At 43.1% G+C, this 50,424-nt stretch carries 40 protein-coding genes and 1 tRNA gene; 30 read left to right on the top strand and 11 right to left on the bottom strand.

Annotated elements, in window-relative coordinates:
- The first annotated feature begins 112 nt into the window (after nt 1-112).
- The 8 genes from VJ786_RS12595 (at nt 113) to VJ786_RS12560 (ending at nt 11,523) form a co-directional block, all read left to right on the top strand.
- Entirely contained in the window at nt 113-697 is a 585-nt protein-coding gene (locus tag VJ786_RS12595) for an RNA polymerase sigma factor (RefSeq protein WP_134776229.1), read from the top strand.
- A 90-nt stretch (nt 698-787) separates the two neighbouring features.
- Nucleotides 788-1,408: a hypothetical protein gene (locus VJ786_RS12590; protein WP_134776228.1), complete on the top strand. Its 621-nt coding sequence runs from the start codon at nt 788-790 to the stop codon at nt 1,406-1,408.
- Nucleotides 1,315-2,019: a FecR family protein gene (locus VJ786_RS12585; protein WP_134776227.1), complete on the top strand. Its 705-nt coding sequence runs from the start codon at nt 1,315-1,317 to the stop codon at nt 2,017-2,019. The genes VJ786_RS12590 and VJ786_RS12585 overlap by 94 nt, the downstream gene beginning before the upstream one ends.
- 109 nt (nt 2,020-2,128) lie before the next feature.
- Nucleotides 2,129-5,551: a carboxypeptidase regulatory-like domain-containing protein gene (locus VJ786_RS12580; protein WP_134776226.1), complete on the top strand. Its 3,423-nt coding sequence runs from the start codon at nt 2,129-2,131 to the stop codon at nt 5,549-5,551.
- Nucleotides 5,552-5,554: 3 nt separating this feature from the next.
- The gene (locus tag VJ786_RS12575; protein WP_099366560.1) at nt 5,555-6,391 is read left to right on the top strand and encodes a hypothetical protein; all 837 of its coding nucleotides are present in this window, start codon (nt 5,555-5,557) and stop codon (nt 6,389-6,391) included.
- 9 nt (nt 6,392-6,400) lie between these two features.
- Entirely contained in the window at nt 6,401-6,706 is a 306-nt protein-coding gene (locus VJ786_RS12570; RefSeq protein WP_099366559.1) for a hypothetical protein, read from the top strand.
- A gap of 182 nt (nt 6,707-6,888) precedes the next feature.
- Nucleotides 6,889-9,933 carry a SusC/RagA family TonB-linked outer membrane protein gene (locus VJ786_RS12565; protein WP_134776225.1) on the top strand — a complete coding sequence of 1,015 codons (3,045 nt, stop codon included), beginning with the start codon at nt 6,889-6,891 and terminating at the stop codon, nt 9,931-9,933.
- Between the two features lie 6 nt (nt 9,934-9,939).
- Nucleotides 9,940-11,523: a SusD/RagB family nutrient-binding outer membrane lipoprotein gene (locus VJ786_RS12560; protein ID WP_134776224.1), complete on the top strand. Its 1,584-nt coding sequence runs from the start codon at nt 9,940-9,942 to the stop codon at nt 11,521-11,523.
- 41 nt (nt 11,524-11,564) lie between these two features.
- Here the strand turns inward: VJ786_RS12560 and VJ786_RS12555 are convergent.
- Nucleotides 11,565-11,635, bottom strand: a tRNA-Gln gene (locus VJ786_RS12555).
- A gap of 262 nt (nt 11,636-11,897) precedes the next feature.
- On the opposite strand from VJ786_RS12555, the gene VJ786_RS12550 reads away from it, so the two are divergent.
- The 10 genes from VJ786_RS12550 to VJ786_RS12505 all read left to right on the top strand — a co-directional run bounded on the left by VJ786_RS12550 (nt 11,898) and on the right by VJ786_RS12505 (nt 26,194).
- Nucleotides 11,898-14,918: a glycosyltransferase family 117 protein gene (locus VJ786_RS12550; protein WP_134776223.1), complete on the top strand. Its 3,021-nt coding sequence runs from the start codon at nt 11,898-11,900 to the stop codon at nt 14,916-14,918.
- Between the two features lie 143 nt (nt 14,919-15,061).
- On the top strand, nt 15,062-15,607 hold the full coding sequence (gene pyrR / locus VJ786_RS12545; protein ID WP_134776222.1) for a bifunctional pyr operon transcriptional regulator/uracil phosphoribosyltransferase PyrR: 546 nt from the start codon (nt 15,062-15,064) through the stop codon (nt 15,605-15,607).
- Between the two features lie 21 nt (nt 15,608-15,628).
- Entirely contained in the window at nt 15,629-16,564 is a 936-nt protein-coding gene (locus VJ786_RS12540) for an aspartate carbamoyltransferase catalytic subunit (protein ID WP_134776221.1), read from the top strand.
- 359 nt (nt 16,565-16,923) lie between these two features.
- Entirely contained in the window at nt 16,924-19,953 is a 3,030-nt protein-coding gene (locus tag VJ786_RS12535; protein WP_134776220.1) for a tetratricopeptide repeat protein, read from the top strand.
- A 13-nt stretch (nt 19,954-19,966) separates the two neighbouring features.
- A complete protein-coding gene (locus VJ786_RS12530) occupies nt 19,967-21,676 on the top strand; it encodes a TonB-dependent receptor (protein WP_336557795.1) in 1,710 nt (569 codons plus the stop codon).
- 38 nt (nt 21,677-21,714) lie between these two features.
- On the top strand, nt 21,715-22,818 hold the full coding sequence (locus VJ786_RS12525; RefSeq protein ID WP_134776218.1) for a hypothetical protein: 1,104 nt from the start codon (nt 21,715-21,717) through the stop codon (nt 22,816-22,818).
- Nucleotides 22,819-22,855: 37 nt separating this feature from the next.
- Nucleotides 22,856-23,548, top strand: a complete 693-nt coding sequence (locus tag VJ786_RS12520; protein ID WP_134776217.1) for a MotA/TolQ/ExbB proton channel family protein — start codon at nt 22,856-22,858, stop codon at nt 23,546-23,548.
- A 43-nt stretch (nt 23,549-23,591) separates the two neighbouring features.
- Nucleotides 23,592-23,999 carry an ExbD/TolR family protein gene (locus tag VJ786_RS12515; RefSeq protein WP_099366549.1) on the top strand — a complete coding sequence of 136 codons (408 nt, stop codon included), beginning with the start codon at nt 23,592-23,594 and terminating at the stop codon, nt 23,997-23,999.
- 59 nt (nt 24,000-24,058) lie between these two features.
- The gene (locus tag VJ786_RS12510; RefSeq protein WP_134776216.1) at nt 24,059-24,880 is read left to right on the top strand and encodes an energy transducer TonB family protein; all 822 of its coding nucleotides are present in this window, start codon (nt 24,059-24,061) and stop codon (nt 24,878-24,880) included.
- Nucleotides 24,881-24,892: 12 nt separating this feature from the next.
- On the top strand, nt 24,893-26,194 hold the full coding sequence (locus VJ786_RS12505) for a bifunctional folylpolyglutamate synthase/dihydrofolate synthase (RefSeq protein WP_134776215.1): 1,302 nt from the start codon (nt 24,893-24,895) through the stop codon (nt 26,192-26,194).
- On the opposite strand, the gene VJ786_RS12500 is transcribed toward VJ786_RS12505, so the two are convergent.
- From VJ786_RS12500 to VJ786_RS12480, 5 genes are all read right to left on the bottom strand, one after another.
- Nucleotides 26,181-27,203 (bottom strand): asparaginase, encoded by a 1,023-nt coding sequence (locus VJ786_RS12500; protein WP_134776214.1) that lies wholly within the window; start codon nt 27,201-27,203, stop codon nt 26,181-26,183. The genes VJ786_RS12505 and VJ786_RS12500 overlap by 14 nt on opposite strands.
- A 3-nt stretch (nt 27,204-27,206) precedes the next feature.
- A complete protein-coding gene (locus tag VJ786_RS12495) occupies nt 27,207-28,001 on the bottom strand; it encodes a TatD family hydrolase (protein WP_134776213.1) in 795 nt (264 codons plus the stop codon).
- Nucleotides 28,002-28,123: 122 nt separating this feature from the next.
- On the bottom strand, nt 28,124-29,101 hold the full coding sequence (locus VJ786_RS12490) for an FKBP-type peptidyl-prolyl cis-trans isomerase (RefSeq protein WP_099366544.1): 978 nt from the start codon (nt 29,099-29,101) through the stop codon (nt 28,124-28,126).
- 27 nt (nt 29,102-29,128) lie between these two features.
- On the bottom strand, nt 29,129-30,136 hold the full coding sequence (locus VJ786_RS12485; RefSeq protein WP_134776212.1) for a DHH family phosphoesterase: 1,008 nt from the start codon (nt 30,134-30,136) through the stop codon (nt 29,129-29,131).
- Nucleotides 30,137-30,190: 54 nt separating this feature from the next.
- Complete coding sequence (locus VJ786_RS12480) at nt 30,191-32,836, bottom strand: PQQ-binding-like beta-propeller repeat protein (RefSeq protein ID WP_134776211.1); 2,646 nt, start codon at nt 32,834-32,836, stop codon at nt 30,191-30,193.
- Between the two features lie 132 nt (nt 32,837-32,968).
- Between VJ786_RS12480 and VJ786_RS12475 the strand changes: the two genes are divergently transcribed.
- Both VJ786_RS12475 and priA read left to right on the top strand, forming a co-directional pair.
- Complete coding sequence (locus VJ786_RS12475; RefSeq protein ID WP_099366541.1) at nt 32,969-33,358, top strand: DUF423 domain-containing protein; 390 nt, start codon at nt 32,969-32,971, stop codon at nt 33,356-33,358.
- Between the two features lie 93 nt (nt 33,359-33,451).
- Entirely contained in the window at nt 33,452-35,932 is a 2,481-nt protein-coding gene (gene priA, locus VJ786_RS12470; RefSeq protein WP_134776210.1) for a replication restart helicase PriA, read from the top strand.
- Between the two features lie 31 nt (nt 35,933-35,963).
- Here the strand turns inward: priA and VJ786_RS12465 are convergent, their stop codons facing one another.
- Nucleotides 35,964-36,620 carry a protein-L-isoaspartate(D-aspartate) O-methyltransferase gene (locus tag VJ786_RS12465; RefSeq protein ID WP_099366539.1) on the bottom strand — a complete coding sequence of 219 codons (657 nt, stop codon included), beginning with the start codon at nt 36,618-36,620 and terminating at the stop codon, nt 35,964-35,966.
- 137 nt (nt 36,621-36,757) lie between these two features.
- Between VJ786_RS12465 and VJ786_RS12460 the strand changes: the two genes are divergently transcribed.
- From VJ786_RS12460 to VJ786_RS12450, 3 genes are read left to right on the top strand one after another with little or no spacing between them, the layout of a single operon-like run.
- On the top strand, nt 36,758-37,615 hold the full coding sequence (locus tag VJ786_RS12460; protein WP_134776209.1) for a DUF4886 domain-containing protein: 858 nt from the start codon (nt 36,758-36,760) through the stop codon (nt 37,613-37,615).
- Nucleotides 37,615-39,435, top strand: a complete 1,821-nt coding sequence (locus VJ786_RS12455) for a MutS-related protein (RefSeq protein WP_134776208.1) — start codon at nt 37,615-37,617, stop codon at nt 39,433-39,435. The genes VJ786_RS12460 and VJ786_RS12455 overlap by 1 nt, the downstream gene beginning before the upstream one ends.
- Before the next feature lie 21 nt (nt 39,436-39,456).
- A complete protein-coding gene (locus VJ786_RS12450) occupies nt 39,457-39,852 on the top strand; it encodes an acyl-CoA thioesterase (protein WP_099366536.1) in 396 nt (131 codons plus the stop codon).
- Here VJ786_RS12450 and VJ786_RS12445 read toward each other — a convergent pair.
- The 3 genes from VJ786_RS12445 to VJ786_RS12435 all read right to left on the bottom strand — a co-directional run bounded on the left by VJ786_RS12445 (nt 39,845) and on the right by VJ786_RS12435 (nt 43,082).
- Complete coding sequence (locus tag VJ786_RS12445; RefSeq protein ID WP_134776207.1) at nt 39,845-40,903, bottom strand: NADH:flavin oxidoreductase/NADH oxidase; 1,059 nt, start codon at nt 40,901-40,903, stop codon at nt 39,845-39,847. The two genes, VJ786_RS12450 and VJ786_RS12445, sit on opposite strands and share 8 nt — an antisense overlap.
- A gap of 137 nt (nt 40,904-41,040) precedes the next feature.
- Nucleotides 41,041-41,415, bottom strand: a complete 375-nt coding sequence (locus VJ786_RS12440; protein ID WP_134776206.1) for a DUF779 domain-containing protein — start codon at nt 41,413-41,415, stop codon at nt 41,041-41,043.
- 164 nt (nt 41,416-41,579) lie between these two features.
- Entirely contained in the window at nt 41,580-43,082 is a 1,503-nt protein-coding gene (locus VJ786_RS12435; RefSeq protein WP_134776205.1) for an aldehyde dehydrogenase family protein, read from the bottom strand.
- 204 nt (nt 43,083-43,286) lie between these two features.
- Here VJ786_RS12435 and VJ786_RS12430 point away from each other — a divergent pair, with 204 nt between their 5' ends.
- Nucleotides 43,287-44,210, top strand: coding sequence for a helix-turn-helix domain-containing protein (locus VJ786_RS12430; protein WP_134776204.1), 924 nt, complete (start codon nt 43,287-43,289; stop codon nt 44,208-44,210).
- 22 nt (nt 44,211-44,232) lie between these two features.
- Here VJ786_RS12430 and smpB read toward each other — a convergent pair whose 3' ends face one another.
- Nucleotides 44,233-44,688 (bottom strand): SsrA-binding protein SmpB, encoded by a 456-nt coding sequence (gene smpB, locus VJ786_RS12425; protein ID WP_099367655.1) that lies wholly within the window; start codon nt 44,686-44,688, stop codon nt 44,233-44,235.
- 297 nt (nt 44,689-44,985) lie between these two features.
- Here smpB and spt point away from each other — a divergent pair, with 297 nt between their 5' ends.
- From spt to VJ786_RS12395, 6 genes are all read left to right on the top strand, one after another.
- The gene (gene spt / locus VJ786_RS12420) at nt 44,986-46,194 is read left to right on the top strand and encodes a serine palmitoyltransferase (protein WP_099367656.1); all 1,209 of its coding nucleotides are present in this window, start codon (nt 44,986-44,988) and stop codon (nt 46,192-46,194) included.
- 33 nt (nt 46,195-46,227) lie between these two features.
- Nucleotides 46,228-47,349: a hypothetical protein gene (locus VJ786_RS12415; protein WP_134776202.1), complete on the top strand. Its 1,122-nt coding sequence runs from the start codon at nt 46,228-46,230 to the stop codon at nt 47,347-47,349.
- Complete coding sequence (locus VJ786_RS12410) at nt 47,346-48,344, top strand: NAD-dependent epimerase/dehydratase family protein (protein WP_134776201.1); 999 nt, start codon at nt 47,346-47,348, stop codon at nt 48,342-48,344. Before VJ786_RS12415 ends, VJ786_RS12410 begins: the two co-directional genes overlap by 4 nt.
- A 47-nt stretch (nt 48,345-48,391) precedes the next feature.
- Nucleotides 48,392-49,096: a CDP-alcohol phosphatidyltransferase family protein gene (locus VJ786_RS12405; protein ID WP_134776200.1), complete on the top strand. Its 705-nt coding sequence runs from the start codon at nt 48,392-48,394 to the stop codon at nt 49,094-49,096.
- A gap of 42 nt (nt 49,097-49,138) precedes the next feature.
- On the top strand, nt 49,139-49,525 hold the full coding sequence (locus tag VJ786_RS12400) for a GtrA family protein (RefSeq protein ID WP_134776199.1): 387 nt from the start codon (nt 49,139-49,141) through the stop codon (nt 49,523-49,525).
- A 356-nt stretch (nt 49,526-49,881) separates the two neighbouring features.
- Nucleotides 49,882-50,100, top strand: coding sequence for a hypothetical protein (locus VJ786_RS12395; protein WP_336557794.1), 219 nt, complete (start codon nt 49,882-49,884; stop codon nt 50,098-50,100).
- Nucleotides 50,101-50,424 lie beyond the last annotated feature (324 nt).

Raw genomic sequence — 50,424 nt, 5'->3', positions numbered from 1 at the left:
CCCACCCCCCCCCAACCCCCTTCCTCCCAAATTTATTCATAAAAAAATAATCTTGATTACAACTTCTAAATTTTTAATTTTGATGAATATAATTTAATATTACAGTAAAATTATGGTAAAATCATCCATGAAAGCTCTGGATAAAAAGCGTTGGGAAGCCATTCAGCAAGATAACCAGGCGGCTTTTGAGGAAGTCTATCAAGCTTATTCCCTCCGATTATTCCAAGAAATAACCAAGCGGATCAGCGACCGGGATGCTGCGCAGGATATCCTGCAGGATATTTTCCTCTGCCTTTGGGAAAGAAGGAAGAAATACCAGCCCCAGGGCGAGATCTATCCCTACCTCTATGGGATGGCCATCAACCGGGTCCTCAATTATTACCGCAAAAACAAAAAACAGCCCATACTCTATGAAATTTGGGAAAATCTGCCCGAAAGTCTATTGGGCTTGGAAGAACTTTCCCTGGCCTTCAAGCAGGCCCATACCCAGGAACTGGAAACCCTCCTGGAAATAGCCATTTCCCAATTGCCCAAACGCATGCGGCAGGTCTATACCCTCCGTTTCGAGGACAAGAAATCCATCGCGCAGATCGCCTCCGAACTTCAGACCTCGCCCCACACCGTCAACAACCAATTAAAAGAGATCCGAAAACGCTTCGTCAAAACCTTAAAAACCACCCGTTTTATATTCATCTAATATTATCAAATTATTAAATCGGATTTTCCCAATAGCCATTTTTTAATATTTCGTTCCTTTCTAATAGACGCATCAAGGTATTTGTTAGAAATGACCCAAAAGGAATTTGATAAGTTATTGGAAAGATACAGCCATTCCGCCTGTACAGCAGAGGAAATCGATCGATTGGAGATCTGTTTTCTGAGGCTGACAGATCGGGAAGAAGGTAAAGAAATTCCGATTGAAATCGAGGGAAAAGAAATTCCTATGCACGGCGAGGAAGCCGAACTGCTTGCCCGGGTCTATGCACACATCCGCAACAAAATGAATTCCGATAATGCAAAACCTACCAAGGTCTATAACATCCATAAGCGATGGATTTCCTGGGCAGCCGTGATTTTCCTATTGATGGCATTCAGCTTTTGGATTTGGAAATTCTATGGGATAGGGAATAGGCAAGAAAACCAAGAGCAAATGGTTCAGCAGGATGTGCCGGCTGCCCAAACAAAAGCCCTATTATCCTTCTCGAAAACAGGCAGCAAAGAGCTTCAGGACAAAAGGAAGGATGGATTGCATTCGAAGATCAAGCGGTCCAAATACGTTATACCGCCAATGGCGTGGTCTATATCCCCAAAAAATTGCCGCATTATCAAGATTTCCAAACAGCAGGCCCTTCCAGGAAATCCAGCATCCATCGGATCTCGACCAGCAATGCGCAGCAGTACCGTGTAGAGCTTTCCGATGGCAGTATCGCCTACCTGAATGCAGGTTCCAGCATCCGTTTTCCTAGCCTTTTTGAGGAGCAGGAAAGAAAAGTCCAGGTAAGCGGTGAAGTCTTCTTCGAGGTAGCCTCATCTCCTTCACGCTCGAGCAATCCGCAATGGAAAAAAGTCCCATTTATTGTAGAGACCGAGCATCAACAAGTGGAGGTGCTGGGTACCACCTTTAACATCCGGGCCTATGCGGGCGAAATGGAAACCACCAGTTTGGCAAGCGGAAAATTGCTGGTGCGCAGTAAGCAAACAGCAGGGCAGGCCATTCTGCATCCTGGCGAAACGGCCTATCTAAGTGAGCAGATACATATCAGAAGCGGGAAAACCGACGAGGCCATCGCCTGGCGTCATGGGGATTTCCAGTTCCAGGACCATTCTTTAGGCCATATATTAAAAGAGATCGAACGCTGGTATGATGTGAAAGCATCCTGCCCGGCGGAGCTGGAAAACCTACGGTTTTCCGGTATCATATCCCGGAAACAACCCCTGTCGGCCATCATAGACATGCTGAACAGCACGGGTCAATTCCAGATCAGCTTATCGGAAAGGAGGTTGTTAGTGCGAAAATAATACCCTTAAAGAAGTAAATAGGCGATGCTGCTCGTAACAACATCGCCTGGTAAACGCTTCATAAAATCTGAATCTCAAATTTTAGATAACTTAATACAAGAACAAAAGTATGAATTTTTATCAAGTCATGCGCATTATGAAATTATGCATGCTCCTCATTTGCTGTTGTTTGATCCAGGTTTCCGCAAAAACCTACGGACAACGAATCAGTATGGTTAAATCCAATGCCAGCATTCCGGAAGTACTCTTGGAAGCCAGAAAGCAATCGGGCTACGATTTCTTTTATGACGCCAATATCTTCGCCGGAACGTCCAAGGTAACCGTTAAACTGGCCAGCGCCACGCTGGAAGAAGCCTTGAATGCCTGTTTTTCCCACCTGCCTTACCGCTATAGCATCAAGAACAATATCGTGGTCATCCATAAGGTAGCCGATACAAAATCTGCTGCTAAGGCTTCAAAGCAACAGATGGGAAAGATCATCGGCAAGATTGTGGACAGTAGGGGAAAGGGAATCTATCGGGTGAGCATCAAACTGCAGGAGAACGGCTATAGTACCCGAACGGCTGCCGATGGATCCTTCAGCATGGATGTCCCTATCGGAACGTATACCATCATGGTCAGCCACGTGTCCTACCAGACACAAAAGGTCGTGGATGTACTGGTTCGCGCAGGCGAAATGGTACGGATGGATCTCGCCATGAGGGAAACCAGTTCCAAGATCAAGGAGGTGGTGGTCACCACAACCTTTAAGAAAGCCACAATTTCCGGGCTATTGGCCGCCAGGAAGAATGCGGCCTCGGTAACCGATGGGATCTCTGCGGAGGAGATCGCGAGGACACCCGACAACGATATGGGACAGGTACTGAAAAGGGTGACCGGCTTAACCACGGTGAACAACCGATCGGTGGTGGTTCGGGGGATGTCGGACAGGTATAATCAGGCCCAGATCGATGGGGTGAATTTACCAAGTACCTCCATCTTTAAACGCGATTTCGCTTTTGATGTCATCCCTACGGAATTGGTGAGCTCAGTGGTGGTGAACAAGACTGCTACGCCGGATGTCTCTTCGGAATTTGCCGGAGGACAGATCTCCGTGAATACCCTGGACATCCCCGATCGCAACTTTACCAGTATCAGCCTAGGTACCGGAGGAAATAGCCAGAGCCTAGGTAAAGATTTCTATCGATTGGGTGAGCGGAAAACAAATGAGTACCTGGGGTTCTATGATAAAAGTGCCGAAATTCCGGCGGGGATTACCCCATGGTATATCCATATGGAAGCCCGGCAGAAGGAGGTGATCCCAAGAGGGAAACAAACCGATCCATCCATTAAGGATAAGTTTCTGATCATCCATACCGACCCTCGAACCTATGGGGATTTGGATGCGATCGAGCAGAGTAAACGATTTACGGTTGAACCTCTTAGAAGGAATAGGTATATCGGAAGCCCCAACCAGAATTTTAGGTTTTCCTTGGGCCGGGTATTTGATCTCCCGGAGGATATCCGTTTGGGATTTGTGGCCAGTGCGAATTTCCGGAATGAACAGAACCTAAGGCAATCCAATAATGTACGCGGTGCCACTTTTATCCATTATTCGCCTGATGGAAAGGTAACTGGGAGATGGATGGATAGCGATAAATTTGGCTATAATGGTCCTGGAGTGACCTATCGATTTAATAGCAGCAGCGGTTTGATCGGGAACATTGGTATCCAAGGTCCAAAATTTAAGCTGGCCATAAAAAATGTCTACTCGAGAACCTACGCCGATGATTTCTCGGAATATTACCGAATGAACTATTCGGATGCGGTGGAGTCGGATGATCTTCATCCGGCCAGGGAACAATATCAATTGCCGGAATCCCTTTCCATTTTACAGCATCAGATCAATGGTGACTACCATTTTCCATGGCGCATCAAATTGGAAGGGATGTTCACCGTGAATAACAGCAAGATGCGGATCTTGGATGAGCGTCGGTTGCGGTATAACCCAACTTTAGAGCATGAAGGGAAAATGCGGTATCAGACGCCAGCGGTTTATACTACCTCACAGACTGGGTCGGGTGAATTGGGTCGGGAAGGAAGGCTATGGTCCTTAGCGGATGGTGTGGACTACAATTGGGCAACCGCTTTGTCGAAGAGTTTCGATTTTGGGGATAAATACCAAAATATCATCAAAGTGGGTTATCAAGGTTGGGACAAACGTAAGAGCTATGATCAGGAAAGGGTAATGTTTATGATGCGTTCTTATGTAAAAGGAAATGAATCAAGCACGGTTCCCTTCCTTTCCTACCATGATATTTTTGCCGACCATGCCAACGTGGGGGATCAGGATAACCAAGTTTATTATTTTCCCAGCTATACCAATGGAAACATGTTTGAAGGAAGGATGAAGAACCATTCCCTATATGCCATGATGGATCAACGTTTATGGCGTTTCCTAAGGTTGGTATATGGGGTCCGTGTAGAATATTACGATCTCAAGAACCAGCAGGATGCCGCATTTGCCAGACGGAGTGAATTTAATCCTACTGTAATTGATAATCCATTGTACCGGCATCAAAAGGGAGTGTTTGACAAGGATGTGCGCTGGATGCCTTCTGTAAACGCCACGTTAAACCTCACCCATAACATCAATTTTAGAAGCTCTTTTTCACGGACAGCCATCCGGCCAGATTTCAGGGAAACCGCAATGGTAGGGGGTAATATCCCGGAATTGAATGCCAACGTATATGGGGAACATGTTTTTACCACGGGAGTAGAAAATACCGACGTCCGTTTGGAGTGGTACCCGAGTGCGGAGGAACTGCTCTCCATTACGGCCTATTATAAATACCTGGATGCCCCGGTAGAATTGATGCGGAGTCGATCAGAAAATTCCAAAACCTACTATTATAACAATATGCTTTCTGCCTATAACAAAGGGCTAGAATTGGAATTCCGGAAAAACATGGGATTCCTTGGGAAATCCAATTGGCTGAAGAACCTATATCTGTTTGGCAATGGAACGCTATTGCGGTCCAGGGTAGAGGTGTTGGATATCTATAAAACGACAAGAGTGGATGAGGAGGTGGTAAGAACGAAAGAAAGATTGCCAGGTCAGGATCGGCCATTAATAGGACAATCGCCTTGGTTGTTGAACCTCGGGATAGCTTATTGGGGTGAAAATTATGGAATTACAGGTAGCTTCAACCATAGGGGGCATCGGACTTCGCTAACCCATGTGCAGATGAACCTTGTGGAGTTTGAGAATGCCCCAAGACAATTGGATCTCCAAGTGTATGCACGTTTTATGAAGAAAAAGATGGAGGTAAAATTCAATGCTGCCAATCTGTTGAATGATTGGGCTGTATTTTATAGAAATGAAAAGTACAAGTCTCCAGGAGAAATGGAAGAAGCGATTAAATTAGATCCTAAAAATGCAGAGAGACCTAGTGTTGGGGATCTAAGATATAATTATGACGATGGGGATGCTATCCTTTACAGATTTAGGGATGGTCGCCGCTTTGGTCTAAATATTTCATATAATTTTTAAATCATGAGAAAGAAAATGTTATGGGTACAGATTGGATTGGTTCTGGGGTTTTTATTTGTCCAAGCCTGCAGTAAATCCGTAGTTGATGAAAATATCCTGCCAGTTACCCAAATAAAATTGAATGCTATAGGGAATTTATCCTTGAAAAGTATTACCTATCAAGAGAATGAATACAAAATGGAACGAGGACGATATCTAATACCTTATGAAGCGGGCAAAGACAGCATTAAAATTAAATTGAATTTCAATAACGCTAAATTATCAGGATGGCACCAAATTCCAAACCATAAAAGAGAAATCAACCAGGTGTATTACGTTTCAGATTTTGCCGATTCTACCTTGACTGTAAGTGACAAACACCCTTTAGATGATTTTAAAACCGAAAAAGGATATATGTATGTGAAGTTTTTTGGACAGAATACAGACTTATTCCCGGATAAGAAACCTTTTCATCTCGCAGTTTATGGCATAATAGAAGAAAAATCAAGACCTTGGGTGCATGTTGAATATACCGAAAAACCGTTAGATACCATATTCAATATCTCATCTAAATTTCCAAAAGAATATTTTAAAGTAAAACATTATGAAAAATATGTTGCTATAAAATTAAAATTATTGAATAATCAAAAAGAAGAATTAAAAATAAAGGGTAGAAATTCTCAAGATTTATTTAGGGCTTATTATTTTTTGGAAAAAACCTCAAGAAGGCATATTTACACAATTTGGCTAAACCCTCGTAAAGTAACCCCGTTTTCTAAGGAAGATTATAATACCTACAATAATAATAAAGATGGTGGATTTACTGTCAATAATTTTTTTAGTGTTTTGGAAAGATTTTAATCCGGCTCCATGAAAGGCATCAACACCCATCAGCATCAGGAACTCATGCGTAGGATCTACGGATTGGAAATCCTTTACCAGCTCCATGGTTTTGAGGAGGAACTTTCTTCCCTGCGCGAGAAGCATCAATTCCTGCGCGAAGCACATCGGGAGTACTGCCACATCCTAAATAAATTGGATGAAATATTGGAGGATTATAAAGTCGCTGCACATGAGCTTAAGAAGGAATGCAAAGGAAATGCTATCTTGAAAAATGGGCACCATAAACAGGATCTGGAGATCCAACGGATGTTACGGAAAATAAAAGCAATTTAAACTGATATTAACCTTTAATTTAATCCCTGGGCGTGAAATTTAATCATTCTCAGGGATTGCTTTTTCATTTAATCGGGAAGAGCGTTGCATGAACTACTTTTTTTTGTAGACTTGTACTATCATATCACGATATGATCGCCTAAAAAACTTATAAACATAAATCCTAAATTAAAATCAAACACATGAAAAGAAGATTTTTACTTACTTTTTTCGGGGTAGCGTTGTATGCATCCTGTTTGATGGCGCAGCAAAAAGCGGTAACAGGGAAAGTTGTTTCTTCCAATGGAGAGGTGCTTTCAAATGTTACGGTGCTCGTGAAAGGGACCGACCGGATGGTGCAGACCAATGCGGACGGAACCTTCTCGATTCAAGCTGCTCCAGGCGAGACCTTGGTGTTTCGCATGATCGGTTCCGATGAAAGGAACCAGGTGGTCGGTGCTGGAAATGTATACAACATCACGCTGCAATCGTCCGATGAAGCGATCGACGAAGTGGTAGTGACCGCCATGGGTATCAAGCAACAGGCAAGAAGCTTGGGTTATTCCGCCCAGAATGTTTCTTCCAAAGAGCTGACCGAAAGTAATCAGCCCAACTTAGTGAACACCCTACAAGGTAAGGTGGCTGGTGTACAGGTAACCAATTCTGGAGGTTCACCCGGTACCTCTGCCTCTATCTACATCCGAGGTGGAAGTTCCCTGAGTGGGAATAACCAACCGCTATTTGTTGTGGATGGTATTCCGATCGATAACAGCACGCCCATCTCCCAAGGAGGTTTAACAGCAGGAGTGGCCCCGGCATCCAACCGGGCCATCGACATCAATCCCGAAGACATCGCAAGTATTTCGGTATTGAAAGGTCCTGCCGCATCTGCCCTTTATGGATTGCGGGCAGCCTCTGGTGCAGTGATCATCACGACCAAGCGGGGGAATTCCGGAAAAGGAAGCATCAGCTACGGAAATACCTTCTCTTGGGATAAGGCGAATAAATTGCCAGAATTGCAAGGGGTCTTTAAACAGGGACGAAACGGGATTTTCGAAAATGAAAGTTACCTTTCCTGGGGGCCAGAGTTTGCATCAAATGAGGTGATCTACGATAATCTGGGCGGATTCTTCAAAACTGGCTTTGCCCAGAACCACGACCTCTCGGCGAGTGGTGGTTCGGAACGTTCTACCTTCTATGTTTCTGGAAACCTCATGGAACAGGGAGGTATCGCAAAGAACAACGACTTTTCCAGAAGGTCCTTTCGGTTGAACGCAGACCATAAGATATTCGACAACCTAAAGATCGGCGCCAATATGACCTATATGAATACAGGTCGTACCTATTTCCCGCAGGGTTCTGAAAATGGGGTAATGGGTGCCATCTATTGGCCGAGGAACGTGCAGATGACAGATTTCCTGAATGAGGATGGAACGCAGAAAACCCTGAGTGAAAATGGGGAAAATGCCATTGATAACCCGTATTGGACCATCAATAAAAAACCGATAACCAATAGGGTTAACAGGGTGATCGCGATGGGGGATGTGAATTATAACCCCTATGAATGGTTGACCTTGACCTATCGATTGGGAACAGATTATTATGGGGAGAATTTTCAAAGTATCACGGCTCCGACATCACAAACTGGATTAACGGGTTATATGACTGAATCAAAGGCCAATAACCAACTGACCACTTCGACGTTCTTGGCCAATGCCAAGCAATCAGTGTCGGACTTTAATTTTGATTTTACCGTTGGTCATAACATAGAGACGATATTTAGAGAAACCAATACCGCCACAGCAAGGAATTTCATTGATCCGGATTTTGCTTCCATCAATAATGCGTTGGCGGAAGACCGTACCGTATCCACCAGCATCTCCAGAAGGAGAATTGTTGGGGTGTTCGGTGATTTTACGGCAGATTGGAAAAACATCATCTACCTGAACCTAAAAGGAAGAAACGATTGGACATCCACCCTCCGAGCAGGTCAAAATTCCTTTTTCTATCCAGCAGTGAGCACCTCCATTATCCTTACGGACCTGATGAAGGAACTTTCTGGAAACAGTAGTACCGGTTTTCTGTCGTATGCAAAATTAAGGGCAGCCTGGGCGCAGGTAGGTAAAGATGCACCAGCGCATAAATTGGCCACAACCTTAGGTACCTATATCAATGATTTCACCATCAATCCACGTGGATTTATCTCCAATATGAATGATACCTATGGAAATCCTAACCTGGTTCCGGAATTCACGAATTCGTTGGAATTTGGCGCGGATCTTAAAATGTTCAATAACCGTATCGGATTGGATGTGACCTGGTACAAGACAAATTCGGATAATCAGATCCTGAGCACCAGGACTCCGCCTTCTTCAGGCTCGTTCTTGGCCGTGCTGAACGGTGGAGAGATCGAGAATGTTGGTTGGGAAGGGATTTTGAACGTGCAAGCAGTTAAAAAGCACGATTTTTCATGGTCCTTCGATGTGAATTTCAGTAAAAATAAGGCCACTGTGCTTAATCTTCCTGGTTTCTTGGATCGGGTGGAACTGTCGGATGCTTGGGTAAAGGGCGATGCTGCACAAGGAGCTGCCTTCTTGAATTCTACCCTGTTTGGGATAAATGGAAAAACCTGGAAAACCAATGATGCCGGACAATATTTATTGGATAATAACGGTATGCCACAAGTAGTTTCGACCTTGTCCAATATCGGCGACCGTAATCCGGACTGGATCGGCGGTATCACCAACAATTTCCAATATAAAAACCTTGGATTATCCTTTATGTGGGATGTTCGCCAGGGTGGCGATGTATTCAATGCAACGGCCTATACCTTGGTGTTGTCGGGTTTGAGTCCATTGACGCTGGATCGCGGAACGGCTGTGATTCCGGGTATCATCGAATCCACCGGAGCGACCAATACCACCGCTATTCCGTTGAACCAAGATTATTATACCAGCAGGTTTGCGAACAATGGGTATAATTTCGTGGAAGATGGAAGCTGGATCCGATTGCGTTATGTGAGTCTTTCGTATAAGGCACCGGCTTCGTTTACAGAGAGGTTGAAATTATCGAATCTCCAGTTCACACTGACCGGAAGAAACTTGTTGTTGTTCACGGATTATTCGGGAGTTGATCCGGAAGTTTCCGGATCTGGAGCAGGAGTAGCAGGAGCGGGGTCCTTCGGGTTTGACAACCTAGGGGTTCCAGCGACCAGGGGATTTGATTTAGGTTTGAAATTTTCATTTTAATAGGCCATGAAGAATTTTATTAAAAACAGTTTATATATAGCACTAGCAGCAACGAGTTTGGGATTGGGATCATGCCAGAAATTCCTGGATGTAAATGAAGATCCGAACAATCCCTCGAAGGTAGAGGCTGCGAGCAGGATTGCTGGAGCAATCACGACTTCAAGTGGGGCGGCACAGTGGCGTGCTTCGCGGGAGGTAGCCGGAGTAACGCAATATGGGGCCATACAGAGTGCCTCTTCAGGAGGATATTCGGCAACGAATTGGCGATTTACTTCGGGTTATTTTGCTTGGCAGAATGCCTATGTGATCACGATGCCAAATGCCGTGGATATTATTGTATTGGGAGAGGAAGAAGGAAATCCACATTTTGTTGGAGTAGGAAAAACCTTATTGGCACTGAATTTCGGATTGCTGACCGCTCAATATGGTGATATCGTAGTCGATGATTTTTATAATGGTAAGGATATGATTTCCTTGGTCCCAAAATTCAATACCCAAAAAGAGGTCTACGAGCGTTTGCAGACCATACTTGATGAGGCTATTGCCGCTTTTGAAAGAACGGACAACAAGCGGGGCTTGCACGTGAAAAACGGAGACCTGCTGTACCAAGGGGATATTTCCAAATGGAAGAAGTTCGCTTGGGCCTTAAAGGCAAGGTACATGAACCATTTGAGTAAGAAATCGGGGCTGTACAATGCGGATGAGATCATCAAAGCCTGTCAGAATGCGTTCAATGGCGATGGAATGGATGCCGAGTTCCCTTATTTATCGGGCGGATTGTTGGTGGATGAAAACCCATGGTCGAGCTGGGGTGGTTTTGAATCCTTAACCAACCCTAGGTATTTTGCTTGGTCGCAGTTTTTTGTGAACATGCTGAGCTCTTTTCCGGTGACCAATAAATTATACCAGGATCCACGGATCAGTAAGATCATGCAGCCTGCGGCTTCCGATGGGAAATATCGTGGACCAGCGGCGGGGGCATTTATTGCCAATGGACAAGGGGTTTTGCCAGATGGTTCGCCGGGTGATGCAAGCAAGACCAAGCCAGAGGATTACGGCAGATTCAGCAAGAGTGGCTTCTACACCAACACCACTTCTCCTTTTGGTTTCATTACCTATTCGGAGGTGAAACTGATCGAGGCCGAGGCACGATTGCGGAAAGGGGATAAGCCGGGCGCATTAGCCGCTTATGAAGAGGGTGTGAAGGCCAATATGCGTAAATTGGGGGTATCTGCCTCGGATATCAATGCCTATTGGGCAGCACAAGTAGCTGATAACCTGACTGGACATTTTGACCAATTGAATACAGGTCTTTCGCACATCATGCGTCAGAAATATATTTCCTTGTGCCTAAACCCAGAAACTTGGGTGGATATGCGTAGGATGGATTACAGTTCGGCAATCTATGGTCCGAGTCTGAAAAGACCGGCCAACCTGAACACGACTATTTTTGATCCGAACAATAATTCCCAATGGATACAAGCGATGCTTTATGAAAGTAATGAGCAGAACAGGAATCCGGAAGAGGTAGGTGATAATTCGGAGAAATACCGATTGTTGACCCCACTTTGGTTCAATGTGGTAGAATAAAAGAAAAGGCTTGAAACATTGTTTCAAGCCTTTTTTTGATGTTGCCCGACCTGGATTCGAACCAAGACAAACGGCACCAAAAACCGTCGTACTACCATTATACTATCGGGCAATCCTTTTAGTTTTTTGTCTCAGGTTGTTCCCTTTTGACGATGCAAATATACGTCGAGTTTTCTAATTCGCAAATAAAAAATTAGGTTAATTGTTAAATATACTGATTTTCAATGCAATATTTTTTGGCTTTAAATGGCTCTCTGTGCATTTTATGTTGTTTTGCCTATTAGAACTGTATTAAATTCGAAACTATTTGTTCGTTTATTCGTAGGAATCCTTATTTTCGAAGCAGAATTATTAGAAAACCTGCTGGTACAACTATGAATTATAAAAAAATCAATAACCTGTTGGGATGGGCCTGTGGTATCATTGCTACACTGGTTTATGTGTTGACGTTAGAAAAAACAACAAGCTGGTGGGATACAGGTGAGTTTATTGCCTCTGCCTACAAAATGCAGATTGTACACCAACCTGGTGCACCTTTATTCCTGATGTTGCAAAACATATTCTCGAATTTCGCCTTTGGTGATAATACCAAAATTGCTTATTGGATGAATGTGGGTTCGGCCGTATGTAGTGGTCTGACCATTACCTTCCTGTTCTGGACCATTTCGGCCTTGGCTAAGAAAGTATATGGAAGAATCAATACCTCTGGGGAACTATCCAATACCGCAATCATCAATATCATGGGTTCTGCTGCGGTTGGGGCCTTGGCCTATACCTTTACCGATACGTTCTGGTTTTCGGCTGTAGAGTCTGAAGTATATGCTATGTCTTCCCTTTGTACGGCAGTGGTCTTCTGGGCCATCCTGAAATGGGATGAACATGCCGACGAGCCGCAATCCAACAAATGGTTGTTATTGATTGCTTATGTCATGGGCCTTTCCATTGGGGTGCACTTATTGAACTTATTGGCCATTCCGGCCTTGGCTTTGGTGGTGTATTTCCGAAAAACCAATAAAGTGACCACTTCTGGAGTGGTAAAAACTTTATTGTTAGGGGTGGTGATCCTGGGTTTTGTCCTTTGGGGTATTATTCAGTACCTGATCAAATTGGCGGCGCATTTCGATAGGATCTTTGTCAATTCCTTTGGCCTGGGATTCGGTTCGGGTGTTACCTTCTTTGCGCTATTGGTATTGGGTGTACTGGTTTGGGGATTATGGTATTCGCATAAAAAGATCAAGCCGATCATGAACATCGCTTTCCTGAGTGTTGCCTTCATTATCTTCGGGTACAGTTCATTCTCGATGATCTTGATCCGTGCGAAGGCAAATCCAACCCTGAACAACTCCGATCCGGACAATGCTTTCTCTTTCTTGAGCTACCTGAACCGGGAGCAATACGGCGATGAACCTTTGTTCAACGGACGCTATTTCGATGCTAAACCTACGGATATGCATGAAACGGGCAAAGTATACCGGAAGGATGCCAACCGTTATAATGTAGCCAGAAAAAAATACGATTATACTTTCGATAGAACTACGCTTTTTCCACGTATCTATTCGGAAAAACATGAAGCCTACTACCGCGACTTCCTGAACCTGCCGGAAGGAACTGCCCCTACTATGGGGGATAACCTGAAGTTCTTCTTCGGTTACCAGATCGGCCATATGTACAGCCGCTATTTTATGTGGAATTTTGTCGGTAGACAGAACGATGCCCAGGGGCATGGTCAATTTACGGAAGGAAATTGGATTTCGGGAATCAAACCGATCGATAATATGCTGGTTGGCGGACAATATGCCCTGCCTGAATCAGAAAAACAAAATGCAGGAAGAAACACCTATTTCTTCTTACCGTTGATATTGGGGATTTTGGGTGCTGTATGGCACTTCAAAAAGGACCAAAAAGATGCGACGGTGGTGGCGCTCTTGTTCTTCTTTACCGGACTGGCCATTGTACTTTATCTTAACCAAACACCGATGCAGCCAAGGGAGCGGGATTATGCTTTTGCAGGATCTTTCTACGCTTTCTGTATCTGGGTGGGTATGGGTGCCCTTTGGATTTCGGATATGCTGAGCAGGAAGATGAACGCCAAAACGGCTGCCATGGCGGCAACAGGGGTATCCGTGCTTTGTGGACCTGTGCTGTTGGCAAGCCAGAACTGGGATGATCACGATCGCTCGGAGAAATTCCTGGCAAGGGACATGGCGAAAAACTACTTGGAGTCTTGTGCGCCGAATGCCATCCTATTCACCTATGGGGATAATGATACCTATCCGTTATGGTACGTGCAGGAGGTGGAAGGTTTCCGTACGGATGTGCGCGTAGTGAACTTGAGTTTATTGAGCTCTGATTGGTACATGAAACAGATGATGGAGAAAGTGAACGATGCGGATGCATTGCCATTGAACATCGATCCGGAGCAGATTAAGGATGGGGTGAGGGATGTGATCTATTACAATGATTTCAAGATTCCTGGACATGTAAACATTGAGGAATTATTGGCAGTGATGCTTTCTGATGATCCACAGGCAAAAGTTCAATTGCAGAGTGGTGAATTCGGAAACCTGCTTCCAACGAAGAATATGCAATATAAGGTGGATAAAGCCGCGGTAATTGCCAATAAGGTGGTGCCTAAGGAATGGGAAGATGTGATTGTCGATACAATGCAATGGACTTACCCAGGGAATATCGTTAGCCGTGCTGACCTTTCGATCATGGCCATTCTGGCGAACAATAATTGGAAGCGCCCGGTTTATTTTACCACAACAACACCTGAAGAAAACTACATCGGATTGGGTAAATACCTGGTATCTGAAGGTTTTGCCTTACGATTGATGCCGGTAGCTTCGGCGATGGAAGGTGAAATGAGCACTCCGATCGCTGATGTGGAGGGTACTTACAATAACATCATCAATAAATACAAATGGGGTAACATTGCGCATTCGAAATATCTGGATCCGGATTCCTACCGTTACATCAGCATATATGCGGGAAGTATCTTTGGGGAGACCGCACAAGGTTTATTGGCAAGCGGACATCAGGCAGAAGCCAAGAAATTGGTGAACAATGCCTATGAGAATCTTCCAAAACGGACCTACCTGATGTCGGAGATCTACGGTTATTCCAGCTTGATCGATGCGATGTACAAAGCGGGTGAACCTAGCAAAGCAACGGAAATCGTGAAACGCAATCTGAAATTCATCCGCGAGAACATGGCTTATTACATGGCGATAGCGGAAACAAAACCTAATCTGGAGATGCGGAATATGCGTTATGCCATGGCTTCCCTGCAGCATTACCAACAGATCCTGACGACGGCGAACCAGAAAGAACTGTTGGCCGAAGCCAATCAGATCTTCGATCAGTATAAAGGTCTTTTCCAAACAGGAGAGTAAGGAATTGATGCGGAGCATCAAGCATTAAATAATTGATAAAAAGCAGCTTATTTCGTAAGCTGCTTTTTTTATGTTCAGGGAATCCGGGATTGCATTACGAATTTTGGAAAAAATGCCTTATTTTTGCCTAAATAAATCCATAGATGAAACAATCGAAATTATTAGATGGTCCTAAGTTTCAGATTACGCTCAAGCGATTGTCTCAACAATTAATTGAAAATCATGGTGATTTCAGTAATGCCGTGATCATCGGAATTCAGCCACGCGGAACCTATTTAGCAGAACGTTTAGTGAAAGAAATCAAAGAAATGACCGGGGTAGAAGTGCCTAAGGGAATTCTTGATATTACTTTTTATCGGGATGATTTCCGGATGAAAGGGGCGAGTCCATTGGCAGCGAATAGTACGGTGATCGATTTTATCATTGATGGCAAGGATGTGATCTTGGTAGATGATGTGTTATGGACCGGAAGAACCATTCGTTCGGCCATGGATGCGCTTCAGGCTTTTGGTCGTCCGAATCAGATTGAGCTTATGGTGTTGGTGGATCGTCGTTTTTCCAGACAGATCCCGATCCAACCGGATTATATTGGTATCCAGGTGGATTCCATCGATTCCCAAAAGGTTATTGTCAGCTGGAAAGAGGTAGATGATAACGATAGTATTGTGTTAATCACCGATAAGAAGTAGTGATTTTATATTGTTTTACAAATGTCAGCATCTGAACAACTAAGTACCCGTCATTTATTAGGCATAAAGGATTTGAACAGCAATGATATCCAATTGATCTTGGATACAGCGGCAAATTTTAAAGAGGTCTTAAACAGACCGATCAAGAAAGTGCCTTCCTTACGTGATATCACCATTGCCAATGTTTTTTTCGAAAACTCTACCCGAACGAGGTTATCTTTTGAATTGGCGGAGAAGCGCCTTTCGGCGGATATCGTGAACTTCGCGGCATCTTCTTCTTCGGTGAGCAAAGGGGAGACCTTGATCGATACGGTGAACAATATCCTGGCGATGAAGGTGGATATGATCGTGATGCGCCATCCTTATGCGGGAGCTGGGGTTTTCTTGAGCAGGCATGTGGATGCACAGATCGTGAATGCCGGTGATGGTGCGCATGAGCACCCGACGCAGGCTTTGTTGGATTCTTTTTCCATCAGGGAAAGACTGGGCGATGTGGCTGGTAAAAAAGTGGCTATCATTGGGGATATTTTACACTCGAGGGTGGCTCTTTCGAATATTTTATGTTTGCAGAAGCAGGGTGCTGAGATGATGGTCTGTGGACCAACTACCTTGATCCCCAAATATATTTCTTCCTTAGGAGTGAAGATTGAGCATGATCTGATGAAGGCGTTGAATTGGTGTGATGTGGCGAATATGCTGCGGATCCAGTTGGAGCGTCAGGATATTGCTTACTTTCCTTCTTTACGGGAGTATTCGATGTTGTATGGTTTGAATAAGCAGATCCTGGATTCGTTGGATAAGGAGATTGTGATTATGCACCCGGGCCCTATTAATAGGGGAGTGGAGATTACGTCGGATGTAGCGGATAGTAGTCATTCTATTATTTTGGACCAGGTGGAAAATGGAGTAGCGGTGAGAATGGCCGTGCTTTATTTGCTGGCTGGGCAGAGGGGGTAGATTCGTCATTGCGAGGAGGCACTTCGTCATTGCGAGGAGGCACGACGAAGCAATCTTTCGACTTGTGTAAAGATTGCTTCGTTCCTCGCAATGACGCGTAAAGGCAATCACATCACACACAACCACAACCACAACCACAACCACCAAACTTCCCCCAATCCCCACTCCCCCCCCCAATCCCATTTCTGTTAAATAAAGTTAAATGCCCTAGGTTATTAACAGGTGTTAACAACTTTTGAGGAAAACATACAACTTATCCATTAATTTCGTAGGTTGAAGGATTTGTGTCATTTTCACAGTGAAACTACCTTCCATATTAATTATTTGACAGGCAATCTATTAAAGGAGTATTCAATCGTATGTATAAAAAAATTTACCAGGTAGGTGTGGCTTTGAGCTTAATGAGTACACCAGCATTGGCACAACATTCAGCTTGGCAAGAGGTAAATAAGGCTTATAAAGAAGGCTTAGAGTTATTTGAAAGGGGAAAATTTAGTTCTGCATCCAAGCAGTTTGATCTGGTGGAGCAGTTGAGGACCAAGTCGACCCTACAATTGGATGAAACCCAAGAAATCAGTTTACTGAAAGAGAATGTCCGTTATTATCAAGCGGTATGTGCGATTGAACTTGGCGAATCTGATGCGGAAAATCAATTCCTGAAATTTATCCGTGACTATCCGGCAAGTGCCAATTCCAAAGCTGCCTATTTCCAGATCGGTAAATCCTATTACGCAAAGAAAGACTATCCTAAAGCGATCGAATGGCTCGAGAAAATCGATAGTAAAAACCTTGCTGGTGCGGAGAACTTAGAATATCGCTTCAAACTGGCCTACGCTAAATTCATGACCGGCGATTATGAAGCTTCAAAACCGGTGTTTTTGGAGTTGAAAGATCAAAGAAGCCCATACCAGGAAGCAGCCATCTATTATTCGGCCTACCTAAGCTACCTTGATCAAGAATATAAAACTGCATTGAATGAATTTGAACGCTTAGAAGGTTCAAAAACATACGAGAACAGTTACCCTTATTATATCACTGCCCTGTATTTCTTGGATAAACGCTATGACGAAGTATTAAGCTACGCATTGCCAAAACTGGAAACCACCAAGCAGGAAAGTGAAACCGACATGTTCCGCATCATTGCCGCCACCTATTTTATCAAAGGTGATTTGGACAAATCCAAAGAGTACTACGATAAATTCCAGGCGCAGGATCAAGGAAAAACACAGAACAATCAGGATAGTTACCAGATTGGTTATATCAATTACAAATTAGGACATTACGAAAAGGCGATTGAGGAATTGAGTAAACTGGAAGAACCGGATGCTTATTACCAAAGTGCCATGATTACCTTGGGGGATGCCTACCTAAAAACTGGCAACAAGCAAGGCGCTAGAAATGCATTCTTCAAAGCTTCGAAACTGGAGTTTGATCCAGAATTGAAAGAAGAAGGTTTGTTCAATTATGCCAAGCTTTCCTACGACCTGGAATTCCACCAGGTTGCGCTGGATGCGATCCAGGAATACATCAAAACCTATCCTAGAACTAAAAGAAACGAAGAGGCGAGGACATTGCAGGCGGAGGTATTGTTGAGTACCAAGAATTACCGCCAGGCAGTAGATGTGTTGGAAGCCTTGAAAAATAGAGGTAAAGAAGCGAATGCGGCTTACCAGAAAGTAACGTATTACCGTGGGTTGGAATATTACAATGAGCGTGCTTTTGAGAACGCGATTTCCATGTTCATGCGTTCGGAAGAAAACCGTCATGATGAGGAGATTCATGCTTTAGCGACCTATTGGAAAGCTGAAGCCATGTACGAGGTTCGTAAATACAAAGAGGCAGTTGCTAATTTCAATAAATTCCTGGCCTTGCCAGCAGCCCGTAAAACGGATGTGTATAACTATGCGAACTATGCCTTGGCGTATGCCGCCTTCCGTGCGGACAATTACAGCACCGCTGCCAATTATTTCGAGAGATTCTTAGCAGGCGGAGGTAAGGATGGTATCGATCTGAATACCCGCAACGATGCCTTTGCGCGTGCAGCAGATTCGTACCTGGCAATTAAAAACTACAGTAAGGCCGCTAATTATTACGACCGTCTGATCGCTTCGGGCGCGCAGAGTCAAGATTATGCCTTATTCCAAAAAGGGATATTATTAGGCCTTCAAGGCGATAACAATGGAAAGATTGCGACCTTGAATACCGTAATGTCGAAATACCCTAAATCCAATTATGCGGATGATGTGGCATTCGAGGTGCCATATACCTATTTCTTGATGGGCAACCATGACGAAGCGATAACCGGTTTGCAGAAAATGGTGGAGCAATATCCACGTAGTTCTTATGTACCGAGAGCTTTGGTGACCATTGGTTTGGTACAGTACAACAAGGATCAGAACGATGCGGCTTTGGCTACTTTCCAACGCGTAGTAAACCAATATCCTACAACGGATGAAGCGAAACAGGCTTTGGGATCCATCGAAAACATCTACTTGGATAAAGGGGATGCTTCGGGATACATCCGCTATGCGACAGGTACCAACATTGGTGACTTGAGCACGGCAGAGCAGGATGCACATACCTTCTCCATCGCCCGTACCTTATTCGATCGTGGAAACTGGCAAGCAACCGTTGAGGCGGTGAATGCTTATTTCGATAAGTTCCCGAAACCGATCAATGAGAAACATGCGCGTTTCTTACGTGGGGAAAGTAATGCTAACCTGGGTAAGGACAAAGAGGCATTGCACGATTTCAATATCATCATGAATGACTGGACTTCGGCCTATACCGAAAAGACCTTGATTTCTGTAGCGAAATTGCATTTGCGCAATAAGGCTTATAACGAAGCGACGCAAGTACTGAAGAAATTGGAGCTGACTTCGGAATACAAAGAGAACTATGGTTGGGCAGTGAACAACCTATTGGTGAGTTACTTCAATATCGGCGATTATACCGAGACCTTGAACTATGCGAACATCATCAAGAAGTATGAAAAAGCTTCGGAGGAGGATATCGCTAAAGCGCATCTATATGCGGCGAAGGCTTATTTGTCGACCAGTAGAGGTTCTGAAGGCATGAAGGAATTGAACCTTGCTGCCTTGAAATCAAAAACCGAAACCGGTGCTGAGGCACGTTATATGGTGGCGGAACAACAAGTGAAGAACAAAAACTACGATGGGGCAATCAAGTCGGCCTTGGATATCGCAGATTCCTTCTCTTCGTATGACTATTGGGTGGCCAAAGGATTTATCCTGATGGCTGAAGCCTACCAAGCGAAGGGCGACAATTTCCAAGCGAAATCGACGTTGGAAAGTGTGATCGAGAATTACGAAACCACGGATGATGGCATCCTGGAAACGGCTAAAAATTTGTTAGAAAAAATTAAATAAGAATAGGAAAAAGATGAAGGTCAACACATTTTTTAAAAAATCTACCATATTAACCTGCTTATTGGGAATGGGCTATGCGGCATCTGCGCAGACGCCAGAAAAACCAGTAACATTGGATTCTATAGATATCGTACGTGATTACCGCCCTATTCTTGCTGATGCAGTAAAAATTCGTCGTAGTCCTGATATGTCCAATAAAAGAGAGTACATGCCGAAATTGAATTACGGAAATGTGCCGGATAAGAAATTGGACATCAATACCGGATTGAAGGAACTGAAGATCATGGAAACCCCATTTTCGCAGATCTTTGATCTAAAGAGTAATTATGCCAAATTCGGTATTGGGAACTTTAATACCATTTTAGGTGAAGCCTATTTTGCGGTGGAAGATTATGAGGATATCCGTTTTGGAGGATATGCCAAGCACTTGAGCCAAAAAGGAAACTTGGAAGACCAGAAATTCTCCAGACAGGAAGTCGGAATCTTCGGACGTCGTATCCTACCGATGTTCACCCTGAATGGTTTAGTGGGATACAATGGTTTTGGAACCCGTTTTTATGGTATTCCATTGGCAGATGACGAAACCCCTTTAAACCCAACCCGTGAGGCACAACGTTTTAATGATATCTTCCTTTCGGCAGAATTGACCAGCAATTATGATCCTAATAATGCGGATGCGCTGAGCTATTCACTAAAAGCGGATGGATATATCTATAAGGACAAGTACGATGCAGGTGAGAATTCCATCGCCCTTGCAGGATACTTGAACAAAAGGGTGAATTCTTTCAATGTAGGTGCAAACCTTGCCGTGGATCTGAATTCCATCAAAGGCGTAAATACACCTGATGGTTCCTTGAACAACTCGATTGCGAATATCAATCCTTATATCAAATTCAAAGGCGAGAACTATAACATTACCTTAGGAGCCAATATCGTTTCTGAATTTGGCGATAGCTCCAGATTCAACATCTTCCCAGAAGCAGAGATCGACTTTGCTTTGGTTCCGGAATACTTCTATATTTTTGGAGGGGTTAAAGGTGGCGTGGAAAAAGGATCTTTCCGTAGTTTCACGAAGTTGAATCCTTATTTGGGACCAAATCTGAACATCCAGAACACGGTAGATCGTATGAATATCTATGGGGGTATCAAAGGGAATGCAGGTGCCACATTTGGCTATAAAGTAAAGGCGTTCTACAGAAAAGTAGAAGGTTTACCTCTTTTTGTCAACAACCAGACCACACCATTCAATTTCGGGTTGATCTATGATGGTGATGGTGATGATGCAGTTAAACATGTAGGTTTAGAAGGGGAGATCAATGTCCGTCTTTCGGCCTTGGTTAACCTTGGTGGTCGTTTGAACATCGACAATTATACCATGGTGGTCGAGGATGAAGCTTGGCACATGCCGAAAATGCGCTTAGCAGCCAATGCTCGATTTAACATTTCGGAGAAACTATTTATTGATGCCGAAGCGTTATTCCATGGGAATTCCTTTGCAAAAGAATATAGATTCGCGACCCAGAATGGTCAGCCTGATGCGACCTTCCAGAAAACAACGGTTCCTTCATTCTTCGACCTAAGTGCTGGTGCGGAGTACAAAGCAACCAAGCAATTGGGGATTTTTGTGAAAGCGAATAACATTTTGAATACAGAATACCAACAGTACCTATATTATCCTAAATTAGGGTTTAATATTTTGGGTGGTATTAATTTTTCATTTTAAGGTAGACAAACTTTAAATTTGCACCGAAAAACGAATTCATGGATTTAGGAAGATATATTTATCAAGTATTAAAACACCGAAATGAAGTGTTTGTAATAGGATTGGGCGTTTTTAAACGCATCCATACCTCTTCTGTATTTGATGAACGTAAAGGTGTTTATTTACCGCCATTGACTTATTTGGAGTTCGATCCGAAGTCGGTGGATGGGGTGGATATCGTAGAATACATACAGCAGGCTAAGCAGGTATCCCACGCAGATGCGCAGGACTCGGTGCAGGAAGCTGTCATCAACCTGTTTGAGGAAATCAAGGACCATGGGCAGGCGAGCCTGACCCATCTTGGCCAATTGATCAGACATGGAAATTCCCTTGTTTTTAAAGCGGAGGATCTGAGTGGATTCCAATTGGAACCTGTGGAAGCCGGAGAAATCCTACCAACCGCTGTGGTAACAGCGCCTGAAGAGGAACTAGAGGTGGAGGAACCGGTAGCAGAGCCAGCGGAGGAGCAGACAGTCGAGGAAACCGAAGTCACTGAGGAGGTACCAAACGAAGAGCCTGTTGCCTTTACCGAAGAACCCGAAGCGATTGTCGAAGAACCTGTTTATGAAGAAGAAGCTCCGCGCTCATCGAATAAATTAGTTTGGTTTATTGCAGCAGCCATCCTTGCCATTGCTGTTATTGGTGGCTTGGCGTATAACAAAGGTTTCTTTGGGAAAAATACCTCAACAGCAGCCTTGGATAGTAATAAACAAGTAATAGCACAGAATAATGCAGCCATGGCAACTACGGATAGCAGCTCTTTAGCCTTGGATTCTTTAGGTAGAGCTGATTCCACAGCGGCCAAAGATTCTGCAGCCGTGAAACCTGCAGCTAGCGAAGAGACTAAAAAACCATTGATTCCTGCTGGTCATCAGTATTCCATCGTCATTGGCAAGCATGCTACCTTGGCGCAGGCGTTCGATCAGGCAGAATCATTCAATAAAGCGGGAGTGACCTCCGTTCGGGTAATCCCAAGTAAATTAGCACACAACAAGAAAACGGTCATCTGGGATACGTATGTAACGAAAGCTGAAGCGGACTCCGCTTTGCGTGTTGTTCAGAAACGTCATGTAGCAGATGCCTGGGTTCAAAAACTGAATTAGTAATCAATCAAAACAAGCATAACTTTTAATAATCATTATGTCATTAGTACAAGCAACAGTTGATACCTTAAATCAAGTTCAACAACAAGAATTACCGGTAGTAGTTCAGGAAGATCTTAATCTTCTTCAATTATTGATGAAGGGTGGATGGATCATGATCCCAATCCTATTGTTATTCTTCTTAGGATTAGTCATCTTTTTCGAACGTTACATCACCATTTCCAAAGCAGGTAAAACAGAGGGTGGATTATTAGCGCAGGTTAAAAGTAATGTCCTTGCCGGAAAATTGGATTCTGCTATGGCGGTATGTCGTTCTAGCAATTCTGCATTATCCAGGATGTTGCAAAAGGGATTGACCCGTGTTGGACGTCCGATCAAAGACATTGAAGGAGCGATTGAAAACCAAGGAAAATTAGAGGTTTCCCGTTTGGAGAAGAACATCAATATCTTGGGTATCATTGCAGGTATTGCGCCGATGCTTGGTTTCGTAGGAACGATCTTTGGGGTAATCCAGATCTTCCGTGATGTAGAGGTAGCAGGTGGTATTGATATCGGTTCGGTATCGGGTGGTCTTTATGTGAAGATGATCGCATCGGCTTCCGGATTAACCATCGGTATCTTAGCTTACATTGGTTACCATATTTTGAATATGATGGTAGAACGCTTGATTTTACGTATTGAGACGGATGCTATCGAATTTATTGATCTATTGGATGAGCCTAGCTTATAATAGCTAATAGCGCGATCATTCCATAAGCTTTACATATCATACTATGAATCTACGTAATAAAAGAAATAAACCAGCTGCCGAGGTACACACCGCTGCGTTGAACGATATCATGTTCTTTTTGATGTTGTTCTTCCTTTTGGCTTCTGCAGTTGCCAACCCACAGGTTGTAAAACTACTATTACCGAAATCTTCTGCTGGAGAGCAATCTGTAGCAAAAAAGACCATGACCATTTCGGTAACCAGTGACCTGACCTACCATGTGGATAAACAAGCCGTGCCTTTGGAAAACCTGGAAAGTTATATCCAGTCCAATATCGCTACGGGTGAAGAGTTGACCATCATGTTATATGCAGATGAAACAGTGCCGATCAAAAACATCCTTTCGGTGATGGATGTGGCCAATAAATTAAAAGTGAAACTTGTATTGGCTACGGAGCCTAAAAGAGACTAATTACCTGGGTAATTAAACGTTTCTTTCGGCAGGTAGTCGAATTGATTAGGAATTAGGATATGTATTACCATCAATATCAAGAAGAAAATAACCTTGGAAAGGCGTTTGGGATTTCGTCTTTGGTGATGATCGCCTTGGCGGCCATCGGGTTTTTTATTGTGTTTTCAGAAGACTTGCCGGAATACGGGATGGGCGGAATTATCGTGAATTACGGTACTTCCCCGGAAGGTATGGGCGATGATTACATGAGTGTGGATGAACCTTCCATGGATGAAAATGCCAATAATGTAAGACCAGATAAGATCGATCCAAATACCACACCTATTCCAACCCCATCCCAGCAAGTAACCGACAAAGCGGTGCAAACGCAGGATATGGAAGATGCGCCGGTAGTGCCTAAATCGGAGAAGCCGGTAAAGGCCAATGCGGATCAGGCTACTGCGGAGAAAAAGAATGCTACACCAGCGGTCAATCCGAATGCCTTGTATAAAGGCAAGAAGAACAACGCACAGGGCGTAGGGGATGGTACAGGAAGTACAGCCGGAAACCAAGGATCCAAATTAGGAGACCCATTGGCATCGAATTATGGTGAAGGTGGATCTGGTTTTGGAAACACCATGCTTTCCTTGGAGAATCGTCGATTCGAGGTTCGTCCAAACGTGGAAGATAATGGCCAACAGACCGGTATTGTCAAGGTGGAATTTACTGTTGATAAAAGCGGGAACATCATTCGTGCCCGTCAAGCTAAAGGAACTACGATCGCTGACTATAGGTTGGTGCAGAAATGTGTGGATGCGGTTCGCAGAGCACGTTTGAATTCTTTAGCCAATGCTCCGGATACCCAAACCGGATTAATTACCTTCAGATTTAGAGTAAGATAATCTTTCTAGAATATGAAAACATTTACAGAGGTAATCGAGTATCTTTATGCTCGATTACCTATGTTTACCCGTGATGGCGCTTCTGCCATTAATCCCGATGTGGATAAAACACTTTTACTTTGTGAAGCATTGGGAAACCCCCATAAAAAATTCAAATCCATACATATCGCCGGAACCAATGGTAAAGGCTCCAGTTCGCATATGTTGGCTTCTGTGCTTGCTGCATCGGGCTATAAGACCGGATTATACACTTCGCCTCACCTGGTTGATTTTAGGGAAAGGATTCGCTTAGATGGCGCTATGATCCCTCAACAGCAGGTAGTTGATTTTGTGAACAATCACCAAGCATTGATCGAAGAGATCCAACCTTCCTTTTTTGAGGTGACGGTGGCTTTGGCGTTTGACTATTTCGCAAATGAAAACGTGGATATCGCTGTGATCGAAGTGGGATTGGGCGGGCGTTTGGATAGCACCAATATCATTTCGCCTGAGCTATGTCTTATCAGTAACATTGGGATGGACCACATGAACGTCCTGGGGGATACTCTGGAAGAAATAGCTGGAGAAAAAGCAGGAATCATCAAAGCCAACACGCCTGTAGTGATCTCAGAAAAACAAGCGGATATACAGCATGTTTTTATCGAAAAAGCAGCCGCTATGCAAGCGGAACTGACCTTTGCTACGGATGTGCTTGAATTGGTTCGCGCAGATCGTACCTCCGAAGGATTGCAGGTGGAGGTGTTGAATAAGGCGACACAAGAAAAGCAGCAATGGCTATGCGACCTGACAGGTACTTATCAGCAGAAAAACATCTTGGGTGTGCTTACTTCTATCCAAAAGCTGAAGGAATTAGGCTATGTCTTGCCAGATGAGAAAGTTGCTTATGGCCTAAGCCATGTGCAGGAAAGCACCGGACTCCGTGGAAGATGGCAGACCTTGCAAACAGCTCCTTGGGTGATCTGTGATACCGGTCATAATGAAGATGGGATAAAAGAAGTACTGAAGAACCTTCAAACCCTAAACTTCCAAAAACTACATATTATCTTTGGCGCGATGAAGGATAAGGACTTGAGCCATATTCTGCCCCTGTTGCCTAAAGATGCACAATATTATTTTGCAGCGCCCGATATGCCTCGGGCAATGCCTGCGGATCAGCTAAAGCAATTGGCATCAGGATTTGATCTGAAAGGAAATCATTACGAAAGCATTGAACAAGCATTTGATGCTGCCCAACTACAATACCAGGAAAATGACTTGATCTTTGTAGGCGGGAGTACCTTCGTCGTAGCGGAGTTGTTGACTAATCGTTTTTAGTCAACTCTCCACGTAAAGGCTCTTGTATCCAATGCGCTACTTCCTCTTGGGATGCAATCTCACCCTGAAGGTACATAAGCTTGGTTACAGCGGTCTCAAATGTCATGTCGTAGCCATTGAGTATACCAATGCATTTTAATCCATTAGAGGTCTCGTAACGGCCTAGTTCCACTGAACCTACCTTACATTGGGATATATCCAGAATATTCTTTCCCGATTTTACGGCATCAGCCAGTAGGTTCAAGAACCATTCGTCGGTCATGGTATTGCCGGATCCAAATGTCTCCATCACAATACTCCGAACGTCCGAGTTTAATACCGCTTCAATGGTTTCTTTGCTGATACCAGGGAAGAGTTTCAGCACGCCTACGCGGGTATCGATATGGTAGTGGCAAATGAATTCCTTGCCTTCATTATTCAATAGTACTTCCTCATTGTATCGAATATGAATCCCTGCTTCGGCCAATACTGGGTAGTTTGGCGAACGGAATGCCTCAAATTTATCCGAATTGTATTTGAAGGACCTATTTCCACGGAATAGTTTATTATCAAAAAGAATACATACTTCCTGAATGATCGCACGACCATCCTTTTTGGCCGATGCAATTTCCAAAGCCGTCATCAAGTTCTCCCGAGCATCCGTACGGATTTCTCCGATAGGTAATTGAGAGCCGGAGAAGACTACCGGTTTCTGAAGACCTTCCAACAGGAAACTCAACATCGATGCCGAATAGGCCATGGTATCCGATCCATGCAGGATCACAAAACCATCGTAATGCTCATAATTATCACGGATGATCTTGGCCATCTCCAACCATATACTCGGTCTCATGTTAGAGGAGTCGATGATAGGGTCGAAGGAATGCACCGTCAGCTTATAGTTCAAACGACTTAAATCCGGAAGGTTTTTTTCGATCAACTCAAAGTCAAATGGAATAAATGTTCCTGTTTCAGGGTCCTTAACCATACCGATGGTTCCACCTGTATAAATGATAAAAATGTTATACATGGACTAGATGTTAAATACTTTTTTAGAATTATTGGTTGTTATTTCAGCTAATTTCTCCAACGATATTTCATGGATATCCGCTACTTTTTGGGCAACATGTACCAAGTAGCTGCTTTCGTTCTCTTTGCCACGGAATGGAACCGGTGCCAAGTAGGGGGCGTCCGTTTCAAGGACGATATGCTTCAGGTCGATCTCCTTTACCACGGCGTCCAATCCAGCCTTTTTAAAGGTGACCACACCACCGATTCCCAACATGAAATTCAGGTCGATGGCCAACTTAGCTTGGTTTAGATTTCCCGTAAAGCAATGGAAAATCCCAAACAAACGACCATCCTGTTCCTCTTTCAGGATCTCAAACACTTCATCAAAAGCCTCCCTACAATGTATGCTGATCGGTAGGCCCATATCCTTCGCCCAATTGATCTGTTTCCGGAAAGCCGCTTGTTGCCATGCAAGGCTGTCCTGCTCCCAATAAAGGTCGATGCCTATTTCGCCAATAGCATAGATCTTTCTAGCCTGGATCTCCTGTTCAATCCGATCTAATACCTGTGCATAATCTTCCTTAACACTGCAGGGATGCAAGCCCAACATCGGAAAGCAATGAGATGGATATTCGCCGACGGTCTGGTAGACCATGGGAATGGATTCGAGATCCACATTCGGAAGGAATAAGCGATCTACCCCCTGATCAAGACAACGTTGCATTTGTTGCTTCAACTTGTCGGGTTCCGTACTGTAATAGATATGGGTATGCGTATCTGTTAGCGAATATTTGCGAGGACTGCTTATTTCTTCCATGGAGCCAAAGTTAATATTTTGTTATTGAATGTGCCCCTATAGAATAAAAAATCGCAGTTATTTCAAAAATAACTGCGATTCATTATTAATATTTCAATATTTTAACCTAGAGGCCAATAACATTATGGTGTTGGAACCGGAATAGTAGGCTGTGCTGGTGTTGGTTCTTCTTTTGGACCTGGGATAATTTCCAATACATCCACATCAAATACCAATGGTGCATATGCTGGAATCATGTTTCCTTGAGCACGCTCACCGTATCCTAAAGATGAAGGAATGATGAAAGTAGCTTTAGATCCTTTTTTCAATAATTGAAGACCTTCAGTCCATCCTGGAATAACCGGTGTATGACCGATACGTACGCGCAATGGCTCGTAAGGTCTCATTGGTTGGTGGATTTTCTCTTTTTTCGCAGTCTCTGGATTGTTCGTATCGAACATTTTTCCAGTAGTCAAGCTACCAGTATAGTTCAATACTACGGTATCACCTACAACAGGGCTGTTGCCAGAACCTTCTGCTTTGATAACATATTGTAATCCTGATGCTGTTTTCTTAGGTGTCAATTTGTTTTTCTCCACGTAGCTAGTGATTTTACCTTGTTCTGCTTTTTTCAGGTTTTCTGTTTCAGCTAGGTAGAATTTGTTCACTTGTTCGAATAGAGCAGAGTCAGTTAAATTACCTTTCTTGAAGTGTTTTTTAACTTTTACTGTGAATTGGATGTATTTATCAGCGATATCTGGTTTTGGTTGACCAGTTCTAGCTGCCATGGTATCCAAGTTCAATCTGAATACGGCGCTATCGCCTTCACCCAACATTTTTAACATGGTATTGTTATCACCTGGGTATCCACCTTGCATCAATGAATCTGGGTAGATAGGTGCAATTTGGGACATACCTAAATCATAAGTACTTCCTAAAAGGGAGTCACGGTCTGTTTCAACGATCATATCCAACGCTAGGATATCACCACCTACAGCTTTTTCAGCGCCGCCATCCTTGATATACTTATATTCAAGGCCACCTTCACCTTTTTTAAAATTCTGACACGATGCAAAGAATAGTCCTGCTAGTGCCGTTAAAACTACAATCGATTTTTTCATTTTTCTATTTATAACTCTTAAAATATGCTATGTTAAATATTCTTTATACTCCGGCAAGATAGATTTGAATCTGCTTACCACTTCACCTAATTCCTCTGTAGAATTTCCGCCGGCAGCATTCAAATGGCCACCGCCATTGAAATGCTTCTTACAGATTGCATTACATGGGATTTCTCCAATGGAACGCAAAGATAATTTAATTAATTCAGTTCTATCTACAAATAATCCAGCCAAACGAATGCCTTTGATCGAAAGGGCATAGTTCACCAATCCTTCCGTATCGCCCGTCGTTACATTGAACTTTGCCAGATCATCCTTGCTCAAGGAGAATAAGGCTGTATGATATTCCGGAATCACCTCCAAACAGTTCAATAAGGCATAGCCTAAAAACTTAAGCCTGTTCTCTGTACTGCTGTTATAGATCTGTTCGTGGATCTCCCAGTTTCTAGCGCCAGCTTCCAATAAACCTGCAATGATCAGGTGTACTTCCGAAGTGGTCGATTTAAATCGGAAAGAACCGGTATCTGTCATAATCCCTGTATACAAACAGGTGGCTATTTGCTCATCAATATGTGCTTTATCCTGAAATTCCTCCACGATAAATTTATATACTAATTGAGCGGTTGCTGCTGCATTGGAATCCCAATAGCAAACAGCAGCAAAATCCTCTGGATCCAGATGGTGGTCGATCATCCATTTCTGGCCTTTCGCTTCCCTGATAACGGGTTCCAAGATGTTGGTACGAGATAATGCGCTATAATCCAAACAAAAGATGATTTCTGCCGTATCGAACAAAGATTGTGCATAGGCTGTATCTTCCGTATAGAAGATCAATTCCTCACGGCCAGGCATCCAATCCAAAAAGGTTGGAAAATCCGATGATAGCACGATGTGCACATCATGGCCTTTCTTCTTCAACCAATAGTACAAGCCTAAGGAAGAGCCAAGGGCATCTCCATCAGGTTTATGATGGGTAGTGATGATGATCTTTTTAGGTCTGGATAGTTCTACTAAATATTCTTCTCCTGTCAACATACGAATTTTGTGATTGCAAACCTAATGAAAAAAAATCGGCAATGAAAAAAAACCTTAATGCCTAAATGCATAAAGTTTCCAATCCCGACGGGTGCAAATCAGATAATTCCCCGAATTGTAATTGATTTTTCCATCATAGAATAGGGGCTGGGCCTCTACAGGATAGCCATCTGCTATTCCACCGTTCTCTGTAAATAAATAGATCAGGTTGGTGCCTTGTGGCGCTATACCCATCTTCAGCAAACCAGATCCCGCAGGGAAATAATAAGGTTTGTTTTCAATCTTCTTGGTAAAGGTATGGTCAAAGAGCGGTTTAACCGTATTCCCCAATTCCAGTATTTGCAGCACAGAACCATCCAAAACGATCATTTCTGGAGCAGAAGTACCTGCAATATTCTCAAATTCGGCATGGTATTTTGCGTCCCATTTTCCTTCATATACCACCTTGCTCTCGCCCTGTTTATTCATTTCATAGACTTTACCGTCCTCATCGGCGGCATAGTAAACATAGCCATTTTCCCGTTGTACAATGCCCAGGTTAGAAATAAAATTAACATCCCCAGGGACATCGATCTCTTGGGTTTTATTTCCACCCATATCAAAGAAATAAACCCTACCGTAACTTGTAGCCACAACCACCTGGTTGTCCACAAACTGTGCAGGCCCCATTAAACTGCCTTCCACCGTCACATTATCCCATCCTACTACAGCACCTCCTTCCAGGTCATAGGCCATCAACTTGTTCTTACCCGGAATGATCAGCATTTTCTGATTTCCCCAATCCACATAAGTAGGTTGAAAGCTTGGCTCAGCAGAAACACTGCTGGAAAAGCCGGACATCATTTTACCATGAGGATCAAATCGATAGAGTCTCCTTCGGTCGGTAACCAGAACGAGCGAGCGGTCCTCCAACTGGATGGTCTTCCCAACAATTCGACCTGAAAATACGGTAGACCACAGTTTATTTCCACTAGGATGAATGGCATGAACCGTATGATCCTGCTCTTGTGCCAGGATAAACTGCGAGGTATCCGAATGTTCAAAAACATAAGGCCCCGATATTAGTCGGCTACCCATGCTGTAGGTCCAATCTGCATTTACCCCCAGTCGGTTCTTACTTTTATAGATACCATAAAGGCGGCTGATAAAATTACCGGCATTGCCCGACAACTGTAACGACCAGGAATAGAATTCCTGATACCCATAATCTTCCTTATTCCTAAAGTTCTTACTGTAGGTATTGCTCAAGTTATTGATCAAAAAGTTGCTGGCATTTTTGGTGTTCAGGAAAAAGGTGACATTGGCCTCATTTCCTTGGATCTGCTCATAGTTCTTAAAGCCAATTCCACCGATCAATAGATCTTTACGCTTCCAGGTACGTAGATACTCCTGTAACGTGGATTGTTGGTTTGCTAGGACGATAAGATTGTTTACACGAACAAAATAGGGTCTCGAAAAGGCCTTTAAACCTTCGCCGAAACAGCGATAGGGCATATGGGCATGTCTGAACCTATAGATGCTATCGCCAACTGTTTCGGCGAGTTCCGGTAAGATTTGTTCCAATTTACTGCTGTCTTTGATGGCAATAAAACCTAAATAATCCGAATTACTCTGTTCTACAACGGCAAAATCCCCAGCAATAACCGATTTAAAATCAGCCAGCAGGTTCGGTCTATCCTTCGCGATTTCCACTTCCTGATCAGTTAACTGTTTGGCTCCATCCTGACCCTGTTGCCATTTAGCCAAGTCGGTAAACCAGCTATTCGCATCGGAAAAGGAATATTCCACAAACATCATCGTGTTTGATGGGAAATAATTGTACAAGCGTTGCACTGTTTTCCGTTGGTTGGCAAACAAGGCGATATACTGACTGTCCTTATCTTCCAGTTCACTCTCGCCCGAAAGCATCAAAGCATCCTGTTTATAATTGATGTTCCAAACTGTCTGTCCTTTTAATTGGATGAACTGACGTAGAAAATCGCCGGCCTTATTCCGCTTAAAAACAGCAAAAAAGGCAGGAAGATTTTGTTGTGGAACATACACCGTAAAAGGTGAATTACGGTTGCTGAGTTCATTGAAATAGGTTATTTGAGACTCCTTAAGCTTTTCCTGCTTTTTGTCGAGTACTTTCAACAACAGCTCTTTGTTATAGCTGGCAAAGAAAATATTGGACTGATAACTCACGTAAAAACTCGAATCGGAGATTTTACTTTGGGTAGAGTCCTTCAATATCTGTTGAAAACTATAGATCGTATGGCCCAAACTATCGGATTTACCGAATTTAAACTGGGAGCTTAATTGACCCAGCAATTGATCCATCGCTTCTTTTTCAGGTTCTTCAACAACCGGAATGCTATAGAGCATTTCCGTCTGATCCTTCCCCGGATGTAAGGATATAAAAATATCTGAACCACCCAGATAAGCGGATAGATTTTTATTCCTTAAAAGTTGTTGTTTGAGGAGGTTCAGCTGTTCCAGGTCCTGCTTGCCAAGAATAGCCTGGAATATTTCAAAATCCTTAAAGATGTTATCCGTGGTCTCGTCGTTCACGAAGGAAGCGACCAGGTAAGTGTCACTGGGTAAAAATGCGATAGGTTTTACCGCTTCTTTTTTTTCTGAGTCCAATCCACCAAAGTAGAAAACCGAAGCTACAATGACAGCGATGAATAGAAGAACAGAAACAATTATTGTATTTCTCATGTTCGAAAAGCCTTCCGAGGTATTAGTTTATGTTGAATATATACAAAATTGCAAAATTAGACGAGTTTTTTAGGAAGTTATTTTATACATTTATAAACGAAAAAATAACCAACAATTATTTTAACGGCATATATGAACAAGCAAATAATTCTAACTGCCTCATTTTTTGGCTTGCTTGCAGTGATCTTGGGCGCTTTTGGAGCTCACGGCCTGGAAGGCAAAATTTCAGAGAAACAGTTAGAGACATGGGGAACAGCCAATCAATATCATTTTTACCATACATTGGCATTGTTATTCTTATCCACTTTTTCCAGGGCAAAAAGTCAATCCATTAAGGTTTCTTATATCATGTTTACCTTGGGTATCTTCTTGTTTTCCGGTTCGCTTTACCTTTTGAGTACCAGAAACCTGTTAGGGATAGAGAATATATCAGTTATTGGCCCCATCACACCATTGGGAGGCGTATGCTTCATGGTCGGATGGATCGCCTTATTTGTCGCAGCTATGAAGAATAGAGCATAAGCATATTAAAAATTAAATTGATGGAAGCTGCAGGCCTTGGTCTGCAGCTTTTTTTTATGCTAAAATGAGGCTAATATTCCCTATTTTTGTTATATGTCTCAAGCGGAATTATTAGCCTCAAATCGAAAGACTTTATTTGTTGAAGTGATCTTGCCACTGGCCATCGCCAAAAACTATACCTATCGGGTTCCCCTGGAACTCAACGACAAGGTAAAAGTAGGTTGCAGGGTGATCGTGCAATTTGGAAAGAACAAAATCTATTCGGCTATCATCGTGGCTTTAAGCGAAGAGGCTCCGCTGCAATATGAGGCAAAGTATATCCTGGATGTGGTAGACGATGATCCCATCATCTTCCCTAATCAGATTGCCCTATGGAACTGGATTTCGGAATATTACATGTGTTTTCCGGGGGATGTCATGCAGGCTGCACTGCCTGCCGCATTGAAAATGGCCTCCGAGACCAAGATCATGGCAGCAGATGATCCTACTTTAGATCGAAGCCAGATTTCCGATAAAGGATACATGATCCTGGAAGCATTGGACCTTGCCGGAGAACTGACCGTCAATGATGTCATAAAAATCCTGGGGCAGAAAACCGTATTCCCTTTATTGAGAAGCCTTTTTGAAAAAGGTTACATCCTGATCTCGGAGGAGATCAAGGAAAAATATAAAGCAAAGACCAAAGCTTTCTTACGATTGGCATCTATCTTTAATGATGCGGATGGGAAGAGAGAACTATTGGACTCCCTAAATAAAGCGCCTAAACAACAGGATGCGGTCCTTGCCTTTATGCAATTGCAAAAAACAAAAACAGATATCAGTAGGCAGGATGTCATGGAAGCATCGGGTGCTTCCGCAAGTGCCATAACTGCCTTGATCGATAAAGGCGTATTCGATGTGAAGGAAAAAGTGGTGAGTCGTTTCGAAGGAACAGATGTCCTATTATCCCCGGATTTTACTTTTAATGAAGCCCAGCAAACAGCATTCGATCAGATCAAATTCAATTTTGAATCCAAAGATGTCGTGTTGCTTCATGGGGTTACCGCCTCGGGTAAAACCCAACTCTATATCCGCCTCATTGAGGAATGCCTGGCAACAGGAAAATCAGCTTTATATCTACTGCCAGAAATCGCATTGACCGCTCAGATTACCGAACGCCTTAAACTGCATTTTGGCGATAAGCTCGGTGTATATCATTCTCGGTTCAACGATAATGAGCGTGCAGAGGTGTGGCATCGGGTTAGGAAGGGCGATTTCCAAGTGGTCATCGGAGCAAGGTCATCCGTTTTTCTTCCCTTTTTCGATCTGGGATTGATCATTGTGGATGAGGAACATGAAAATTCCTATAAACAATATGATCCGGCACCAAGGTACCATGCGCGGGATACCGCCATCTATTTAGGCCACCAACATCAGGCTAAAGTATTACTTGGTTCGGCTACACCTTCCGTAGAAAGTTATTACAACGCCAAAGCGGGAAAGTATGGTTTAGTGGAACTCCTGCAGAGATTTGGCGAAGCCAAATTACCGGAAATCCAAATCGTCGATATCGCTGAAGCGGGAAGGAAGGAAGAGATGTTTTCCTACTTCAGCGGAACATTATTGAAAGCTATTCAAACCACCATCGCCAATAAGGAACAGGTCATCCTGTTTCAGAATAGGAGGGGCCATACCCCCTTTCTGCAATGTGGAACCTGTGGTTATGTGGCCAAATGTGTCAACTGTGATGTCAGTTTGACCTACCATAAAACCAGCAATCTCCTACATTGCCATTATTGTGGCTTCTCGGAAGAAATGCCCCAGACCTGTCCGGCTTGTGGTTTACCCCACATGCAGAGCAAAGGTTTTGGGACAGAAAGGGTGGAAGAGGAATTGGAGCTGTTATTACCTGATCTGCGGATCGGTAGGCTGGACCTCGATTCCACCAAAGGAAAACATGGGTTCGACCGCGTGATATCCGCTTTCGATAACCAGGAATTTGATGTGCTGATCGGAACACAGATGGTCACCAAGGGACTTGATTTTGGGAATGTGAGCCTCATCGGTGTCATCAATGCCGATGGGATGGTCAACTTCCCTGATTTCAGGGCCTATGAACGGGCATTCTCTCTATTTTCTCAAGTATCAGGAAGGGCGGGGAGAAGGCAGAATCCTGGTCAGGTCATCATCCAGACCTATACACCGAACCATCGAATTCTCGAGCAGGTCCAACAACATGATTATGAAGGCATGTTCATGACCGAAGTAACCGAAAGAAAGAATTACCAGTATCCTCCTTTTTATCGGTTGATCAAATTGGATGTGAAGCATAAAGACCAGGATCTGGTCAATGATTCAGCCATTCGCTTGGCTTCTTTACTAAGACAGCAATTGGGAGCCAGGGTACTGGGTCCTGAACCACCATTGGTTTCCAGAGTGAGGAATAATTTTATCCAGACCATTACCCTGAAGATCGAAAGAAAGGACATTTCCATCAGTAAGGTCAAAGATCTGATCAAACAGTCTATCCTGCACTTTGACCTGGATAAAAAGAATAAAGGGGTTAGGATACAGATTGATGTGGATCCGTATTAATTAAATCTATTCGAAGCTGTATATTTCAAAATTACCAGGCTTGATCACCCACCAAGGGAACAAATCGGAAGGTATCCAATTCAATACGTTCAAAATCATTCTCACCCACACGTAGGATAGTCACCATCTTTTGTGCTTTTTCATCTCCCACCGGGATGACCATCAAGCCGCCGAGCTTGAGTTGTTTCAACATTTTTTCCGGTACGAAAGGAGCTCCTGCTGTTACGATGATGCGGTCGTAGGGCGCATGTTCTGGTTTGCCCATCGAGCCGTCTCCCAAGAAAAAATGAGGTTTATAACCCATATAGGGCAATACTTGAATGGTTCTGTTGTAGAGGTTTTCCTGTCTTTCAATCGTAAAAACCTCTGCACCCAACTCCATTAGGATACAGGTCTGATAGCCTGATCCGGTCCCGATTTCCAATACTTTATCGCCTTTGTTGATATGTAGCAGTTGGCTCTGGTAAGCTACGGTATAGGGTTGGGATATGGTCTGTCCATCGCCAATGGGGAAGGCGATGTCCCGATAAGCTTGATTCCAGAAAGTTTCATCGAAAAAGAAATGCCTTGGCACTTTTCCAATGGCAGCAAGGACTTTTTTGTCTTCGATACCCCTTTTTTCGAGATGTCGAACCAACTGTTTCCTCGCTCCCTGTTCCCGGTAATTGTCAACAAACTTATACGCCATATCCCCCAAAATTACCCTTATTTTACCATATTTCTAAGATTAATTGCAAAACATTCATGCTCAATTAACTGAGGATTTTTTAGGTTTAAACCTATTCATAAGCTTATTTTTTGTATTTTTATTAAAATCATGATCAAATGAAAAAGCTTTTTGTATTTATCCTATTCATTTCATTTCAGTTACCTTTTCTATTCGCGCAACAGATCTCTCCAAAAGACGATGACGTGATGAAAGTATTGGCTATCGGGAATAGTTTTTCCGAAGATGGCATCGAAAACTACCTTTATGATTTAGCAAAGGCTGCCGGGAAGAAAATGGTGATCGGAAATCTATATATAGGTGGAGCACCGATAGAACTGCATCTGAAAAATGCCCATAATAACCTAAAAGCCTATAGCTATCGTAAAGTAGGGGAGGATGGCATTAAAAAAACAACAGACAAAGTCAGTATTGAAGAAGCCCTAGCAGATGATAATTGGGACTATATTAGTTTGCAGCAGGCAAGTCCACTTTCAGGAAAATATAATGTGGTCATGCGGGGTCTGCCCGATCTTTGGACCTATGTTTTTGCCCATATGAATCCAGATTCCAAGATGGTCTATCACCAGACTTGGGCTTACCAACAGGATTCCAAGCACGAAGGGTTCAAAAATTATGAAGGACAACAATTGGTGATGTACGATAGCATCATGAATGTGACTAGCCAGATCGCCAAGACAGGAGATTATGAGTTTGTGGTACCGGCTGGTACTGCTATTCAAAATGCAAGAACAAGCTCTATCGGCGATCACATGACAAGAGATGGCTACCACCTGAACTTGGACTATGGAAGGTTCACGGCAGCAGCAACCTGGTATGCTAAATTGTTCAATCTCGATCCAAGAAAAAATAAATATAAACCGGAAAAAATAACCGATATCCAAGCCAAGATTGCAAAGGAGTCGGCTTGGAAAGCGGTTAAAAAACCATTTAAAATCACAAAGGTTAAGAAATAATGAGTGTAGCATATTACGAGGAAAATGTTGCCTCTGCCACAACCAATATCAAAGCGTTAGAATCCAAGATCAATAAAAATTCCTTCCTCAGATTAGGGGTTATGATTCTAGGAGGAATCATTCTGTTCAAACTATTCGATACAAATAATATTATTTTGGTGATGGGGACCATCATTCTGGTCGTCGTTATCTTTCTGTTTTTGGTCTTTCGGCAGAGCAAGATTGAACGAAAGCTACAGGAGGCAAGGATTTTCCTTCGGATCAATGAGAACGAACTGAATATCATGAACCGCAAGGGCAATATGTATGAGCATGGAGAAGAGTTTAACGATGGAGCCCATCCTTATGCTTCTGATCTGGATGTTTTCGGAGCCAATTCACTCTTCGCTATGGTTAACCGCTGTTCCAGTAAGGATGGGGTAAACGTATTGAAGGATTGGTTCTCCCATGCAGCCACCAAGGAAGAAATCTTGGCGAGACAGCAGGCGGTTAACGAATTGCGTGAAGATCCGGCGCATCTGCAGACCTTTCAGACCAAAATGATGTTCAATCTGGGCTCAAAAGTTAACTTGAGAGCATATATCGCCAGCTTTTTTAATGATAAAAAACTGAATTTTGGGAATAAATGGTTAGCATTCTATGTGGAAGCAAGTCCTAATATTTTCTTCTTTGGATTGGCCTTTTCCCAATTTTACTATAATATCGTTCCTTATCTGTTGATCTTGGCTGTTGTCCATCTTTTGTGGACACTTTCTCAGGCCGGGAAGATTTCCCAATTTTCCAATAAGATCGATAAACTGGGTGCTTCCCTATTGGGCTTGGCCGATGCCATTAAATTAATAGAAGATAAAAAATATACATCAACGCTCAACCTGGAAATCCAACAGCAGATCAAGGTAAAAGGCTCAGAAAAAAAGCTATCGACCATCATCGCTGAACTCGGTAAGTTGATCGATAAGTTGGATGCCCGAAATAATATGTTTGTAGGGGCAATTCTTAACATGTTGTTCCTATGGGATTTTAAACAGGTAATGGCTATCAATAAGTGGAAAGAGCAGTACCAGGATTCCATCTTGCAGGGATTTGAAGCCATATCGGCTTATGAAGCATTGGTTTCTTTAGCTATTCTTTCTAAGAACAACCCAGATTGGGTGCAACCGGAAATACTAGATCATGTCCGGTTCGATAAGATCAAAGCGGAGGAATTGAATCATCCGTTGATTATCAAAGAAAGAGCTGTTGCCAATGATTATAATGCTCAGAACCACGATATCGCGTTAATTACAGGGTCTAATATGGCGGGTAAGAGTACCTTTTTAAGAACAGTGGGTATCAATGCCGTATTGGCTTATGCCGGTGCAGTAGTCAATGCAAAACTGTTTCGCTTGCCAATTTACCATTTATTGACCTATATGCGGATCAAGGATTCCCTCAATGAAAGTACGTCAACCTTTAAGGCGGAACTGGACCGGATGAAATTTATCTTGGATCAGGTAGAGCAGGATAAATCCAGTTTTTTCCTGATTGATGAAATGTTGAGAGGAACAAACTCGGTAGATAAGTACCTAGGTTCTAAAGCCATCATCAAAAAATTGATCGGTTTGGACGGAAGAGGGATGTTGGCTACCCATGACCTTCAACTCGCAGAACTGGCGGAGCAATATCCAGAAAGAATTAAGAATTATCATTTTGATATTCAGGTACAGGGTTCCGAAATGCTTTTTGATTATAAATTAAAGCATGGTCCATGTACCATCTTCAATGCTTCTTTGCTATTAAAGGGGATCGGAGTAGTCGTTGAAAGCGAAAAAGTTGCTTAACTTTGCGGCTTTATTAAGAAAATGACTATTCAAGAACGTATTGACCAAAGTGAAACACGAATTACCATGACGGTGTTTCCTTTCCTCACCAACCATCATGACACCCTATTTGGCGGTAAAGCCATGGCCATGATGGATGAGGTTTCCTTTATGTGCGGCACCCGCTTCTGTAGAAAGCAATTAGTAACCGTCTCCACCGATAAGATCGATTTCCACAAGGCTATTCCTTCTGGAAGTATTGTGGAAGCCATCGCCAGGGTAGAAAGTGTAGGCCGTACCAGTCTGAAAATCGCTGTAGAGATTTTTCTGGAAAGCATGTATAAGGATGGCCGCGAACTGGCTATCCAAGGAAGGTTTACCTTCGTCGCTCTGGACGATGATAAAAAACCTATCCCTGTTCTAGAAGGGATTATTTAGCCCTAGCATATTGTGGAGCCCAGGTAATGGGCTCTTTCAATTCTTCCGCCCAGGAATAAACCAGGTGTGGGTCTTTTAGGAAAGCCCGCCCGATCAACACAAAATCAGCCTGCTGCTTATCCAAAATTTCTTCTGCTTGTGTGGCTGATGTGATCAATCCTACCGTACCGGACAACATCCCGGTTTCTGCCTTTATTTTTTCGGCAAAGGGAACTTGATAGCCTGCATGCACATCGATCTGTTGTTCACGAACTGCCCCGCCAGAGGATACATCGATTACTTCCACCCCTAAGTTTTTCAATTCTTTGCATAAGGCAATGCTCTGTTCCAGATCCCAGCCATTTTCCGCCCAGTCTGTCGCTGAAATCCGAACCCAAAGGGAATGGTTTTCCTGAAGCTCCTGTTGAATTTCTTGAACGATTTCCAGAAGAAACCGGATCCTATTTTCAAAAGCGCCGCCGTAGATATCTGTTCTTTTATTGACCAATGGAGAAAGGAACTGGTGAATCAGGTAGCCATGCGCTGCATGGATTTCGATGATCTGGTATCCAGCAGTTACAGCTCTTTTTGCCGCTTTCCGGAAGTCTTGTATTAAACTTTTGATTTCTTCCAGGCTAAGTGCTTTTGGTGGATGTTCCTTTTCATGGTAGGGGATGGCGGATGGTGCCAAGGTTTGCCAGCCATGTGTTTCATTCGGAAGGAATTGTTTTCGGCTGATCCATGGTTTATCGGTGCTGGCTTTTCGTCCGGCGTGTGCCAATTGGATTCCAGGGATGGACCCTTGGGATTTGATGAATTGGGTGATGTTTTTGTACATGGTTATTTGTTCATCCTCCCAAATGCCTAAATCGCCATAGGAAATCCTTCCTTCAGGGGATATGGCCGTTGCTTCTTGGATCACCGCTCCAGCACGCCCAATGGCAAATTGACCGAGATGGGTAAGATGCCAGTGGTTGGCATAGCCGTTCTCCGCGGAGTATTGACACATAGGGGAAACAACGATGCGGTTGGATAGGGTGAGGTTTTTGAGAGGAAGGGAAGTGAATAACATGTTTTTTGTTTTAAAATTAAGAGTTTTATTTGGATTTCCCCGTCATTGCGAGGAGGTACGACGAAGCAATCTTTCGATTAGAATAAAGATTGCTTCGTTCCTCGCAATGACGCGGAAAGATCCTCGCAATGACGCCATCACCCATTTCTTTCCACTTCCGGTAATTCCTTCAACTCCTCCTCCGTAAACAACCGATAATGTATCTTAAACGTCTTGCCCAATGGACTCTCCAAAGAAAACCCACCAGGTCCAAAACCATCCAACACATCCAACGTAAAATGCGAAAACTTCCAATACTCAAACAAATCCCTATCCACCCAGAACTCAAAGCCTTCCACTAACCCTATCATCGCATCATTCATCCTTGGATAAAACCCTCCCTTATCAAAACACTGTGGCTGCGTTCCTTCACAACATCCACCTGCTTGATAAAACATCAAGGGACCATGCTTTTCCACCAACTCCTTGATCACCGCCTTTGCCTCTTCCGTAACATCTATTCTTGAAACCATAAAATCCTTTCTTAATTAATCCCCAATCAATAACCAAATAATAATATTTCCACCCTTAATATAATCAATTATCCCCTATTCTTCTCCTCCTAAACCATTTACCAGCTAAAAAAATAGGGGTTAATTCCATAACCCCTAATCACACATTTAACTATTTACTACTATTAGAAAAATCCAAGCTTTTCTTTGCTATAGGAGATTAGCATATTCTTAGCTTGACGATAGTGAGCCAACATCATTTTGTGGTTTTCGCGACCAATACCCGACTGCTTATACCCTCCAAAAGGAGCTCCTGCAGGGTAGGAGTGGTATTGGTTCACCCATACACGACCAGCTTGTATAGCTCTCGGTACTTGGTACAATTGATGCGCATCACGGGTCCACACACCCGCTCCCAATCCATAGATCGTATCGTTGGCAATCGCAATCGCTTCCGCTTCATCCTTAAAAGTTGTCACAGCCAACACCGGACCAAAGATCTCCTCCTGGAAAATACGCATTTTGTTATGTCCTTTAAACAAGGTCGGTTTGATGTAGTATCCCTCTTCCAAGCCATCACCAACCTGGTTGGCATCTCCACCTGTTAATACTTCCGCACCTTCCTCTTTTCCAAGATTGATATAGGACATGATCTTATCTTTCTGGATCTTGGATGCTTGGGCACCCATCATCACCGTTGGATCCAATGGATTACCCACCTTGATCTGGTTTACACGGTCGATCACGCGTTCAATAAATTTATCATAGATATCTTCCTGGATCAATAAACGCGACGGACAGGTACAGATTTCCCCTTGGTTCAGGGCAAATAATACCGCTCCTTCGATCGCTTTATCCAAGAATGAATCATCCTCATCCATTACCGAACTAAAGAAAACATTCGGCGATTTACCACCCAGCTCCAAGGTTACCGGAATGATGTTTTCCGTAGCATATTGCATTACCATCCGACCTGTAGCGGTAGAACCGGTAAACGCGGCCTTGTTCACTTTTGGATGGGTAACCAAATGGCGACCTAATTCCGAACCGAATCCATTCACGATGTTCACGACACCAGCAGGGATCAGGTCTCCAATCAGTTCCATTAATACTAAGATAGATGTAGGAGTACTTTCAGCGGGTTTAAGGACAACCGTACAACCTGCTGCCAATGCGGGAGCCAGTTTCCATACGGCCATCAATATCGGAAAGTTCCATGGAATGATCTGGGCAACGACCCCAATCGGTTCATTGACGATCAAAGAAACCGTATTGCTGTCCAGTTCGGTCAAGGAACCTTCTTCCGCACGGATCACACTCGCAAAATAGCGGAAATGATCAATAGCCAATGGAATATCGGCATTCAAGGTCTCCCTTACTGCTTTACCATTATCAATAGTCTCTGCTGCAGCGATCATTTCCAAGTTCTGTTCGATGCGGTCGGCAATCTTGATCAGGATATTGCTACGCTCAGTGGCCGAAGTCTTGCCCCAGGTTTCAAATGCTTTTGCAGCAGCTTCTACCGCTTTATCAATATCCTCTTTTGTAGAATGTGCCACCTGCGTGAATACTTTCCCGTCGATAGGAGAGATGTTGTCAAAATATTTCCCTTGGGTTGGGGCAACAAATGCTCCATTAATGTAATTATCATAACGTTCCTTGAACGATGGTCTTGCTATTTCTGCCATAAATTTAAATTTTATACAATGTGTTTATAAATGGATATACCCAGTTTACAAATGGGTATACCCAAATTTAACCTTTCTATAAGCAAAGGGATAGCATAATTGTCGCTATGAATAGCACAATACTATCAAGAAAACCAATACCCGTTTTTATTTTCAAACGCCATTGATTATATTTGGTTACCAACCGATTATAAATACATGCTTATGGGAAAAGTAAATTTGGTCCGTGAACTACCGTACGCGACAGGAAGGGAAATATCGACATTGGTTGAGAACAGGAAGGCTTATACCCTGAATAATTTTGAACTGAATGTCTTCGAAACGTATGAACCTACGAATCTCGTTCCACTTCAATTTGATGATATCGTCATCATCAATATGTTGAAGGGTAAAAAGATCATGCATTTAAAGGATGTTCCATCTTTCGAGTATCTACCAGGAGAGACGTTGGTCCTGCCGGCTTCAAAACCCATGGAGATCGATTTCCCCGAAGCACGTTTACAGGATCCTACCCAATGCACCGCTTTGGTGATCTCCTCCGAAAAGATCGGCAATACCATAGACTATCTCAATGAAATGTACCCGAAGCAGGAAGAAAAACTCAGTTGGGACTTTTCCTGGGACAAATTTCACATCAATAATACATCGGAACTGGCCGCAATAACGAACAAATTGTTCGCTACCATGATCAGTACCGACCCGTTCAAAGATGCTTTGACGGACCTGCTCTTTAAAGAATTACTGATCCGGATCATCCAGCAGCAAAAATTTGAACTATTGAAGGAGCCAGCTCCAAAACTGAATGGTCCAGTTTCTTACCTCAAAAAATATATACAGGATAATATCAGTGAAAAACTGACCATAGAAGATCTATGTCGTAAGATGAACAGAAGTAAGGCAAGCCTTTTCCGCTTGTTTAAGGATGAATTTGGGATCAGTCCTATGGAATTGGTCATTCAAGAACGGATTGAAAAAGCAAAGGAGTTATTGCGCAATCAATTCTCCGTGAAGGAAGTCTGTTATTCTTGTGGGTTTTCGGATGTCAATTACTTTATCCGTTTATTCAAGACCCGGGAATCTATGACTCCCGGACAATACCAAAAATCATTTAGTATTCAGGCATCTTAATGCAAGGCTTACGCACTGCATCTTAGCGTTTCATGGCGCGATCCATCTCGCGTTTCGTCTCGCGTTCTTTGATGCTATCACGCTTATCAAAGTCTTTTTTACCCTGAGCCAGGGCGATCTCCACTTTCGCATACCCCCGCTCATTGATGAAAATGCGTAATGGAACGATCGTAAAACCCTTTTCTTCGCCTTTTTCCTTTAATTTCTTCATTTCCCGTTTGGTCAGCAACAATTTGCGATCGCGTTTTGCTTCATGATTGTAAAAGGATCCAAAGGAATATTCGGCAATATGCATGTTCCGGATGTAGAGGCCATCCTCAAAGAAATTACAAAAACTATCGTTGATATTGGCTTTTCCCTCACGAATGGATTTGATCTCGGTACCCAATAGAGCAAGTCCAGCTATGTATTTGTCCAATAGTTGGTATTCGAAGCTTGCTCTTTTATTTTTGATGTTTACGTTTGATGAAATCGCCATTATTTTCTAGTTATTGAAGCACAAATGTAAGAATAATAGAATTTTTGCAAAACTTATCCTCTTTTTATAGGAAACTTTATGTTAATATTAATTTAATTTTATGATATTTATATGTCAAATCAACAAGAGAATGAGGCTTAAGTTTTGTATGTTTGCGTCGATTTTTTGTAAATAAAGGGAAGAATTACAATATTTATCGGATTGTATGGCTGTAGTTTTGTACCTTTGTAAGATTTTTGACGATTTTTGTTAAAAGTTCAAAAAGTAAATATTGTTGAGAATATAGACACCTGACGAATGAGCAAGGGAAAATTAAATGAAAGAACTGCGCGGTTTTTAAATGGCGAGTTAGGAGATATCAAATCTAAAAACTTATACGCCTATTTCAGGCCGATTCAATCTAAACAAGATACGGAAGTTAAAATCGATGGTCGTCGAGTATTGATGTTTGGCTCCAATTCTTATTTAGGATTGACGACGGATCCTAGGATCATCAAGGCTTCGCAAGATGCTTTGGAAAAATATGGAACCGGATGCGCAGGCTCTCGTTTTTTGAATGGAACCTTGGACATTCACGTCGAATTGGAAGAAAAGCTTGCCGATTACGTAGGTAAAGAAGCAGCAATCTTATTCAGTACAGGATTCCAATCCAACCTAGGTCCCTTATCTTGCCTAACCGGCCGTCATGATTATATTCTTTTGGACGAACGCGATCACGCTTCCATCATCGATGGTAGCCGTTTGTCTTTCTCCAAGGTGATCAAATATGCCCATAATGATATCAATGACCTGCGCGATAAAATGTCGCGTTTGCCTGAAGAAAGCTTCAAACTAATTGCTACAGATGGTATTTTCTCCATGGAAGGCGATATCGTTAAATTACCTGAACTTGTTCAAGTAGCTAACGAATTCGATGCGGCAATATTGTGTGATGATGCACACAGTTTGGGTGTGATCGGAGAAAAAGGTGCTGGTACAGCAAGCCATTTCGGTCTGACCGAAGAGGTGGATTTGATCATGGGTACATTCAGTAAATCATTGGCATCCTTAGGAGGCTTTGTTGCCGCCGATGCCGATACCATTGAATTCTTGAAACATAAAGCGCGTTCCTTGATGTTCAGTGCGAGTATGACACCGGCTTCGGTGGCATCTACGTTGAAAGCATTGGAGATCATCCAAACGGAACCAGAACATATCGAAAGACTGTGGGCCAATACCAATTACGCTAAAAAGTTACTTTTGGATAATGGTTTTGATCTAGGGGCTACCGAAAGTCCAATCTTACCGGTTTTTGTTAGAAACAATGAGAAAACTTATGTGGTTACGAAAATGCTTCAGGATGATGGCGTTTTTGTAAACCCGGTAGTTGCTCCTGCAGTTCCTGCTGAAGAGTCCTTGATCCGTTTCTCTCTTATGGCTACCCATACGTTCGACCAGATCGATGAGGCCGTTGAGAAGATGGCCAAGGTTTTCAAAACCTTGGAAGTGGAAAGCTTCATCAGTTAGTTTTAACAGCGTTTACACTTAAATTTTAGATCTGTGATTACGATTGTTCCTGTAGAAACCAAAAAGCAAAGGGCAGCCTTTATCGACTTCCCACATGATCTCTATGCGAACGATCCTAACTATGTGCCGGAACTATTTCTGGGACAGGAAGATCTATTGAACCCGAATAAACATCCGTTTTATAAGCATTCCAGCGCTCAACCTTTTCTTGCCTATAAAGATGGGGAATTGGTTGGTCGTGTAGCAGCAATCTATAATACCAACCATAATGCCTTCAATAAAGTTAATGAGGGTCAATTTGGTTTCTTCGATTGTATTAACGATCAGGAGGTCGCTGATAAATTATTGCAGACTGCAGAAGAATGGGTGAAAGCCAAAGGCGCGAACAATATCGTTGGTCCGATCAACCTGACGACCAATGATACCTGTGGTCTCCTGGTGGAAGGTTTTGAACGTCCACCGATGGCGATGATGCCTTATAATTTTCCTTATTACTTGGACCTGATCAGCCATGCAGGTTTTGCCAAAAAGGTAGATCTTCGTGCTTATTTGGTCAATAAGGCAGGGGCAAATCAACGCTCGGTACTCCTTTTGGATAAATTGGAGGCAAGATTGGAACGTTCTGGGATCAAACTCCGCCAGATCAATCTGAAGGATTTTAAGAGCGAGGCCGAAAAAATCAAAAAAGTATACAATAAGGCTTGGGATAAAAACCTTGGTTTTGTTCCCATGACCGATGAGGAATTCTATTATGTGGCCAAGGATCTCAAAATGATCGTGGATCCGAAATACTGTATTGTCGCTGAAAAGGACAATGAAGTGATCGGGTTTGCTTTGGGGATCCCTAACATCAATGAAATCCTGATAAACATCAAAAGGGGGAGGTTATTGCCTACCGGTATTTTCAAACTCCTTTTTGGTAAGAAAAACATACGTTCCATCCGGGTTTTGATGCTTGGCGTGTTGGACAACTACCGTAAACTGGGAATTGAAGCTTGTCTTTATGGCCGAATCATCAAAAATGCGATGCCATCGGGTATTTTGGAAGCGGAATGTTCGTGGATGCTGGATCATAATTACTTGATGAACCACGCCATTGAACAGATCAATGCCGACCTTTACAAAAGGTATCGCCTTTACGAAAAAGCGATATGAAAAAAAAGATCTTCATTACGGGTGCCAGTGGATTTGTAGGATCTCACCTGACTGAAGCTGCACAGAATTTAGGTTTAGAGGTCCATGCTGCGGTGAGAAAATCCAGCAAGGTAGCCGATATCAAACCTTTCGTCGATAAATTTGTGTTCCCTGACCTGGGCAACGCTGAAGAACTCAAAAAACTTTTTGATCAAGAGGGATACCATTACATCATCCATGCAGCGGCCATGACCAAAGCCAAGGATGAGCAGACGATGAACCTGGTCAATGTTGGTTATACGGATGCCATCATGGATGCTGCGCTTTCTGCGGATATGCCATTGGAAAGGATTTCCTATGTCAGCAGCCTTGCCGCTGTTGGACCTATTCCATATCAGGAAGAAAAATTGATCGATGAGTCTTTCCCGTACCATCCATTAACCGTTTACGGCAGAAGTAAAAAAGCTTCGGAACTGATGATCCAGGATAAATATACGGATCAGCGGATTTCCATCTTTAGACCAACCGCGGTCTATGGTCCACGGGAAAAGGATATCTTCATACTTTTTGATACGATGAAAAAAGGGCTTGATCCCTATATCGGCTCAAAACCACAGAAACTGAGCTTTGTATATGTCAAGGATCTGGTCGATGTGTTGCTGAAAGGGGTGATGGTTCCACAAGAAGGCTTACAGATTTATAATATCAGTGATGGCGAAGTGTATTCCAGATACGCAATGGCCGAAATATTCAAAGAGGTGTTCAGCCGTAAACTTTTTAGGATGCATGTTCCCTTATCCCTGGTAAAAGGGATTGCCGAGATCTCGCAATACCTGTACAAGAATTCGACGAAAACGCCAGTGATCTATCCGGAGAGACTCTTCGAACTAACGGCAGAAAATTGGGCAGTAGATATTTCCCATGCCAAAAATCTGTTGGACTACGATCCGAAATACCTATTGGAGAATGGCCTCAAGGAAAGTCTCGAATGGTACAAAATAAATAAATGGTTGTAATCCCATTTATTGCACCTACAAATTAAAACAGTAATTTATTCCAAACAATGAGTGAGCAAAAGATCAATAAGAAACTTTTTCAGGATAGAAAAAGAACCAATATATTAAGTAATCCGGAACAACGATTTATATCTTATTTGGTTCCAAGGATTCCAGCATGGCTGAGCTCGGATGGCTTAACGGCCATTGGTTTCTTCGGATCCTTGATGATCTTGGGAAGTTTTCTGCTGGCTGAATATGTTCATATCAATTTCTTGTTATTGGCGGTAATTGGTTTTTTTGTGCAATGGTTTGGGGATTCGTTGGATGGTAGGATCGCCTATTACCGGAACAAATCCAGAAAATGGTACGGCTTCGCGCTGGATATCGTCATGGACTGGATCTCGACGGTATTTATTGGATTGGGTTATGTATTCTATACAACGGGGGATTTTAAATATTTAGGTTTTGCGCTGGTTTCCTTATATGGTTGGGCGATGATCATTTCGCAATTGCGCTATCGGATCACAGATAAATATACCATTGACGCTGGACTTTTAGGTCCGACGGAAATTCGGGTGGTGATCTCTTTGGTGTTGATTTTAGAGGTAATCGTACCAGGTTCGATAAATTATAGTGTTTTGTTGATCTGTATAGCTTTGTTTTTTATCAATATCGGGGATACCAAGAAGTTGTTGGCTCTAGGCGACGCGAAGGATAAGGAGGAAAAGGCGGCCAAACTTGCCGAACAGAATAACCAAAAACAAGCGTAGTGACCGTATTGAACTAAATAGTTGCTGTTTTAAAATAATGGGATGTCCGGAAAGTTCAAAGAATTTCTAAAAGCACAATTGTCTGCCTTTTTAGGCGGACTTGCTGATTTTAGTATCTATACCTTCTGTTATAAAGTCCTACTTTTTACCGCTCCCTTTTCCAATGTGGTTTCGGGAAGTTTAGGAGCCATCCTGAATTTTACCATTAATAGGTATTGGTCTTTCAATAATACAGCTACTCCGCTGGCGAGCCAATTATGGAAATTTATTGTGGTGGTAATCGGGAGTATATCCATTAAATCCCTGGGTATTCATCTTTTTGTGGATATCTGGCATTGGCATTTTCTGCTTTCCAAATTAATTATTGAAATTGTGGTTTCTTTGGGTTTTAACTTTACCCTTCAGAAGTATTGGGTTTTTAAGAAGTAGGTAAAGTCCCGTCATTGCGAGGAGTTAAAGTCACGTCATTGCGAGGAGGCACGAGGAAGCAATCTTTGGACATGCGGCTCCCCATGTCATCCTGAGCATCGCCGAAGGATCTGTACGTGTACCACATGTAGATGCTTCGACTGCGCTCAGCATGACATGGCTCGAAGATTGCTTCGTTCCTCGCAATGACGCAGGGTCCCCGCAATGACGCAGAGCCCCCCAAGTTGCCTTCGATGCAAAACCATGGTGAAAGCAATGCTAAAGTATGCTTTTCCTATGGTCAACATCCATTTTCATGCTTTTTCCCTTCTTTCACCTTGCTTTAAATATGAACCAAGTAGGTTCCGGAGCAAAATATGTTTACCTATCAGCAGGCCAACATACATAAATGGGATAAAATCCCTCCGGTACAAACCTATCCTGCACCCCCTGACACAAATTTATCCACCATTGCCACAGCGCTTTACATGGAAACCGTAAAAAATGTTCCCCGGGGGTCTTGGAAATATGGATGGGAAGTCCCTATCTTTGCACCACTCCGCAAGGGAGGGACGGCCGGATGGCCACTGAAATAAGGGTAGCTGTACATGTTCCGAGGGTCCGCCCAAAGGGTGCATGTTACACGGAAAAAAAGCTCCAAAAAATTATTTTAAAATAAATTTTGCGGAACCGAAAAAACCTTCTACCTTTGCAGTCCCAACCACGGGGAACGGCAGCCGGCGCGACGCTGGCAGCCCACAGAAATGACAGTTCGAGACCAAGGAAACAAGGTCGGAAAACATACAGATGCCGAAGCGCGAGCGGAGGCGGAGAGTTCTTTAAGATTTTATGATCATGTAACGCAGCGAGTAGTCGGAAGACGAAAGCTGAAAATTAAGACGATCTACAGATCGATCGAT

Origin of the sequence: Sphingobacterium tenebrionis (assembly GCF_037126265.1) — a bacterium.
Lineage (GTDB): Bacteria > Bacteroidota > Bacteroidia > Sphingobacteriales > Sphingobacteriaceae > Sphingobacterium > Sphingobacterium tenebrionis.
The sequence above is the reverse complement of the archived record's forward strand: the minus strand, read 5'-3'. Positions and strand labels throughout refer to the sequence as shown.

Bases quoted from the DNA above. Each gene is read 5' to 3' on its own strand.
- VJ786_RS12595 (WP_134776229.1), top strand. From the start codon at position 113: ATGGTAAAATCATCCATGAAAGCTCTGGATAAAAAGCGTTGGGAAGCC.
- VJ786_RS12590 (WP_134776228.1), top strand. From the start codon at position 788: ATGACCCAAAAGGAATTTGATAAGTTATTGGAAAGATACAGCCATTCC.
- VJ786_RS12580 (WP_134776226.1), top strand. From the start codon at position 2,129: ATGAATTTTTATCAAGTCATGCGCATTATGAAATTATGCATGCTCCTC.
- VJ786_RS12575 (WP_099366560.1), top strand. From the start codon at position 5,555: ATGAGAAAGAAAATGTTATGGGTACAGATTGGATTGGTTCTGGGGTTT.
- VJ786_RS12570 (WP_099366559.1), top strand. From the start codon at position 6,401: ATGAAAGGCATCAACACCCATCAGCATCAGGAACTCATGCGTAGGATC.
- VJ786_RS12565 (WP_134776225.1), top strand. From the start codon at position 6,889: ATGAAAAGAAGATTTTTACTTACTTTTTTCGGGGTAGCGTTGTATGCA.
- VJ786_RS12560 (WP_134776224.1), top strand. From the start codon at position 9,940: ATGAAGAATTTTATTAAAAACAGTTTATATATAGCACTAGCAGCAACG.
- VJ786_RS12550 (WP_134776223.1), top strand. From the start codon at position 11,898: ATGAATTATAAAAAAATCAATAACCTGTTGGGATGGGCCTGTGGTATC.
- pyrR (WP_134776222.1), top strand. From the start codon at position 15,062: ATGAAACAATCGAAATTATTAGATGGTCCTAAGTTTCAGATTACGCTC.
- VJ786_RS12540 (WP_134776221.1), top strand. From the start codon at position 15,629: ATGTCAGCATCTGAACAACTAAGTACCCGTCATTTATTAGGCATAAAG.
- VJ786_RS12535 (WP_134776220.1), top strand. From the start codon at position 16,924: ATGTATAAAAAAATTTACCAGGTAGGTGTGGCTTTGAGCTTAATGAGT.
- VJ786_RS12530 (WP_336557795.1), top strand. From the start codon at position 19,967: ATGAAGGTCAACACATTTTTTAAAAAATCTACCATATTAACCTGCTTA.
- VJ786_RS12525 (WP_134776218.1), top strand. From the start codon at position 21,715: ATGGATTTAGGAAGATATATTTATCAAGTATTAAAACACCGAAATGAA.
- VJ786_RS12520 (WP_134776217.1), top strand. From the start codon at position 22,856: ATGTCATTAGTACAAGCAACAGTTGATACCTTAAATCAAGTTCAACAA.
- VJ786_RS12515 (WP_099366549.1), top strand. From the start codon at position 23,592: ATGAATCTACGTAATAAAAGAAATAAACCAGCTGCCGAGGTACACACC.
- VJ786_RS12510 (WP_134776216.1), top strand. From the start codon at position 24,059: ATGTATTACCATCAATATCAAGAAGAAAATAACCTTGGAAAGGCGTTT.
- VJ786_RS12505 (WP_134776215.1), top strand. From the start codon at position 24,893: ATGAAAACATTTACAGAGGTAATCGAGTATCTTTATGCTCGATTACCT.
- VJ786_RS12500 (WP_134776214.1), bottom strand. From the start codon at position 27,203: ATGTATAACATTTTTATCATTTATACAGGTGGAACCATCGGTATGGTT.
- VJ786_RS12495 (WP_134776213.1), bottom strand. From the start codon at position 28,001: ATGGAAGAAATAAGCAGTCCTCGCAAATATTCGCTAACAGATACGCAT.
- VJ786_RS12490 (WP_099366544.1), bottom strand. From the start codon at position 29,101: ATGAAAAAATCGATTGTAGTTTTAACGGCACTAGCAGGACTATTCTTT.
- VJ786_RS12485 (WP_134776212.1), bottom strand. From the start codon at position 30,136: ATGTTGACAGGAGAAGAATATTTAGTAGAACTATCCAGACCTAAAAAG.
- VJ786_RS12480 (WP_134776211.1), bottom strand. From the start codon at position 32,836: ATGAGAAATACAATAATTGTTTCTGTTCTTCTATTCATCGCTGTCATT.
- VJ786_RS12475 (WP_099366541.1), top strand. From the start codon at position 32,969: ATGAACAAGCAAATAATTCTAACTGCCTCATTTTTTGGCTTGCTTGCA.
- priA (WP_134776210.1), top strand. From the start codon at position 33,452: ATGTCTCAAGCGGAATTATTAGCCTCAAATCGAAAGACTTTATTTGTT.
- VJ786_RS12465 (WP_099366539.1), bottom strand. From the start codon at position 36,620: ATGGCGTATAAGTTTGTTGACAATTACCGGGAACAGGGAGCGAGGAAA.
- VJ786_RS12460 (WP_134776209.1), top strand. From the start codon at position 36,758: ATGAAAAAGCTTTTTGTATTTATCCTATTCATTTCATTTCAGTTACCT.
- VJ786_RS12455 (WP_134776208.1), top strand. From the start codon at position 37,615: ATGAGTGTAGCATATTACGAGGAAAATGTTGCCTCTGCCACAACCAAT.
- VJ786_RS12450 (WP_099366536.1), top strand. From the start codon at position 39,457: ATGACTATTCAAGAACGTATTGACCAAAGTGAAACACGAATTACCATG.
- VJ786_RS12445 (WP_134776207.1), bottom strand. From the start codon at position 40,903: ATGTTATTCACTTCCCTTCCTCTCAAAAACCTCACCCTATCCAACCGC.
- VJ786_RS12440 (WP_134776206.1), bottom strand. From the start codon at position 41,415: ATGGTTTCAAGAATAGATGTTACGGAAGAGGCAAAGGCGGTGATCAAG.
- VJ786_RS12435 (WP_134776205.1), bottom strand. From the start codon at position 43,082: ATGGCAGAAATAGCAAGACCATCGTTCAAGGAACGTTATGATAATTAC.
- VJ786_RS12430 (WP_134776204.1), top strand. From the start codon at position 43,287: ATGGGAAAAGTAAATTTGGTCCGTGAACTACCGTACGCGACAGGAAGG.
- smpB (WP_099367655.1), bottom strand. From the start codon at position 44,688: ATGGCGATTTCATCAAACGTAAACATCAAAAATAAAAGAGCAAGCTTC.
- spt (WP_099367656.1), top strand. From the start codon at position 44,986: ATGAGCAAGGGAAAATTAAATGAAAGAACTGCGCGGTTTTTAAATGGC.
- VJ786_RS12410 (WP_134776201.1), top strand. From the start codon at position 47,346: ATGAAAAAAAAGATCTTCATTACGGGTGCCAGTGGATTTGTAGGATCT.
- VJ786_RS12405 (WP_134776200.1), top strand. From the start codon at position 48,392: ATGAGTGAGCAAAAGATCAATAAGAAACTTTTTCAGGATAGAAAAAGA.
- VJ786_RS12400 (WP_134776199.1), top strand. From the start codon at position 49,139: ATGTCCGGAAAGTTCAAAGAATTTCTAAAAGCACAATTGTCTGCCTTT.
- VJ786_RS12395 (WP_336557794.1), top strand. From the start codon at position 49,882: ATGTTTACCTATCAGCAGGCCAACATACATAAATGGGATAAAATCCCT.